Raw genomic sequence first — 57,671 nt, 5'->3', positions numbered from 1 at the left:
ACTATACAACGTTAACTAATCGTATTAGTGCTGGTGAAGACGTTTTAAAGGTACCTATTTTCCATTATCAAAACGATTTGGGATGGCGTTGGTCTGCCTTATATGATAAAGAGGTAGAGGATTATACAGTACATATAGAAATGCCACTATTTTCCTTTGTAGACATTTCTTTTGTGCGAGCCGATTTAGAGACTTTTTGGACCGGGCTACAAGAACGATGTGTAAAAGGGTTAACCAATATGTTAATAGAACCTGCTAATAATTTTACCTTTACTTATCGTCGCCGAGGGATTCCTGAATGGGACTTTTCACAAGCTATGTCTGAAGAGTTAGAAGGTTTTGTACGCGATATTGATCCAGCCCATGCGATTCGCATGATTAATGGGTCTTTTATCATCGGCGAATACCGCAAGATGGATGAGTGTACAGGCTTACTATTGTATTATAATGAATTGCGTGATGAATACTTTGCGGAACTTCGTTATAAAAGCTATCCAGAAATTGACCATCATTTAGATGCAAAAAATCTAGATGATTTAGCAGTGCTATTGCGTGAGCATTTAGGTGCGATACTAAAAGGCTTGAATGAGCGCGTTGATTAAAGTTTGGATAGATTTAACTATACTATGTTTTGTCATTTTTTGTTTTTATAGAATGACTTATGTGGGATTGGTTTCTTTAATACCCATTAGAAAGCGTAGAATTTGTATATACATAGTAAATGTGATATACTATATATGACTTTTATATAAATCTTTTAAAAGAGTGGGCTTATGTCCACTCTTTCATTTATGATTAGCTCAATTTTAGAGTATTTAGAATCAAGAGATATATACAAGATGTAGTAAGTAAGGAGGCGATGGCTATGAAAAGAGAAGCAGTGGAGGCGTTTGTATCCTCTGTAGTTGAAGGTATTATAGCCGGCACCAATATGGAACTCGTCGATGTAGACTATGTACGTGAACGGGATTGGTATTTACGTGTCTACCTTGATAAACCAGGTGGTGTAGATTTGGATGACTGTCAGTTGGTGAGCGAAAAATTAAGTGCTGTCCTCGACGAAAAGGATCCAATTACGGAAAACTATTTATTGGAGGTATCTTCTCCCGGTCTCGATCGAGTTCTTAAGAAAGACAAGGACTTAGTTCGCTATAATGGCCGTGATGTAGATATTCAGTTGTTTAAGGCTATTAATGGCAGTAAACAATTTACTGGTGCATTACAAGGTTTTACAGACTCAACTATCGACTTTACTATCAATGGTGAAAGCATGACATTTGAACGTTCTACCATTGCACAAATTCGATTACATCTTGATTTTTAATATATGGAGGCATACGAGTGAGTCAAGAATTAATTCAAGCGGTAATGGTGCTTACAAAGCAAAAAGGTTTTGCTCCTGAGGTTATTTTTGAATCCTTAGAGGCTGCATTGTTGCAAGCATATCGCAAAGAACCAACATCTAACCCAGATGCGTACGTTGTGATTGACCGCGAAACAGGTGTTTATAAAGTAATGGCTAAAAAACAAGTTGTGGAAACTGTTGAATTACCTGAAACAGAAATCAGCTTGTTGGACGCTCGCAAAAAAGATAAACGTTTTGAGATTGGTGATGTAGTAGAAGTAGATGTAACTCCTGCCAACTTTGGCCGTAGTGCTGCCCATACTGCTAAACAAATGCTCATTCAACGTTTAAAAGAGGCTGAGCGGAGTGTAGTATACGAAGAGTATTACAGCCGTGAAGGAGACATCATCACTGGTGTTATTACTCGCGTTGAAGGTAAAAATGTATTTATCAATCTTGGTAAAACGGAAGCGATTTTGCCTCCAACTGAGCAAATTGTTACAGAAACATACCGTGAAGGAGATCGTATTAAATGCTATATCGTAGAGGTTAAGAAAACTACGAAAGGCCCTCAAATTATGATTTCTCGCACACATCCAGGTTTATTGAAACGTCTATTTGAGCTAGAGGTTCCAGAAATCTTTGAAGGCGTAGTAGAGCTTAAGTCTGTAGCTCGTGAGCCGGGGATGCGTTCTAAAATCGCTGTATATAGTCGTGATGAAAATATTGATCCTGTAGGTGCTTGCGTAGGTCCTAAAGGGCAACGTGTACAACATATTGTTGATGAATTACACGATGAAAAAATAGACATTGTTAAATGGGATGAAGATCCAGCAATTTACATTGCTAACTCCTTAAGCCCTGCGAAGGTTGTATCGGTAGATGTAAGTGAAGAAGAAAAATCTTCATATGTAGTAGTACCTGATTACCAATTATCTTTAGCTATTGGTAAGGCTGGTCAAAATGCTCGTTTGGCGGCTAAGTTGACTAACTGGAAAATCGATATTAAAAGTGAAACTCAAGCTGCTGAAGAACCTTTTACAGGTTTCGGCAATGCTGAGGATGGTGAATAGTCATGAAACCAAAATCCCAACCTATGCGTACTTGCGTAGGATGTGGTGAATCTAAGGCAAAACGAGAATTGATTCGCTTAGCCTTGAGTCCTGACGGCAATATCACTATTGATCGCAGCGGTAAAGCACCAGGACGTGGAGCTTATTTATGTGAATCCATGTCATGTTTTGAGCAGGCCTATAAGGCAAAACGATTAGAACGGTCCTTAAAGCATAGCGTATCTAAAGAGATATATGAAGCGTTACAACGTGATTTACAAGAGAATGAGTAATCACTGATATACATGAATGAATATAAAATTTTAAATCTCTTAGGCTTAGCGCAACGAGCAGGAAAAGTTATTTCTGGTGATTTTATCGTAGAAAAAGCTATAAAGAGAAAGGAACCGAAATTGGTACTTCTCGCTGGTGATTGTGCAGCCAATAATGAAAAGAAATATACTCAATTAGCAGAAACCCATCACATTCCACTTCACAGTATTGCCGATAAAGAGGCTTTAGGAACGGCCATTGGTAAGGAAGTTCGGGTAGTAGTCGCCGTACTAGATGATGGATTTGCAAAGGCATTACTTAAAGAGATTGATCGATAATAAGGGGGTATGTAGATGTCCAAAAAACGCGTTCATGAAATCGCCAAAGAGTTCGGCGTTGAAAGTAAGCAGGTCATTTCTATCTTGCAACAACATAATATTAATGTTACTAAAGCAGTTAATTCTGTAGATGATTCAGGTTATGAAATTGTAAAAAAACAATTAGGTAAAAAATCTGAAGCTCCTAAAGTAGCACAAAAAAAAGAAAAAAAGGTAGAATCGAAATCTGCTCCAACTGCAGCTCATAAACAAGAAGCTGCATCACATAAACAACAGCATTCAAATCGTTCTAACGAACAGAAAAAAGATAAACACAAACAAGCTGGTCAAAAACAAGACGATCAATCTAAACAAAAGGACCATAAAAAAGGCAATGTCCGTCATGTACAAATCTCTGAGCCTACACGCAAATCCGATGGTAAGCAACATGGTGGAGACAGTGCTAACAATCGCCTTAATAATACCCGCAATAATGATAACCGTAATAACGGTCGTTCTAATGATGTGCGTAACAATGACAATCGAAACAACGATAACCGCAATTCTAATAATGATCGCCGTAACAAGAAAAATAAAAAAGGTGGTAATAACCGCCCCCAATCCTTGTTATCTACATCTATGCAAAAAAAGAAAAATCGTGTAAAACATCGTAACGAGCAGTACCTACAACAAAAAGCAGAAGCTGAACGTAAAGCTGAAGCAGCAATTGCTACAGAAATTGAATTGAGTGGGCCTCTAACTGTTAAAGACTTAGCTGAAAAAATGGGTCGCGAAGTATCTGAAATCATCAAAAAATTGATGCTTTTAGGTGTTATGGCCAGCATTAACCAAGAGGTTGATGTAGATACAGCTACTATCGTGGCCGAAGAGTTCGGTGTAACTGTAACTGAAGTAGAACCTGAAGAAGACCCTACAGATGTTATTGAAATTGAAGATGCACCAGAAACATTAAAACCACGACCTCCTGTAGTAACTATCATGGGTCACGTTGACCATGGTAAAACATCCTTGTTGGACGTAATTCGTCAAACTAATGTAACAGCTGGCGAAGCTGGTGGTATCACTCAACATATTGGTGCGTACCAAGTTCGCTACAAGGATAATAAAATCACATTCCTTGATACACCAGGTCATGAAGCATTTACTGCTATGCGTCTACGCGGTGCGAAATCCACGGATATTGCAGTTCTTGTAGTCGCTGCCGACGACGGTGTAATGCCGCAAACTATCGAGGCTATTAATCATGCGAAGTCTGCAGATGTACCTATTATTGTAGCCATCAACAAAATGGATAAACCAGGTGCTAACCCAGACCATGTTAAACAACAATTGTCTGAACATGGCCTTTTACCAGAAGAATGGGGCGGCGATGTAATCATGGTTCCAGTATCTGCTAAACAAAAACAAGGTATTGATGACTTACTTGAAAATATCTTGCTCATAGCAGAAGTTATGGAATTGAAAGCGAACCCTAACCGTAAGGCATATGGCGTAGTTATCGAGGCTCAACTTGATAAAGGTCGTGGTGCCGTATGTACTGTCTTGGTACAGAAAGGTTCTCTTCGTGTAGGTGATACAGTACTTGCGGGTACTGCATACGGTAAAGTACGTGCTATGACAAATGAACGCGGTGAAAAAGTAAAAGTTGCTCGTCCGTCTATGCCGGTAGAAATTTTGGGCTTCTCCGAAGTTCCACAAGCTGGTGAAATTATAAATGGTATGGATGATAACGAAGCACGTGCAATTGCTGAAAAACGTATTGCTAAACAACGGGTTCAAGAATTACAAGCTACACATAAAGTTACATTAGATGATATTTTTAATCAAATTCAACAAGGCGAGTTGAAGGATCTTAATATCATTATCAAAGCCGATGTTCAAGGTTCTGTAGAAGCATTGCGTCAATCTTTAGAAGGCATCAAAAACCCTGAGGTACGTATTGTTATCGTTCATGCTGCTGTAGGTGCTATTAATGAATCGGATATCATGTTGGCATCCGCATCTAATGCGATTGTAATGGGCTTTAATGTACGCCCTGATGCTAATGTTCGACGTGCAGCGGAACAAGAAAAGGTTGATTTGCGTACATATCGTGTAATTTATGATGCTATCAATGATGTTGAATCTGCTATGCGCGGTATGTTGGCACCTCAATTTAAAGAGGTTGTCGTAGGTCGTGCAGAAGTGCGTCAAGTTATTTCTACCCCAAAGGCTATTGTAGCTGGCTCTTATGTAACGGAAGGTCGTATTACTAACGATTCTGAAGTTCGTTTAATTCGTGACGGCATCGTTGTATTTGAAGGTAAGGTTGATTCTTTACGTCGATTCAAAGATGAAGTTAAGGAAGTTAAAACATCCTTTGAATGTGGTATCTCCTTAGAAGGATATCGCGACATCAAGGAAGGCGACGTTATTGAAGCATACTTGATGGAAGAAATTGTACCTCAATTATAGGAGGTTTATATGAGTGATGTTCGTGTCAGAAAATTACAAGAATTTATCAAACAAGAGGTAAGTCAAATGTTGATGCGTGGATTGAAAGATCCTCGCATCGGTTTTACCACAATTACTGATGTTCATATAACAGGTGATTTGCGTGAAGCTACGATTTATGTTTCCTTGTTTGGTTCCGATAAGGAAAAACAAGATACCCTTATCGCATTAAAGCATGCGGCTGGACATATTCGTACCGAGCTTGGAAAGGTACTTCAATTGCGACATACTCCTTCCATCACTTTTGATAAGGATACGTCCTTGGACTATAGCATGCATATTGAATCCCTTTTGAACGAAATTAAAAAGGATGAAGAAACAAATTAACAAAAAGGATACAGAACATGAGTAAGATTACTATTAATCAATTACATATGGCTCTGTGTGAAGCTAATTCTATTATGCTAACCGTCCATATTAGACCTGATGGGGATGCTATTGGGTCCATGGTAGCCTTTTATGAAGCCCTTGTAGGACAAGGTAAAACTGTATATATGGTAGTGGATGATGTAGTTCCTGAGAAGTACACATTCTTACGGTATACGGACCACATCCATGATGTAGCGTATTTTGAAAATAATCCAGTTGATGTTGATATGCTTATGGTTTTGGATGCTAGCACGTATGAGCGAATTGGCAAAGTAGGTGCACTCTGGAGTGCACCTATTTTTAATATAGACCACCATATTTCTAATACGGAATTTGCGGATTATCTATATTTAAAGCCTGACTTTGCTGCTACTGGTGAAATTGTTACCGACTTATGTACAAAATGGAATTGGCCTATCACTGAATCTATGGGTATCGCGTTATATATGGCGATAGCTACGGACTGCGGTTTCTTTAAGTTTAGTAATACTACGGCGAATACCCTTGAGATGGCTGCTAAATGTGTAGCTGCAGGGGCTAGACCAAATGTTATTTCTGAAACCATTGAAGCCGTATCTGCTAGTCGCTTAGAATTAACAAAACAAGTTATGCAAACTATCGAGTTTCATAAAAATAATACAGTGGCCACTATCGAGTTGAATTGTGATGCCATGAATATTCTTGGCGATGATACAGATGGTTTTGTAGACATTATTAGAAATGTTGATACTGTAGATGTGGCAATTTTATTAAAAGCAGAAGCTGATAATAGAACACGTGTAAGTTTACGTTCTAAAGGTATTGATGTGAACGCTGTAGCAAGCCATTTTGGTGGAGGTGGTCACATTCGTGCTGCTGGGTGTACTATTAATTTGCCGTTACAAGAAGCAAAACAGGCTCTCATTGAGGTGATTTAATAATGGATGGGATATTACCGTTTTTAAAACCTCCTGGTATTACGAGTCATGATGCCGTTGCTATTTGTCGTCGTATTTTAAAAGAAAAGCGCATTGGTCATAGCGGTACATTAGACCCTATGGCTTATGGTGTATTGCCTGTATTTCTTGGCAAGGCTACTCGCCTTATAGAATACACCGAGGATTTTGATAAAACTTATGTAGCAGAATGTAAATTGGGTACTTTTACAGATACTGAAGATAGCTCAGGACAAACTGTATTGCCAGATACTAATATGGTATTGCGTGATGGCGTTGTATTGAATCAAGCTATTCAATCTACAGAGATCTCAGCAACTATGGTTAAACCAAGCTTTGAAGAACTGGTTAGTATCTTGAAAAAATTTGCAGGTATTCAGGACCAAAGACCGTCTAAGTATTCAGCTATTAAAGTAAACGGCATTCGAGCTTATGAATATGCTCGTAAAGGTATTCCTGTAGAGCTACCATTACGTCAAATTGATATTAAAAATATTGAGCTCATTGCTTATGGATTTCCCTTTTTTACGATTCGCGTGACTTGCTCAGGCGGGACTTATATTCGCTCATTATTACGCGATATTTGTACTGCTTTAGGTATACCTGGCACGATGACTTCTTTGGCACGTACTCAAGTAGGGCCTTTTGACATCGGTTCCGCTAAGATGGCTGAAGAGATAATGCTACATGGTGAAAGCCTTTTGTTACCAACGGATGCGGCGGTTTCTCATCTTTCAAAAGTGACTGTAAATAGTGTACAATTAAGGATGATGGTGCAAGGGAAGGAATTACCTATTGAAAGGGAATTTTCTTTTACCGAACCAGATAATTTTTATAGAGCCTATGGACCTCTTGGTTTCATAGGTATTATGAAACGAACAAACCACTCATTAAAGGTGGAAAAAAATATTTTTATTGAAGGATAAGTATGAAGCAAATACATTCGTTTGATGAACTACGTCAAATCAAAGATACAAAAGTATATGCCCTTGGTACCTTTGATGGCATTCATCGAGGTCATCAACGAGTTATACGTAAGGCTGTTGAAGAGGCTACATCAGTCAATGGCGTAAGTATCATCATTACCTTTGAACATCATCCGTTGACTATATTACATCCAGAACGAGTACCTAAACGGGTGATTCAAGAAGAGATTATGGATACTGTGTTAGAAGAGCTCAAAGTTGACTATATTTTACGGTTACCTATGACTGAAGCATTATTAAAAATGACTGCAGATGAATTCTTACATGATCTCTGCAATGATATGAATGTGGAAGCTATTGTAATTGGTGAAAACTTTACATTTGGTGCAAAGGGGCTTGGCAATCCAGAATATATGAAAAAAGTGGTAGCGGATAAGAATATACGAGTTCTTGTACAGCCTTTATTGCCATGTGATGGTCGTAGTACACCTATTTCTAGTACAGAAATTAGAAAGGCTATTCATGAAGGACGTTTGGAGGATGCAAATCATTGGCTAGGTAGGCCATTCCAGTTTAAAGGAACTGTGATTAAAGGTGATCAACGTGGACGCACATTAGGATTTCCAACATTAAATCTATTACTTCCTAATGAAATGGCTACACCTCCAGATGGAGTCTATGCTAATCGTGTATGTATTGGTGGTATTTGGTATGATGGGGTAGGCAATATTGGAGATAATCCAACCTTTAGAAATCAGTACCATAGATGTGAAGTACACGTTTTTAACTTTGACCAGGATATATATGGAAAAGAAGTGATTGTACAGTTCATTTCTTATATTAGAGGAGAAGTTAAATTTAATAACTTACAAGACCTTATCGATCAAATGAAGGTAGATGAAGAACAGGCTCTAGCTATTTTAGCTAATGCATAAAAAGGGGGTTCTCATGGATATTAAAGAAGCTCGAAAACAGATAGATAGTATTGATTCTGTATTAGTTACGGAGTTTGAAAAGCGACTCACATTGATTAAAGAAATTGGTAAATATAAGGATGAACATCATTTACCACTTATTGATGAAGAACGGGACGAAAGTATTATTGCTTTACATACTCAAAATTGTAAAGAAAAAGTTTTAGCACCTTATGTTGAAAATTATATAAAAACTGTTGTTTCTATGAGTAATGAGTTCTTAAAAGAGCATATGCATAAGCATATTTTTCTCATTGGTATGCCAGGTGCAGGCAAGACTACTGTTGGTAAGGTTCTAGCAAAAGAGTTAGGTCGAGATTTTTTCGATTTAGATCAAACAATTCAAGATAAGGTAGGTAAATCTGTTCAAAATATCTATATCTACGATGGTAAAGATGCTTTTAGTGAATATGAATATACTACAATTAAAGAATTAATTCATAACAAACCATCTGTTATTGCTACCGGTGGCGGTACTGTTACCTATGATAAAACTGTAAAATTGATGAGAAATAATGGTCTTGTTGTATTTGTTAATCGCGATGTGAATCATATTTTAGATGATTTGGATTTGGAGATTCGCCCACTTGTAAAAGAAAGTATCGAATATATCTTTAATGTATATGAAGAACGATATCCTTTATATGAAGAAGTAGCACATATTAAGATTGGTAACGAAGGTAGTATTACCGATGCAGTGCAAGAAATTATTGAAGCCTTGCCGAATACGGAGAAATAATGGACGCCATACGAGGATTTGTATACCGAACTATATATGAGAATACACAACGTACATATTGCGTGTTTGTCCTGAAAGATTATAATGAGGAATACATTACTTGTACTGGCAAATTTGAGTCTCCTAAAGAAGGGGAAGACATTGAAGTACGGGGCCGTTATGTAGAACATGAAAAGTACGGTCGCCAATTTGATGTGAGCAGTGTCGAAAAGTTAAAACCTGATAATATGGGTGCTGCCAAGAACTATTTGTTAAATTTAGGCATAAAAGGTTTTGGTGAAAAATCCGTAGAGAAGGTACTAGAGTATTTTGGTATTCGTATCTTAGAAATTTTACGGGAAGAACGTCCAGAAGAGATTAAAGATGTTCCAGGTCTCCGAAAGAGTGTTAAGGATGAATTATTTAATACCTTACTTGGTGAAGGAATTTTATCCGATTTAAATCATTTTTTTGAAAGTCATCACATTTCATCGAAATGGAGTCGTATTGTATATACCTATTATGGTGTGCAGTCAGTTGCAGTTATAGAGGATAATCCTTATATCTTGTTACGTGTAGCTCCAGATATGCTCTTTGGTACGGCCGATACTTTGGCCGAACATTTAGGTGTCACTGGCAGTGATACACGCCGTTTAGAGGCTGGTTTAGAATGGATTTTACGCAGTTTAGATAATCAAGGTCATACATGCTTACCCGTAGATCAACTTATCGGTCGATTAGATGAGCTATTACAAACTGATGTAGATGATATTGCTAACTTTATTGAAAGCCTTCTAGAACAAGGTGCACTGTATAGTACCTATTATGAAGATATCTTATATATCTATCCGCCAGAGATGTATGTTTCTGAAGTGGAAGGTGTCCACTATACTCGGGAGTTTCTATTAGAAGCTGATCCAATAGCATTAGATATTCCTAGTTTTATTGAAAAGTTTGAACGAGACAACTACATTACTTTTGGTGATGCTCAAAAAGAAGCTATACAGCTCTCATTTTTTGAAAAGTTTTCTCTTATAACGGGTGGTCCTGGTACAGGTAAAACAACTATTATTAAGGCGCTAGTAAAAGGTTTCCAACTCGGTGGATTGGGGCGTATTATACTTTGTGCTCCTACGGGACGTGCTGCAAAACGTTTGACCGAGGCTACTGAGTTTGAAGCAACTACAATTCATCGTCTATTGGTACCTGTTCAAGGTAGTAACTCCTATGACTTTACAAAGAATGAAGATGATCCACTTGATATAGATGTTATTATCATCGATGAAGCGTCTATGCTTAATGTGCGTCTATTCTATTCTTTAATGGCGGCCATTCCTAAGGAAGCTCATGTCATTATTGTGGGTGACGTAGATCAATTACCACCTATAGGTGCTGGATTTGTATTAAAAGATTTATTAGATAGTGATTGTGTGCCCTATACACGACTTAACCAGATTTATCGTCAAAGCTCTGGCAATACTATCGTTGAAAGTGCTTACGCAATCAACCGTGGTGAAATGCCTAACCTAGAAGGTGTGAGCGAAGAGTTTTCTTTTATTCCTGTTAAATCTTATGACATGATGATGAAAGCTATCATTGATGTATATAAACGTGAACAAGAGACGATAGAGGATGAATTAGATATTCAAATTATTTCTCCTATGCGCCGTGGTGAAGCAGGTAGTACATTGATATCACAATATGTACAACAAGCCGTAAATCCTCCAGACAGCTATAAGGGAGAAGTTCATGTCAATGGCATTACGTATCGCGTTGGGGATAAGGTTATTCAAATTCTCAATGATTATGAGTTAGAAGTGTTTAATGGCGAAATTGGCGTTATCTATGCTATTACGCGGACCGATATTTGTATTCGATTTATCCATAAAGAGGTTCGTCTACCTATCGATGAAGCACATATGATTATGCCTGCTTATGCTATTACAGTTCATAAGAGTCAAGGTAGTGAGTATGGTGTAGTTATTATTCCATTTGTTCCACGTTATGGTGGCATGTTACAACGTAATTTGTTGTATACTGCTGTTACGCGGGCAAAACGAAAAGTAATTATTGTCGGCACTACGAGCGCAGTTGAACGTGCTGTGCGTACTGTTAATGCCGATGAACGTTACACATTGTTTAAAGAACGACTACAAGGGAGATGTGATTCGTAATGAGTCTTTGGGATTTCCTATTTCCACCTGTATGTCCTCACTGTGGTGCGCCTGTAGCAAAACAGGGGGAGTGGTGTGAAACTTGTTTTACCAATCTACTACATATTCGCCATGTACCATATAAGTTTTTACACTATGTAGATGATGTATGTGTGTTGGCCGAATATCGTGGTGGTCTAAAGTCTATGATTTACGATGTAAAATTTAATGAAAAAAAGGAGCAGTCCAAAGGGGCCGCTCCTTTTTTAGTATCGTACAACTTTTACATGAAATATAATGAGTCTAACATTGTGAACAGTAATTGTAAAATTATGTATGATTATATTGTTCCCGTACCTTCTAGTAAAAAGAAAAAAGCTAAGAGGGGATATAATCAAGTAGATTTATTTTTTCTTGAATGGGCTCATTCTCTATGGGAAATAAATAGAAAAAACTTTAAATGGTTAGATTGTATATACAAGTTTGATACTTCTCGAGATATGTGGAGATTAACAAATAAAGAAAGACATCATAATATTGATGATGCCTTTGTTATATGTGCTGATTACAAGGATATTGATTTGACAAATAAGAATATTTTAATCGTAGATGATATATATACTACAGGTGCTACAATTGAAGCCGTAGCAAAAGTCTTACAAAAGCATAACGCTTTACGCGTTGATGCCCTTACGCTAGCTAGTGGTAGTTTCTAATCTTTACTATTAAATGTAGGAATATAATATTTGATTTTATAGTAGCATTATAAAATGTATTCATATCAAATTATGGCGATAATGTTTCTAAAAGAAATAGTTAACTTAGTATATAAAAAAGCGTTCACCTGAGGGTGAACGCTTAATTAACATATTAGCCAAGTACATCAATAAATGCTTTAACAACATCTGGATCAAAGAGAGACCCAGACGCACTAAAAAGTTCTTCTTTTGCTTTAGCTTTTGTTTTAGCCCAAAATTCAGTAGAAGGATTAACTGTTGTATCATAGTAATCTGCTACAGCAATGATTCGAGCTCCCAATGGAATATTAGCACCACGTAGATGTTTAGGATAACCGGAGCCATCCCATTTTTCATGATGGTAACGAATATAAGGTAAAATTTGTTGGCAGCAAGGATAGTTTTCAATCATATTGGCTCCACTTGCAGCATGTTGTTTATACTTAGACATTTCTTGCTTATTAAGATATGGAGATTTTTGGATTAATGCATTAGGTACCATTAATAGACCTACGTCATGAAGTAGAGCTGCGTGACGAATCTGTTCGATTTCATTTAATGGTAAACCCATTTTAGCTGCGATGCTAACAGCATAGTTTGAAACCTGAATAGAATGTGTATAAAGATGATAGCTTTTCATTTGTATCATCTGCAAAAGTTGTGCGCTTATGGCTTCTAAACTATCTTTCTCCAGTTCATACAAACCTGATGGTTGCATCAATGATAACATAAACATAATAAACCCCTCTAACTAACAAATAGAACATATGGTACAACCCCTCGTACTTATGTTCATATCGTACAACTTTAGGCCGTTCTAATTTAACAGTATACAAATTATACACCATAAATAATTTTTTGTGTATGATACGTATGTTCTTACATATATGTTGTATTCATATTTGGCATACAAAAAATAATTGACATTTTAAGAACCCACTAGATATGGTACTTAAAAAAAGTGATTTTAGAAATATTAAAATAATATGAAGAATATTTTAGGTTTACTATTCCAATTTTCTATACATCAAAATTAAGGGTTGCAAAATTTATTCTCATTGGTCTAAGAATTTTTCGATCTTATGTTTGGTAAATATTTTTTAGAGATATTTAACTACATACATAAATTTTAATAGTATCATAGTAAAACTAGACATGAATTCTGTTATTCTTTATAATACGTCTATACGGGTCTGTGGTTGAAAGTCGAGGCCAGTCGCAGGCAAAACGATCCACATAAGCAGCCCAAAGGGTTGTGAGCATGGTGCGGCTTAGGTGTAAGTCCTGCCGGTATAACCGAGAGAGGTAGTAGTGGGGAGTCTCAGACTTATGAGCGAACCCTCCAGCAGGCGAGTGTGGGGGCAAAGACCAGGTCAGCCGTATAAGGGCACATGAGGATTTTCTCATGTGCTTTTTCTTTTTATACATTTGTATATTATAAAATCTATAAAAAACCACTAATAATGGGAAAGTTTTTATACATAGGAGTAATATTTATACATACTATGTATAAAATTAAAATATAAATATAGGAATTTTGCGATAATGTTAAAATTTATATACAAAATTATTGACATAATTATACTGAGTCTATATACTATTATAAAGTAGTAGTAAGTTAGAATAATGAGGTTGATAATATGTTAAATAGTAAAGTAAAAAAATTAATTGTTGGTGGTTGTATGTTAGTGATGGCGGCTTCTTTAGTTGGTGGTTGTGGTTCCTCTAATCAACCTACATCTAATAAACTTGTCGTTGGTACTAATGCTACATTTGTTCCATTTGAGTTTAAAGATGAAAAATCTCAAGATTATACAGGTTTTGATATTGAATTGATTCGTGCGATCGGTAAACGTATTAATAAAGATGTAGAGCTAAAAAATGTAGCTTTTGATGCTTTGATTCCAGCTTTGAACACACATGATATTGATGTTGCTGCATCTGGTATGACCATTACAAAAGCGAGAAGTGAAAAAGTATTATTTTCTTCTCCTTATTATGAAAATGCTTTAGCAGTAGTATATAGAGATGGAACGGCTGTGAACTCTCTTGATGATTTAAAAGGTAAAAAAATTGCAGCCCAATTAGGTACTACTGGTGCAGATTTAGCTCATAAAATTGAAGATACTACTGTAAAAGAATTTGACCATAGTAATGAAGCTTTGTTAGAATTACAAAATGGTGGAGTAGATGCAACTGTAATCGATTTACCTGTAGCTCAATATTACAGCACTAAGCATCCTGACCAACATATTAAATTTATGGCATATCCAAATACTAAAGAATATTTGGGCTTAGCAATTAATAAGGATAACAAAGCATTGCAAGAAGAAATCAATAAGGCAATTGCTGATATGAAGGCTGATGGTGAATTTAATACATTATATAAAAAATGGTTTAATGTAGATGCACCTGCTGATATGCCAGTAGTTTTAGAATTTAAATAATAGGAGAGATTATGAGTTTTAATTGGGGGTTAATTGCGGATAATTTACCGCTCTTACTACAAGGTGCTCTAGTGACTGTAGAAATTACAGCCATGTCTGTGGGTTGTGGCTTTTTTATCGGTCTTTTAGTATCTTTAGCAAATTTATCTAAATTTAGATTAGTTAGATTGCTTGCAAAATGTTATGTAGATATCATTCGTGGTACACCACTACTGGTACAAATTTTCCTAATCTATTTTGCCTTGCCTATGATTACAGGTCAACGGATTGATCCATATATTGCGGCTGTTACCGCGTGTAGTATTAACTCTGGTGCTTATGTATCTGAAATTTTCCGTGCTGGTATTCAATCTATTGATAAAGGTCAAATGGAGGCTGGTCGTTCTCTTGGGTTAACTTGGGGACAAACTATGCGTTACATCATTATGCCTCAAGCTTTTAAAGCAATTATTCCTCCGTTAGGGAATGAATTTATTGCCATGTTGAAAGATTCCTCTTTAGTTTCTGTTATCGGCTTCGAGGAGTTGACACGTCGTGGTCAATTAATCATTGCTAAAACCTATGCATCCTTTGAAATCTGGGGTACGGTTGCTGTGATTTACCTTATTATGACAGTGACTATCTCACAATTAGTTGGATATCTTGAAAGGAAATATAGCATTAAATGATTAAATTAGTAAATGTACATAAATCTTTTGGTAAAAATGAAGTACTAAAAGGTATTAATTTACATATTGAACAAGGTCAAGTTGTTGTAATCATCGGCCCTTCTGGTTCTGGTAAAAGTACGGTACTGCGCACTATGAACTACTTAGAAGAACCTACATCTGGTAAGGTTATCGTAGATGGTATGGATCTTTCTGATAAGAAAAAGTTAAATGATGTTCGTGCTGAAGTAGGAATGGTATTCCAAAATTTTAATCTATTCCCACATATGACGGTTATGGAAAATCTTACCTTAGCACAAACTAAGGTTCGTAAAACATCTATGGAAGAGGCTAAGAAGATAGGTCAAGCTTTACTTGATCGAGTAGGTTTGGCGGATAAAGCCAATGCATATCCTGATTCTTTGTCAGGTGGTCAAAAGCAGCGTGTTGCTATTGCTCGTGCTTTAGCTATGAGACCTAAAGTAATGCTTTTTGATGAACCTACTTCAGCTCTTGATCCTGAAATGGTTAGTGAAGTACTAGATGTAATGAAGTCTTTAGCTGAGGAAGGTATGACGATGGTCATCGTTACTCATGAAATGGGCTTTGCGAAAAAGGTAGCGGATAGAGTTTTATTTGTTGATGGTGGCTTGATTTTAGAAGATGATACACCTGAACGAGTATTCGATGCTCCTACAAATGAAAGAACAAAATCATTTTTAGACAAAATTTTAATAGATTAATTAATGATATTATAGGAAGCAAATTCTAGAATTAGAAATTGCTTCCTGTTTTTTTACATTAAATTTAACCTATTTATTTATATTAATTTTTATTATATATGTATAGCTTAATATCTATTAATAAATTTGATAACCTTTAGGCTATATTTATTAATTATAAAGAGTTTGTATAAAGATTTAAAGTGTAGATTAATCTAAAAAACACGATTATGCTATAAATATTTGTGATATAACAATAATTTATACAGTCATTTTTTAAAATAATAATTTTTAATTCATATATTTTTATGATTATAAAAGTATACAATTAATTTATAGGGCGCATATAATTATTTATAGCATGTATAGATATAGGGATTGTTGAGGTTTACATTAAATAATATTCTTGTTTTCGGTGTTTGTATATTCATTAAAAATGTAAATATTGTTGTTTGATATTTTATACATGCTGTGTTATGATACAAATATAGAGCAAGACAGTAAGACAATATATATATTTTTAGGAGGATGTTACCATGTTAGGTAAAGTAAAATGGTTCAGCGCAGAAAAAGGTTATGGATTTATTGAACGTGAAGACGGTAGCGATGTATTTGTACACTATTCTGCAATCCAAGACGAAGGCTTCAAATCTTTGACTGAAGGTCAAAATGTAGAATTTGAGATTGTTGATGGAAACCGTGGACCTCAAGCCGCTAACGTTGTTAAAGCGTAATTACATACCAAAAAAATTATAAAAACAACATATAATTGAACCCCGATAGTATATAATATCGGGGTTTTTTGATTTTCTATATAAATTTAATTCATAATTCTACAAAAAATATAAAATTTTTACATAAAAAAGAAGGAGTTTTATAGTTGGATGTAGAAATACTAAATATAACACGAGGGATAAGGTTATATAATACCACACACTCGCATCTCGTGGATGATTTTTAGAAAGGGTGTTGACTTATGAAAGTAGCAATTAGAGGAAAAAACATTGAAGTGACAGATGCCTTAAGAGCATATATCGAAAAAAGATTGAGTAAATTGACTCGTTACTTCGATGATGAGTTAAATGCACAAGCGGTTTTATCCGTTGTAAAAGATAAATCTACAATTGAACTTACATGTTTTGTTGATAAAATCGTTCTTCGTGGTGTGGAAACTAACGATGATATGTACGCAGCTATTGATTTAGTAGTAGATAAAATTGTTCGTCAAATCCATAAATATAAAACTCGTTTAGCTAAACGTTTCAAAAAACAAGAAGCTTTCCATCCTGAAGCTTTGGCAGCTCCTGTGGAAGAAGAAACTATTGAAGTTGTAAAACGCAAACACTTTGTTGTGCGCCCTATGGATGTTGAGGAAGCGATTTTACAAATGAATCTTATTGGTCACGATTTCTTTATGTTCTTTAATGCTGAAACTGAAGCGATGAACGTTGTTTATCGTAGACATGATGGTTTCTATGGTTTGATTGAGCCAGAACTTCAATAATATATAATGTCGGCTGAACTTAATCCTAACTCCTTTCTACTTTAAATCAGCCGATTATTATATTAAGGTGGATGACTTAAAATAGTCATCCACCTTTTTTGCAAAAATAATACTATAAATAATCTTGAAATGCCTTGAATTCTTTGACTATTCAAGGCTTTTTCGTTATAATAAGTTAGATAAAATAATGTAAGATGTCCCGTAGAGGAGTGATTTGTTTGTTAAGCTTTTTACAAAGGCTATTAGGCAATAATAACGCAAAAGAAATTAAAAAAATGCGTGCTATTGCAGATCATATTAATGAAATTGAACCTAATTATATTAAATTAAGTGATGCTAACTTAGTGGCAAAAACTGATGAGTTTAAACGTCGTTTGCAAAAAGGGGAAACGTTAGACGACTTATTACCAGAAGCATTTGCTGTAGTTCGTGAAGCATCTAAACGTGTTTTAGGTATGCGTCATTTCGATGTACAGTTAATGGGGGGCATTTGCCTACATAATGGTAATATCGCTGAGATGCGTACTGGTGAAGGTAAAACATTAGTAGCTACATTGCCTGTATATTTGAATGCATTGACCGGTAAGGGTGTACACGTTGTAACAGTAAATGATTATTTGGCTACTCGTGATAGCGAGCAAATGGGACGTTTATATAATTTCTTAGGTCTTTCCACGGGCCTTATTGTGGCTAATCTTGACTTTAATCAACGTAAAGAAGCCTATGCGTGTGATATTACATATGGTACAAATAATGAGTTTGGTTTTGACTATTTACGCGATAACATGGTAACCGATGTTGTTCAAATGGTACAACGACCATTGAATTATGCCATTGTGGATGAAGTAGATTCCATTCTTATTGATGAAGCAAGAACACCACTAATTATCTCAGGTCCTGGTCAACGTTCCACCGATAATTATTATAAATTGGCTAAAATTGTTCCTCACCTTGTAAAAGATGAAGACTATGTTATTGATGAAAAACAAAAAACTATTGCCCCTACAGATTCTGGCATCGCAAAGGTTGAAAAAATGCTTGGCGTTGAAAACCTATATGATGCAGAAAATATCGAGTTGAATCATTTGCTTGGTGCTTCTTTACGAGCTTATGCTATGATGCATCGTGATACTGACTATGTGGTTAAAGATGGTGAAGTTGTTATCGTCGATGAGTTTACGGGCCGTTTGATGTTTGGACGCCGTTATTCTGATGGTTTGCATCAGGCTATTGAGGCTAAAGAAGGTTTGAAAGTTGAACGGGAAAGCCAAACTTTAGCATCTGTCACATTCCAGAACTATTTCCGTATGTATGATAAATTAGCAGGTATGACAGGTACTGCCAAAACAGAAGAAAAAGAATTTATCGATATTTATGGATTAGAGGTTATACCAATTCCACCGAATAAGCCTTTAATCCGGATGGATTTGTCAGATCAGATTTTTAAAACTAAAGCTGCTAAATATCGTGCCGTAGTACGTAATGCAGTAGAACGACATAAAATAGGGCAACCTATTTTGATTGGTACTACATCTATTACACAGTCTGAAGAACTTTCAGACATGTTGTTGCGTGCAGGTGTACCTCATAAAGTATTGAATGCTAAACATCATGAACAAGAAGCAGAAATCGTTGCGGCTGCTGGCCAAATGGGAATGGTAACAATCGCTACTAATATGGCTGGTCGTGGTACTGATATTACTCTTGGAGAAGGTGTGCCAGAACTAGGTGGGTTAGCAATTTTGGGGACAGAACGCCATGAAAGCCGACGTATTGATAATCAATTACGCGGACGTGCTGGTCGTCAAGGGGATCCTGGCTCTTCTCAATTCTTCTTATCATTAGAAGATGACTTAATGCGTATCTTTGGTGCTGACAATATTACAGGTATCATGGATAAACTTGGTATGGAAGAGGATGAACCTATCGAGCATTCTTTGATTACTAAATCTATTGAACGTGCTCAAAAGAAAGTAGAGGATCATAACTACAATATTCGTAAATATGTACTTGAGTATGATGATGTTATGAATCAACAACGTGAAGTATTATACGAACAACGACGCCGTATTTTACGTAACGAATCCTTGCGTGAAACAATTAACGAAATGATTGACAAGCTTGTTACCGAATCTGTAGATGCTTATGCTGATGAAAAGCTCTATCCAGAAGAATGGGATTATGAAGGTCTCTATAAACATTTAAGTCAATATTTCTTAACAGAAGAGATTATGTCTTCTCAAGATATGGAAGAATATAGTCGTCAAGACTTATTAGAACGCTTATTAGAAATTGCTCATGAAGAGTATCAAGATCGCGTTGATATGCTTGGAGAGGCTATGTTTAGCCAACTTGAAAAGGCGATTATGTTGCGCATTGTTGATAATAAATGGATGGAACATTTGGATAATATGGATATGTTACGAGAAGGTATTGGCCTTCGTGCATATGGTCAAAAGAATCCGTTGGTAGAATATAAGTTTGAAGCTTTTGATATGTTCCAAAACATGATTGCAGCTATTCAAGATGAGACAATCATGGCATTATACAAGATTCGTGCACAATTGATTCAAGAAATCGAAGAACCAGTTGATCACTTAGAAGGTGCACAATCCCATCATGAAGATGTGTTGGAGCCACAAAACATAGATTAAGATTTGTGAATGGCACGTTGCTCAAAGGGATTTCCACTGGGCAACGGCCATTTTTCTATTTTGTTAAGGTGATAGTTTATTGATGTAATAGACTAATTAACTAAAGGTGGTGAACATAAATTGTTAGAAGATCTAAAACCGATTATTTCTAATTTAGAAGAACGTATTTATGGGATGAGGGATTCACTTTAACATCGCTCAAAAGGAAGACAGAATATTTACACTTGATGTACAGATGAGTGATCCTACATTTTGGGATAATCCAGATAAAGCTCGTGAGATTTCTCAAGAGGCCACACAATTAAAAAATGCTGTAGAAAGCTATAAGCAACTTGTTAGTGATATTGAAGATGCTAATATGATGCTTGAAATGGCTATAGATGAAGATGATCTCTCCATGGAGAGTGAAATCAAGGAATATGTTAAGCAAATAGAAGAAACCTTGGAAAAGCAAGAAGTACTTTTATTGTTAAGTGGTGAATATGATGCAAATAATGCTATTTTAACATTTCATGCTGGTGCTGGTGGGACTGAGGCACAAGATTGGTGTTCTATGTTAATTCGCATGTACTTGCGCTGGGCTGAAAAATCTGGCTTTTCTATCGAGTTAATGGATGAACAACCTGGTGATGAAGCAGGAATAAAATCTTCTACATTCCTTGTTAAAGGTGAAAATGCCTTTGGTTACTTGAAGTCTGAGAAAGGTGTACATCGTCTCGTTCGTATTTCACCATTTGATGCTGCGGCTCGACGTCACACATCATTTGCTGCTGTCGATGTAATGCCTGAAATCGATGATACTGTGGAAATTAATATCGATATGAAAGATGTTCAAGTTGATACGTATCGTGCTAGCGGCGCTGGTGGTCAGCATATTAATAAAACCGATTCTGCTGTTCGCATGACACATAAGCCGACAGGTATTGTAGTACAATGCCAAACACAACGTTCTCAAATGCAGAATAGAGAACAAGCTTTACGTTTGTTACGGGCGAAACTATTTGAGTTAGAGCTCGAAAAGCAAGCTGAACTTAAAGAACAGATTGGTGGTACCTACCAAGCAATTGAGTGGGGTAGTCAAATTCGTTCCTATGTATTCCATCCATATAATCTTGTTAAGGATCATCGTACTAGTGTAGAAACTGGTAATGTTCAAGCTGTTATGGATGGCAACTTAGACCCATTTATCGAAGGTTTCTTAAAAAAAGAGGCTAACTTAACAATTTAGGAGATACTATGAAAAAGCTTTTACTATTCCTATTAGTGCTAATTATTGCTCTTGTAGTGGCATCCCAATTTTTATTGCCATCTTTTATTGGCTCTCGTATTGATAGTCAATTAAATGAAACATTGAAACCAACGGCTCAAACAGTAAATGTTGAGGCTCAACCTGCTTTCAAAATTTTATATGGTGAGGTAGATCGTGTTTATGGCACTTTGGAGAATATTAAACTGGGTAAATTGAATTTTGCTAGTTTTCGATATGATGCTAAACAAATCTTTGTCAATCCAATTTCTTTATTAGCTAGTCAACAAATTGATATCGTTAGTGTCGGGAATGCTAGTATTGATGGGACTATTAATAAAGCTGACTTAGCGACTTTCTTAAGTAATGAAGCAGGTAGTGATATTCAAGACGTACAAGTTGACATTAGTAAAGATAATATCAGCCTAACCGGCAAAATGAATGTAGGCATGGTGTTTAAAGGGGATGTTAAATTAGATGGGAATTTAGAGTTAAAGGGCAATACATTATTGTTTTCACCTAAAAAGTTCACCATAAATGGTGCTACAATTCCTGGAATGACATCTAATGTGTTAGAAAGTACTCAAATTTATGACTTCAACAATTTTCCAATTCCTGTAAAAGCGGAAAGTTTAACTGTTGATAATGGTGAAATTCTCATTAAAGTAAAACCTGTACTCAACTAGAAAGGATTTGTCGTGAATCATCGGAACACACAAAAAAGTAAGTACTCATGGATTCTTATACTTTGTATTATTATAGGTCTTTTATCTTCCTTATATTTAGTATTTGAACGCCATCAGATTGAGAAATCTCAAAATCATATTGAAAATATCGTAGATTATGATGCAGTTTTACGAGCCAGTGCCTTTGAAAAGCGCAGTCAACAAGAAGCTTTTAATGCGTTACGTAATGCTGGTGTGACTGCTTTTGCTATTTATGATCGCACGTTAGAAAAAGCAAAAGATGCGGGCCAGGTTAAAGTATTAAGCTCTGAAGAGATGGACTCTGTTCGTGTTAATGGCGCTGCGATTAAACCTGGGGCGACTTATGTAGCATTAATTTCAGGTAAAGAAGGCTATTATAAAGAAATTCGAGAGGATTTATACCACCGTATTGGCAAGGACAAGGTGAAAGAGCTTAATACAAGTATTGGTCCTGTTCTTGAATTGTATGGTGCAACAGCAGATAGCTATGCAAAGATGAATCTTGGTATTTCAAAATTGCAAGCACAAGAGGTTGCAGATCGAGGTTTCAATGTTATCGTTCGTCCAACAAACTATAGAAACGTAACATCTGAAGATATTCAATATCTATTTAAACGACTTGAAGGCATTCCTCATGTAACAGGGATGATTTTTGCTGGTAAAGAAGCTCTTGGTGCACCTAATTTAACGGATGAAACATTAGCCTTATTAAATAAAAACCATATTCCACTAGTTGGTATCGAAGCTGTAAATCAGTTGCAGTATGAGCCACAACAAGGTTTCTTGGAAATGGCAGCCAAAAATAATTATAGTGTAGGTCGTGTGTATACTATCGCTAAAGAGGAGTTAAAGAAAATTACCCCTGAAGAAGCGGCACAACGTTTTTACATTAGTGACATAGAGCGAAATATTCGTTTTAACTTGTTCCCGATGTATGAAACAGGTATAAATAATGAAACTGTATTACAAACTACAATCAATTATATTAATATAGCTACAGAGAAATTGGCTGTAAAAGGTTATGAATTCGGTCCAGCAGATATTTATCCTGCCTATACACCAAATCCATTATTAGTAGTTATTACAATGATTGGGGCTATCGCACTTTTTGTATATGTTTTACAAATGATGTTACCAATGTCTAAGCACACGCAACTTGTAGCATTTTTTGGCATTTCTTTGGCATCCATTGTTGTATTTATTCTTACAAGTGGTACCTTCATTACTCAAATATGGGCTCTAACTAGTGCTATTATGGCTCCTGTAGGTGCTATGATACGCTTGATGGAAGAGTGGCGTCATTATGATGGTGCACGTCCATTAGGGGCCATTAAGTCTACTGTTCTTGCATTATTATACCTTGTAATTGCTGCATTATTTGCTGCTATTGGTGGTATGTATATCGCATCTTTATTGGGCAATACGAAATTCTTTATGGAGTTTGCTATCTTTAGAGGTGTTAAATTGACCTTTGTTCTACCAATTATTTTAATTATTATTGCGTACCTTCAACGATTCCCATTGTGGAAAGGCCGCATGATTAACTCCAAAGAAGAAGCGAAAACATTTGTAGTAGAATTCTTAACTATGGATGTAAAATTATATGTATTCTTTATAATAGCAGCACTTGGTGGTGCAGTATGGGTATTTGTTGGCCGTAGTGGACACACTGCAGGTGTTCCTGTACCAGGCTTTGAACTTATGTTACGTCGTTTTTTAGAAAATACAATGTATGCGAGACCGCGTGAAAAAGAGTTCATTATTGGTCATCCTGCTTTAATGCTAGCTACCTTTGCGTTTATGCGTAAGTGGCCTACAGTAATGCATTTCTTATTAACTCTAGCTGGTGTTATTGGTATTGCTTCAATGGTTGAAACCTTCTGTCATCTTAGAACACCAGTGTTCATGTCCGTTATGCGTGGTTATGATGGTTTGTTAATTGGTGCCCTTTTTGGAGTGCTTCTTATCATCGCAGTACGGTTTATGATGTACGTAACACAATGGTTCCAAGCTAGGGAGGTTGACCATGAGTAATATTGTTATCTCTGGTTATTATGGCTTTGGTAATGCTGGTGATGAGGCCATGCTTTGTGCTATTATCGATGCTATTCGTAAAGAAGAGACTGATGCGCATATTACTGTAATTTCTGGTAATCCTAAAGAGACGAGTAAAAAGCATAATATTAATGCTGTAGGGACATTCTCTGCATTGGGGATTTTAAAAGCAATTGCTCATTCGGATCTTGTTATTAGTGGTGGTGGTAGTTTATTACAAGATGCTACTAGTATTCGCAATACTTACTATTACTTAAGTATTATGGCACTAGCAAAGTTGCTTGGGAAAAAAGTAATGCTATATTCCCAAGGTATTGGTCCTTTAAATCGTTCATCTACACGTCGTGCCGTTGGATTTGTATTACGTTTTGTAGATACTATTACAGTTAGAGATTCTATTTCAAAGGATGAACTAGTTTCTTTGGGAATTGAAGATGTAGAAGTTACTGCAGATGCGGTATTGGCCATGCAACCAGCAGATCTTTCAATTGGCGCTCATATTCTGAAAGGATATATATCTAAAATATCTGAAGAAGATGAACAACGTAAACGAATTGGTGTGGCGGTTCGTAGTTGGAAAGAGGATACAGAATATAGAGAATCCTTAGCTAATGTATTGAGCAGATTACAAGAACAGGATAATGTGGAAATTATCTTTATTCCTATGTCACATCCTGAGGATACAAAAGAGGCTAAGATCATTGCTAGCTATATGCCGAATGGCGCTATTGTGTTAGAAGGTCCGTTCTCTACAGAGCAACAAGTGTCGTTATCTGGAAATGTGGACCTCATGATTGGTATACGTCTTCACGCTTTAGTTTTTAGTTCTTTAATGGAAAAACCAGTTATTGGTATTTCCTATGATCCTAAAATTACAAGCTTTTTACATATGATTGGCCAAGAGCCTATTGGCACAATGACTCATTTGCGTGAAGAAGCCTTATATCAATGGTGTCATAAATTATTGAATTTTCGTGAGGCGTATCAAGCATCTTATGACCGCATTGAAGCATTGCGTGTAGATTCCCAACGCAATGCAGAAATTGCTATTTCATTACTTAAAGAGTATTAATATATTGGATTTTATCCAGAAAGTGAGGTCTCTATGGCTACATTAACACAAGATGTTAAACAATTAGTTCAAGAGAAGGCAAAAGCTATTCGCGTTGGTATTGTACAGTCTGTAACGGCAGCGAAATCCGGTCACCCAGGTGGTTCATTATCCATCGCCGATGTGATGGCCTTGTTGTACTATGTTGAGATGAATGTAGATCCAGCAAATCCAAAAGCTCCTAATAGAGATCGTTTTGTCCTTTCTAAAGGTCATGCAGCGCCTGCACTATATGCTACATTGGCAGAAAAGGGTTATTTTCCTAAAGAAGAACTCTTGAACTTACGTAAAATTAATCATATGTTACAAGGTCATCCTGATATGAAACACACACCAGGTGTAGATATGTCTACAGGCTCTTTAGGACAAGGCATCTCTGCGGCTTGTGGTATGGCATTGGCAGGGAAAATTGATAATGCAGATTACCATGTATACTCTATTCTTGGTGATGGTGAGCTTGAAGAAGGTCAAGTGTGGGAAGCTGCAATGTTTGCTGGCTTTTATAAACTGAATAATTTGACAGCTTTTGTCGATTTTAATGGTCTTCAAATTGATGGTGATATTACTAAAGTTCTTTCTCCATTGCCAATTCCAGAAAAGTTCAAAGCTTTCAATTGGAATGTTATTGAAGTTAATGGTCATGACCTTGATGAGCTTCATAATGCTATTGAAACTGCGAAAGCTTTCACAGACGCCCCAACATGTATTATTATGCATACTGTAAAGGGTAAAGGCGTTGAAGAGATGGAAGGTCAAGCGGGCTGGCATGGTAAAGCACCAAGTGAAGAGCAAGGTGTAGCCTTTGTTAATGAAATTATGGGGGTGCAATAATGGGTAAAGCAACACGTGAAGCATATGGTAATGCGCTAGCTCGCATTGGTAAAGAGAATACTAATATTATCGTACTAGATGCGGATTTATCCAAATCTACTAAAACAGATACATTTAAAGCTGTGTGCCCAGAACGTTTCTTTAATGTAGGTATTGCAGAGCAAAACTTGATCTCTGTTGGTGCTGGACTTGCAGCGGCAGGTAAGATTCCATTTGTATCTTCTTTCTCCATGTTCGCAACAGGTCGTGCGTTTGAACAAATTCGTAATGCTGTATGCTATCCAAAATTAAACGTAAAAGTTTGTGCCACACATGCGGGTATTACTGTTGGTGAGGATGGTGCAACGCATCAAAGTTTAGAGGATATTTCCTGCATGCGTACATTGCCAAATATGACCGTAGTGGTACCTGCTGATGAGCACGAAACAGAAGCTGTTATCGAATGGGCTGCATCTTATAACGGCCCAGTATACGTTCGTTTGGGTCGTGCTGGTGTAGATGATGTAACTAAAGAAGGCTATTCTTTTGTGCCAGGTAAATCTACTACCTTGGTAGATGGTTCTGATGTTACAATTATCGCCTGTGGCGCATTGGTTGGCCCTGCAGTAGAGGCGTCTAAAATTTTATCTGAAGCTAATGTATCTGCTCGCGTTATTAATATGGCATCTATTAAACCTATTGATGCTGAAGCAATTGTAAAAGCGGCTACTGAAACTGGTGCTATTGTTACAGCCGAAGAACATAATATCATTGGCGGTCTTGGTTCTGCAGTATCCGAAGTAGTAGTAGTTAATAAGCCTGTACCTATGGAATTTGTTGGTGTTCAAGATACATTTGGGGAGAGTGGAACACCAAAAGAATTGATGAAAAAATATGGCTTAACTGCAAATGACATTGTAGAAGCAGTAAAACGTGTAATCGCTCGTAAATAATCAAAGGGGATCCCATGATTGAATTTAAGAATGTTAGTAAAGTCTATGATAATGGTTCTGTTGCATTAGACGATGTGTGTTTAACTATTAACGATGGTGAATTTGTTCTCGTTTGTGGTCACAGTGGTGCAGGGAAATCAACTTTATTTAAGTTATTAACGCATGAAGTAGTGCCAGATGCTGGTACTGTCATTGTTGATGACTTTGATGTTACGCGTATGAAGCGCAGTAAAATTCCTAAATTGCGGAGAAAGCTTGGCGTTGTATTCCAAGACTTCCGTTTATTGCCTAATAAAACGGTAGCAGAGAATATTGCTTTTGCTCTTGAAGTTATTGAAGAAAAACCAAAAATCATTAAAGAAAAGGTGAGTCATGTATTAGACCTAGTTGGTTTATCTGATAAGGCTAATGACTTACCAGAGGATCTTTCTGGTGGGGAACAACAACGTGTTGCGATTGCTCGTGCTATTGTTAATCGCCCAACAGTTTTAATTGCTGATGAGCCTACTGGTAACCTCGATCCAGATACTAGTAAGGATATTGTAGAGTTATTCAAACATATCAATAATTTTGGCACTACCGTTATTATGGTTACTCATAATATGGATCTTGTTTCGTACTTGAATAAACGCGTTATTCGTCTAAAAGATGGCCGTGTTCAAAGTGATAATATGAGAGGTGCAGAAATTAATGAAGCTTAGAACGATAAAATACTATTTTAAAGAAGCACTGAAGTCTATGAAACGTAATGGACTTATGACATTAGCGTCCATTTCTACAGTGGCTTTATCCTTATTTATGCTCGGCGTATTCCTTTGTGGTGTCATTAATTTGAATAACATGGCATCCAGTCTAGAAAATCAAGTACAGTTAAGTATTTACTTAAAGGATGGTTTAACAACTGATCAAATTATGGCAGTAGGAAAGCAAATTAAGGCTATACCTAACTTAAAGCATTTAGAATTTGTTAATAAAGAGCAAGCTATGAAGGAGTTCAAAGAACGCCTTGGTGATCAACAACAATTGGTAAATGCTTTAGGTGATGTTAATCCGTTGCCTAACTCGTATGTGTTGACCTTTGATAATCCTAGTGATGTAAAAGCGACTGCAAAATTAGCTACTACATTCCAAGGTGTAGAAAGTACACATTATGGTCAAGATATTGTAGAAGAGCTTTTCCGCATTACGCAAGTAATTCGCATTGGTGGCATTGTATTGATTGCTTTCTTAGCAGCTGCAACATTATTCATCATTTCAAATACAATTCGGTTGACTGTATTCGCACGTCGTAAAGAAATTGCAATCATGAAATATGTAGGTGCTACTAATGGATTTATTCGTTGGCCATTTCTGATTGAAGGCATGTTGTTAGGCTTAATTGGTGCTATCATTGCCGTTCTTTGCGTTGGTGAATTTTATCACTTCATCACAATGGAAGTTTCTGAATCATTAGCATTCTTCCCTTTAGTACCAATGTTCCCATTCTTCTATGATGTAGCCCTTTATATCTTAGGTGGCGGCATAGTAGTAGGTGCTATTGGTAGTACTATTTCTTTGAAACAATACATGAAGGTGTAATGTTTATGAATAATAGTATATTTAAATCTCGTTTCGTAGCGGCAATTTTGACTGGTATAGTGGTATTGGGAACACCATTATATATCGTTGCAGAGGACGAAGATTTAACAAATCAACTCGATTCAATACAACAACAAGTTAATCAACAAAATGCTATAAAGTCAGATGCTGAAACTGTAATAGTCAGTGTATCCGAACAGTTACGTCAAATCGAAGAACAATTACGTCAGGCTCAGCAACAATTGGATTCTATTCAACAACAACGTATAGCTGTTGAGAATGATATTACGGTGAACGAAAAATTACTTGCTGAAGCACAAAAGCGCTTAGAAGGGCGAGAAGCCGTATTTTATAAGCGTGTACGTGATATTTATATTAACGGTCGTTTAAGTTACTTAGATGTAGTTATTGGATCTAAAGATTTTACAGACTTTGCTAATCGTTTAGAAATTTTAAAACGAATTATTGATTCCGATATTAAATTAATTGAGGAAATCAAAAAAGAGCGTGCTGAAATAGCGGCTCGAAAGCAAGCACTAGAACAGTCTCGGGCAAAACTAGTTGAGCTTGAAAAAGCAGCTGCGGCAAAACGAGCTGAAATAGAGCAAAAGAAGAAAGAACGTGAGGTAGTTCTTCAAAAGGCGCAAAATGATCGTGCTACAGCAATGCAAGCAGTAGAAGAACTAAATGCATCTTCTGCACAGATTACAGCGTTATTGAAAGCGCGTCAAGCAGAGCGTGCCGCTGCACGTGCTGCTGCAGCGGCTCAACAATCTTCACAAACTTACTCTTGGGTACAAGGGTCTGGTCAACTTGGGTGGCCTGTAAGTGGTGAAATTACTTCTCCATATGGCTATCGTACACATCCGATTTGGGGCACTACAATTTATCATTCTGGCATTGATATTGGTGTTGATGAAGGTATACCTGTTCATGCTGCAGATGGTGGTACTGTTGCTTGGTCGGGTTGGATGGGTGGCTATGGTTATGCCGTAGTTATCGATCATGGTAATGGCATGTCTACTCTTTATGGACATAATTCTGAACTTGCTGTCTCTGAAGGGCAAGATGTAGGTAAGGGTCAAGTTATTGCCTATGCTGGTAGCACAGGCAATAGTACAGGGCCACATGTACATTTTGAAGTTCGTATAAGTGGGGATCCTGTGGATCCTATGGGATATTTATAATATGAAATTTGATACACGTACGGTGTTATGGAGTCTAATGAAATATATAGGCGCTGGCATCGTTATTATGTGGCTTACATTTTGGTACCTTTCCGGTTCATTCTGGGGTCTGCCAAGATTATTTATAGCCTATTATACTGCGAGTCAAGTTTTTATGACACCTATGGCTAAAACTACCCTTTATGATGGTATGCTAAAGGGGTTAATTGACTCTTTGGGAGAACCGCATAGTGTTTATTTAAATGCAGAAGAATATAAGTCCATGAAAATGCAAACATCTGCAACATATGCTGGTGTCGGTATGGTCCTTGGTACTGATGATAAAGGTCTATATGCTGTTAGTGTTATGGAAGAGCAACCAGCTTTCAAAGCTGGAATTAAACCTGGAGACCACATTATTGCTATCGATGGACAAGCCACTACTGAAATTCCGGTAGAGGAAGCATCTTCTCGTATTCGTGGCGAAGCAGGTACTACTGTAGCTCTTGATATTGAGCGTAATGGTGAAAAGTTGCATTTTGATATCACTCGTGAATCCATTGTTTTGCCTACTGTTAAAAGTAAAATGCTAATTAGCACAGTTGGGTATATTCGTATTAGTCAGTTTGCAGAGAATACCGCAGAAGATTTTGCCACTCAATATAAAGAGCTTCAATCTCAAGGTATGAAGGCCCTTGTCTTGGACTTACGAGATAATCCAGGCGGCTTATTATCTACTACTGAAAAGATATCTAACTATATTATGCCTCCAGGTACACTCGTAACGGTACAAAATCGATCAGGTAAAAAGGACACTTATAAGTCAGATGGACCTGATGTAGCTATGCCGTTGGTTGTTTTAGTTAATAAGGGCTCTGCTAGTGCATCAGAAATCATAGCAGGCGCTGTTCAAGAACGTAAATTAGGCACTATCGTAGGTACTAATACATATGGTAAAGGTACCGTTCAAACTATTTTCCCTAGTTTAGATGATGAAGGAATTAAAGTAACTATTGCTAAGTACCACACACCAAGTGATCGTGTTATTGATGGAACAGGTATTAAACCTGATGTAGAAATCGATTTACCAAAAGGTGTACATCCATCTAGTACATTAGATGATATTCAAATTAAAAAGGCATTAGAGCTATTACAGCAATAATGCATAGGAGTTAAATTATGTTTATAGATAGAGCGCGCGTCTTTGTTAAAGCTGGTGACGGTGGGGATGGTATGTCCAGCTTCCGTCGAGAGAAATACGTGCCAAATGGCGGCCCTAGTGGTGGTGATGGTGGTAAAGGAGCGGATGTTGTTTTTAAAGCTGACAAGAATATTAATACGCTTGTAGACTTTAGATATAAACGTCAGTTTAAGGCACCGGCTGGCGGTAATGGTGAAAGCTCTAATAAGCACGGTCGAGGTTCCGATCCTCTTATCATTCCAGTTCCATTGGGAACTGTAATTAAAGATGAGGAAACAGGAAAAATCTTTTGCGACCTTGTCAACGATGGCGATACCTTTGTTATTGCCAAAGGTGGTCGTGGCGGCCGTGGCAATGCTCGCTTCCAAACGAGTGCTAACCGTGCACCAACCTTTGCAGAAAAGGGTGAACCTGGTGAAGAATTCTGGTTACAATTAGAGCTTAAAGTATTAGCTGATGTAGGTTTATTAGGTTATCCATCTGTAGGTAAATCTAGTATTTTGCGAAAAGTATCTAAGGCTCAACCAGAGGTGGCTGCCTATCACTTTACTACACTAACACCAGTACTCGGGGTAGTTACAATTTCTGGTGATCGTAGCTTTGTTTTAGCCGATATTCCAGGCCTTATTGAAGGGGCTAGTGAAGGTGTGGGCTTAGGTCACAATTTCCTACGTCATGTTGAACGTACGAATATTTTAATTCATGTTCTAGATGTATCTGGTATGGAAGGTCGAGACCCTAAGGTCGACTTTGATGCGATTAATGAAGAGTTACGTAAATACTCTGAGAAATTGGCTAATAAGAAACAAATCGTAGCTCTCAATAAGATTGATATGGTCTTTGATGATACGACGATTCCAGAAACAAAAAAATATTTTGAAGATAAAGGCTATGAGGTATTTCTCATTAACGCCTTAAGTGGTGAAGGTTTGCCAGAGCTTATGGAACGAGCTTACTACTATGTAGAAAACTACGAGCCAGAGCCTGAAGCAACTGATGATACAGTTGTATACGAAGCAAAACAAGATGTAGAGTTTCTAATTACTCGCGGTGATGATGCTGCTTTCTACATTACAGGCAAACGTATTGAACGATTAGTAGCTATGACAAATCTTGATGATGATCAATCTCTTCGTAGATTCCAACGTATTTGGCGCTTTATGGAGATGGATGCAAAATTGAAGGAAAAAGGCTGTAAAGACGGTGATGAAGTTGTAATCGGCGATCAACGCTTTACTTTCCAAGAGTAGGAGTAATAATGACAGGAAAACAAAAACGGTATTTACGTTCATTGGCGGCTACAATACCACCAGTTGTCCAAATTGGTAAAAATGGTTTAGAGGATAGCGTTATTGATAGTGTTCGTGCAGCGATTACAGCACGCGAACTTATTAAGGTTAAATTACATAATAATAGTCCTGAAGATAAGACAATTTTTCAAGACTTAGCAGATATGCTTGGCGCTGAATTAGTTCAAGTGATTGGCTTTAATGGTGTTTTATATAAAGCTAAAAAAGAACCTAAAATCATTTTGCCAAAATAATTTTATAATTTAGTAGATCATATAAATTTGTATACATCGTAGTTGAGAATTTCAACCTTAGGAGGTGAGTCTATGCGCAGCGCCATCGTTAATGCAAAACGAATTGTAGTCAAAGTTGGTAGCAGTACGCTTTGTTACACTAACGGACATTTAAATTTGGAGCGTATTGAAAGATTAGTGCGCCAATTATCAGATTTGGCTAACCAAGGTAAAGAAATTATTCTTGTTTCCTCTGGTGCTACTGGTGCGGGTCTTGCCCCCTTAGGCTTTAAGGAAAAACCTAGAGATCTCGTATTAAAGCAAGCAGCTGCTGCAGTAGGTCAAGGTATTCTCATTCATATGTACGAGCGCATGTTTCGAGAATATGGTCGCACCGTAGGGCAAATTCTTTTAACGAAAGAGGATAGTACTGGACGCCATAGTTATCTTAACTTGCGAAATACATTACATACTTTATTGCAACTTAACGTTATTCCTATTATTAATGAAAATGACGTGGTTGCTATCGAAGAATTTAAAATCGGTGATAACGATACATTATCTGCCACTGTTGCAGGTATTGTAGATGCAGATTTACTTATCATTTTGTCAGATATTGAAGGTTTATATACGGCTAACCCAGCCACTAATCCAGATGCTACTTTGATAGAAACTGTTTCTGAAATCACCGATGAAACTTATGCTATTGCCGGTGGTGCTGGTTCTAATATGGGAACGGGTGGTATGTATACAAAAATTAAAGCTGCTCATATGGCAACAAATTCTGGTGTACCAATGGTTATAACCTCAGGTGAAGTAGAGGATTCTGTTCGGCTTGTATGTAAGGGGGAACAAATTGGGACACTTTTTGAAGCCCGTGATGCAAATTTATCTGGTAAACATCATTGGTTGGCTTTTGGTAAACGATTAAAAGGCTCGATTACGATTGATGACGGTTGCGCTCGGGCTGTTTTAGATAAGGGGGCTAGTATTTTGCCAGCTGGTATTATTGAAGTAGAGGGGACTTTTGAACCTGGTGATACAATTTCCATTTATTATAATCATAAAGAAATTGGTCGCGGGCTTATCAATTATAGTATTGATGATATGAAGGCGATTAAAGGTCACAATACAAATGATATAGCCGAAATTCTAGGTATTAATACGACTTATGATGAAGTTGTACATCGTAATAATTTAGTTTTATTACACTGAGGAAATCCTATGAACCAGTATGAAGAAATCTGTAAAGATATGGGCCAGAGAGCTAAAACGGCATCTTTTGAATTAGCCCAACTTGATCAAGAAACTTTAGACTCTGCATTATTAGCAATTGCTGATGCTGTAGAAGCACACACAGATGAAATTATGGCAGCTAATGAGTTAGACCTAGAAAAGTCTGTTGATTATAATATACCTAAAACTATGATAGATCGATTAACCTTGACACCTAGTCGTATTGCTCAAATGGCAGATGGGGTACGTCAAGTGGCTGCTCTTGAAAGTCCTGTAGGTTCCATTATAGAAACGTTTACTCGCCCTAATGGTTTGATTATTGAAAAGCGATCCGTACCTTTTGGTGTAATTGGTATCATCTTTGAAGCCCGTCCTAATGTAACCATAGATGCAGGTGTTCTTTGCTTAAAGACTGCAAATGTTACAATTTTACGCGGTGGCAAAGAGGCATTCCACACGAACCAAATCATCGTGTCTATCATGCGGAATACCTTAGAGTCCCTAGGTATTAATGGTGACTCTATTCAACTTGTTGAGGTGCTTGATCGAGATATGGTTGGTGTACTTTTACAACAACGGGAATATATTGATGTAATTATTCCACGTGGTGGCGCTGGACTTATTCGTCGTGTTGTAGAAGATAGTAGCATTCCTGTTATTGAAACTGGTAGCGGTGTATGTCATACTTTTGTTGATGAATATGCTGATTTAGAGATGGCTTTAGAAATTGCAGTCAATGCTAAAGTTCAACGTCCATCTGTGTGTAACTCTATGGAAACACTGTTAGTTCATCATGCTGTGGCTTCTGATTTTTTACCACGTCTTGATACAGCACTACAAGAATACGGTGTTCGCATTCACGGAGATGAAGCTGTAGCTCAATATATGGAAAACACAATTCCTCTAGAAGAGGATTCTTTCAACACAGAATACAATGATATGGACTTAAATGTGCGTATCGTTGAAAATCTTGAAGAAGCTATTGAACATGTGAATCGGTATACTACTCATCACTCTGAGGCTATTATTACAGATGAACCTATGCGAGCTAATGTGTTTATGAATTTAGTAGATTGTTCTACTGTATACCATAATGCATCTACACGTTTTACAGATGGCTTTGAGTTCGGCTTTGGAGCAGAAATCGGTATTAGTACACAAAAGCTTCATGCTCGAGGTCCTATGGGTTTACAAGCTCTAACATCTTATAAATACTTTGTATTTGGAGAAGGTCAAGTACGGACGTGAAGAGACTATATTATTTTGTAAGAGCATACTATAGATACATTCAAACACCAAAGGGACGATATGAATGGATTTCCTATATAAAAGCATTGCTCATATTCATCATTATTTGTGTCATTGTCATTAAGGGAGTGACCGCATTATGGTAGATAAACGTCGCATAGGTATAATTGGTGGAACATTTAATCCCATTCATTTAGGTCATCTAATGATTGCAGAAGTGGCTTGTGAGAGCTTTAATTTAGAAAAGGTTATCTTTGTACCTGCTCGTATTCCACCACATAAGCAACATGATGTGATTGATAGTCATCATCGCTATGCTATGACGGCGGCCGCAGTTTTGGATAATCCCAATTTTGAAATTTCTGATGTAGAGATACGCCGAGAGGGCCCTTCGTATACCGTTGATACGATTCAATATTTTAAAAAACTATATGGTCCTACTGTTGAATTTTACTTCATTGCAGGGACTGATACTATTCGTGCATTACCGACTTGGAAATTTATAGATGAACTGATAGACGAGGTTCATTTTATTGGAGCTACTAGACCAGATGGATCGAGTGCTATTGATTCTACTTTGGATGAATTAGGAGCTAAAGCACGGGAAAAAATACATGTTATGGAAGTGCCTGAAATGAAATTGTCTGCTACGTATTTACGAGAGCGCTTACGGTCTGGAAAGACAGTTCGTTATATGTTGCCTAAATGTGTAGTGGATTATATAGAAGAAAACCATATATATGGGAAGGAATAAATGATGTTATCGTTTGATGAAATACAACATAGGGTAAGTCAATGGATGGGGAAAAAACGTTTTAAGCATACCCTGGGTGTTGTTGAATCCGCAACTCAGTTGGCTAAACTTTATAATGTTGATGTAGAAAAAGCACGATTAGCGGCATTACTACATGATTGTGCTAAAGAAATGCCTTTGAAAGAGATGCAAGATTTGGTGAAGGAGAATAATTACAAAGCTGATGAAGAATTATTAGCCAATGGTAATCTTTTACATGGATTAGCAGGTATGATTCGAGCTAAACTTGAGTTTTCTATAACCGATTCAGAAATTTTAGAAGCTATTCGCGTTCATACAACTGGTAAGGTAGGGATGTCCACATTAGATAAAGTTATATTCTTAGCAGATTATATTGAACCCAATCGTCATTTCCCAGGTGTTGATGAACTTCGAAAGGTAGCTAAAGAAAATCTCGATAGAGCTGTATTGCTTGGTTTTGACAATACTATTAATCACCTTATTGAGCAACATCTTTCTATTTATCCTTTGACCATTCTTGGTCGTAATGATGTATTAAAATCTTGTAAATAATGGAGTTTTTATATGGACGAGCGTGAACGAGCAAGAGCTCGCCGACGTAGAAAAAGACGTCAACAAAAGTCATCTGTAAAGTGGCCTAGAGTCATTTTGGCTATTGTTGTAGTTTTGGCTCTGGTCGGTGGGATAGGATATGGCATATATAGTGGCGTATCATATGCATATAGAGCAATTGTAGGAACTACTGAAGTTACTGAAGCTGTGACAGATAGTGGAAATAAACAGGACGCAAATACTGTATCAGTAGAGCAAAAAGGTTTAGATAAACCTCTATATATTTTGGTTATTGGCACTGATGACAATAATCCTAGCCAAGGTGATAGCTTATTCCTATTATCTGTAAATCTTGATCAAAAAACTTTGGATGTTATTGGCATTCCAAGTAATAGTAAAATTGATAATCGTGACCAAACAGATGCGACCATGTTAAATGGTATTTACGAAAAAGGTGGTATTGAGCTTACTAAAGCTGTTATTGAGGATATGTTCCATATTTCAATACCATACTACGTGGTAGTTAATCAAGATGCTTTCAAGAAAACTAATGATGTGTTAGGAAATCAACAAATTTATGTAGAGCAACCGATGGAACATGTTGATGCAGAAGGCAATAAGGATATTGATTTACGACGTGGTTATCAAACATTAGATAGTAATAATGCCTTAGCATATTTACGATATTCTGATCCTAAACACGATACCTTTACTCGTGTGCAACGACAAGAGCGATTTTTAAAGTTGTGGGTGGAACAAGAGCATAATGCATTTTTTATAACAAATGCATGGCATATTTGGCGTATTTGGGAGCATTTTGATAGTAATATCTCCACTTTAGATGCTATTAAACTGGTATATAATGCGAGCAAAATTAATAAGGAAGAGATCCACTTCTATATTCTTCCTGGTGAAAAAGAGCTTATAGGTGAAACGACTTATTGGAAGGTAAATCCTACGGAAGCCCAACGTTTAGTGGGTATTACAATGGGTAATTTACCAGCTAATGAAATGACGCAATTTATATCTGCACCAACAAATAGTATGTCGAAAGTTGCACCTGAATCGGAACATAATGGTGGCACTATTACAAAGCCCACAGAACCAGGTGAGGAGAGCGGTAGTAAGCGATAAGATAAGAGGCAAAATAATGAAAAAGAAAGAAGATATTAAACAAATTGTATTAGAACTTGCACAAGCTGCATTTGATAAAAAGGGCAGAGATATTGAGATTCTTGATTTAGATGGAATTTCAATGTTAGGTGACTATTTCTTAATTGTTAGTGCAAATAATAGTAAGCAATCTCAAAGTATTGCTGATGAAATGGAAGATAAAGCAGCCGAATTAGGTATAACAGTACAGCATAGAGAAGGTTATCGTGAAGGTGAATGGATCTTATTGGATTTTGGCGATATAATTTGTCATGTCTTTGGTGGTGATGAATTGCGTGAATTCTACGGTTTAGAAGAATTGTGGAATGACGCTGGTCGAGTTCCATTTGAAGGAGTATAATATGGCTACAGAATTGTTGGAAAATACAATTGCCACATTGAAAGTATTGCGTACTAGTGACCAAGGTGCTTTTCTAGATGGTCAAACAGGCAATACAAATGATGATATTTTGCTTCATAAAGATCAACAAACTTCACCAGTTACTATAGGAGATGAGGTAGAAGTATTTTTATATCGCGATCCAAAGGGGCGTTTAACTGCTTCTATGCGTTTACCAGCTATGAAGGTTGGCCAAATTGGTTATGTTGAGGTCATCAATACGACAAATTTTGGTTGCTTCGTTGAGGTTGGCACAGAACGTGGTATCTTTATGCCTCATGCGGAGATGCGTGGTCGCCCTCAGGTAGGGGAAAAGGTATGGGTTCGTCTTTATACAGATAAATCTGGCCGTTTTGCGGTCTCCATGGATGTAGATGATGAAATGCGTCGTGCCTCTAAAGCTGCTACTGAAGCTACGGTTGGTCAACTTGTAAAAGGTGCTATCTATAATTTAACGAGTGATGGGGCATTTTTTATCACTCCTGAGCGTTGGATTGCCTTTTTACATCGTTCTGAAATGACGAGAAAGTTAAAAGTAGGGGAAATGATTGAAGGTCGTATTACTTTCAAACGCGATGATGGTCGTGTCAATGTATCTATGCGCCCTACAAAGGAAAAAGCTCTTGTTTCAGACGGTGATATTATTATGGAATATCTTTTAAATCGCGGTGGAAAGATGCCATATAGTGATGAGTCTTCAGCGATGTTGATTAAAGATAAGTTCAATATTAGTAAGGCTGCGTTCAAACGTGCCTTAGGGCATTTAATGAAAGAGAAAAAAATTGTTCAGGAGGATGGTTGGACATTGCTTACCGACATAGGTCGCCAATGGACACCTCTTGTTAGTGATGAGTCCCAAGATGAGGAATAAAGACGATGAAAATTGTCATTGTAGGCGCTGGTAAGGTTGGTTATTCATTAGCACAACGTCTTATTCAAGACGATCATGATGTATATGTTATCGATCGCTCACCAGAACGCATTCATAATCTTGAAAATACATTAGATGTTAGCCTAGTTTTAGGGAATGGCAGTGATGTTCAATTATTGAATGAAATCGATATGTCTGATGTTGGTATGTTTATTGCTGTTACTGATTCAGATGAGGTTAATATGCTATCCTGTTCGGTAGCTAAAATAAAAGGTGTGCCTACGACTATTGCACGCGTTCGTGATAATAGTGTGGCGGAACATATGGATGAGGAGATACGAGCTCAATTAGGTGTTGATCTTTTCATCAATCCTGAAATGGTTACAGCTCAAGAGTTACTACAAATTTTAGAAACACCATCAGCTATAGATGTTGAGGAGTTCGGTCAGGGTGCTGTGCGCCTTATGGAATTCAAATTGAATAATGAATTTCCTCTATTAGAACAGCCACTAAAAGAAATTCGCTTTCCTGAAGGTGTTCTATTAGTTGGTATTTTACGCTATGGTGAAATGATTATTCCGCATGGTGAAAGTCGCTTACAGGCTGATGATAGTGTATTTTTCCTAGGTTTGAAAGAGTCCGTTTCTGAAGTGGAGAAACTTTGGTTCCATAATTATAATACATTCTATAAACGGGCTGTAATCATTGGGGCAGGTCTCTTAGGTCGTAACTTAACTGTATTACTAGAAAAAGCTGGTTTTTCTGTGAAGGTTATTGAAAAAGACTTTGACCGTTGTGAGAAACTGGCAAATCAAGTGGATAAAGCCATGGTTATCAATGGGGATGGTACTGATTTTGATTTGCTCGAAGCTGAGGAAATTGCTGATAGCGATGTAATTATTGCTCTAACAGATGATGATAAACTTAACTTACTTGTAGCACTTGTAGGGAAGCATATGGGTATCCAAAAGACCGTTGTTCGTGTGGGTCGGCCGGAATATATTATGCTGATGGAGCAAGTAGGTATTGATGTTGTATTTTCTCCACGTTTATTAACAGCAAGTCAAATTTTGCGCTTTGTACGAAGTGGAGAAGGGGTTGTATCTATTTCCACCTTTGAAGGTGGTAAAGCCGAATCTATTGAGATTGAAATTACCAATGAATCACCTGTGGCAGGTAAACAATTAAAAGATATTCGTTTACCTGGGAAGGCCTTAGTAGGTGTAATTTTACGGGAAAATGAAGCTATCGTACCTCGTGGTAATACTCAAATTTTAGATGGTGATCATATCGTTCTCTTTACATTACCTGAATCGGTAAGCAAATTGCTTAAATATCTTACTTAGTAAGGAGGGGCTATGCGAATTCAAATCGTTATGTCCTTAGTGGGTCGACTACTCTATATATTTGGGGCTTTTACTTTAATCCCTTTTATATATAGTGTCGTATTTGAAACTGCATATTGGTCATTCCTTATAACTACAAGCCTTTCTTTAGTTTTGGGGACATTTTTGTCTTATTACGGTTGTGAAAGTCAAAGCTTTAGTATTCGTGACGGGTTCTTAGTTGTATCCGCTACTTGGATATTTACGGTTATTTTGGGGGCTTTGCCTTTTTTGGGGAGTGGCATATTGACGAATGTTTTTGATGCTCTATTTGAAGCCACTTCGGGTATTACTGCAACTGGTGCCACTATTATTTATAGTGTTGATGAGTTACCAAATACATTTGTATTATGGCGTGGTCTTATGCACTGGGTTGGAGGGATGGGGATCATCGTCCTTATCTTATCATTTTTAAAGAATTTAGGAGCAGATGCAGCACATTTCTTTAATGCAGAGGCATCTGTACCAAAGCCTAGTGTTGTAATGCCGCGTATTCAATCAATGGCCACCAAGCTTTGGCAGTTGTATATTGCTTTTACTGCTCTTTGCTTTCTTATGCTGTGGGCTGGAGGCATTGAACCTTTTGATGCGTTAAACTATGCCTTTTCTATTATTGCTACGGGAGGATTTGCACCTACATCAGCAGGGGCTTTTATTTATGAACAAAGTAATTATATTTGTTTCGTATTTATATTCTTTATGTTCCTTGCTGGTGGCAATTTCTCTGTGTATTACAATGCACTTCAAAAAGGAATTCGCGTTTTAATTAATGATTTTGAAACACGTATGTACTGGCTTGTAGTGTTTATTGGTATTGCCATTGTATCAATATCTTTAGCATTACAATCTAGCTATTCTAGTCCTTTAGAAATTGTTAGAAATGCTGCCTTTAATTTAGTTTCTCTTCAAACTGGTAGTGGTTTTGCTATTAGTGATTATGATTTGTGGCCTGCTGCAGCACAGATGATGCTATTTATTTGTACATTTTTTGGTGGTTGTAGTGGTTCTACAACGGGTGGTGTAAAAATTATACGACTTATTATTTTGATTAAGAGTTCTATAATTTATTTGCGAAAATCAATTCATCCTGATATGGTTCAAGTAGTACGTATTAATGGAAAACCGATGCCTACTAAATGGATTCAGATGACACAGCAATTTTTATTTTTATATTTAATGATTTATGTGGTATCTGTTTTTCTAATGACTTGCACGGGACTCAATACATATGATTCTATGCAAGTGGTTACGGCTTTTCTTAGCAATGTAGGACTAGGGTTTGGTGGTTTTGGTCCTACTGATTCCTTTAGTGTTATGCCGGATACTGCTAAATGTATTGCTATTGTAGACATGTTATTAGGCCGTTTGGAGTTATTTACGATTTTAGTTATGCTTCACCCTCAGTTTTGGGAAGGGTATTTTATAAAAAAAGAGGTTCCCAAACGATATCGTATTCTATAGGAGGGCGGGAACTATATGGAAGTTATAAAACGTCCTCTAGGGCTTTATAAAGCAAATTGTTATGTGCTTATCAAAGAGGGAAAATCTATAATCATTGATCCGGGTTTTCATTGTAACCACATTATTGATATGGTTGCAGATTCTGAACCCATAGCAGTTTTATTGACACATGGTCATTGTGATCATGTGTCAGCCTTGGATGAAGTATGTACACATTATAATATTCCCGCTTATTTACATCCTTTAGATCAAGAATTGTTACAGTTAATTCGACGGAGACCAAGTGTATATAAGAAAAAAATGTATACACATTGTAATGATTTAGTAGAGGGGCAATTAAATTTAGATCCTTTTAATATATTAGTTCATCATACACCTGGGCATAGTGCGGGATCGATTTGTTTAGAAATTGAAGGGCATCTATTTACTGGTGATACCTTATTTAAGCAAAATGTGGGAAATACAGATAATTATAAAAGTGATCCAGCTGATTTGTTTAAGAGTTTGAAATATCTTTTAACCTTATCCAAGGATTTGATTGTTGAGCCAGGACATAGGGAATCTACCATATTAAAAAATGAGGAAGAATTTATTAAAAATATTGTAGTATAGTGTTGACAAAAGTCCTGATAACCGATATACTAAGCAAGTACTTTGGTTACGGCCCCGTGGTGTAGCGGTTAACATGTCGCCCTGTCACGGCGAAGATCGTCAGTTCAAATCTGATCGGGGTCGCCATTTATGCCTCGGTAGCTCAGTTGGTAGAGCAACGGACTGAAAATCCGTGTGTCGACAGTTCGATTCTGTCCTGAGGCACCATTTACATGCGGGAATAGCTCAGCGGTAGAGCACCGCCTTGCCAAGGCGGGGGTCGCGAGTTCGAATCTCGTTTCCCGCTCCAATTTTATATGGCGGCATAGCCAAGCGGTAAGGCAGAGGTCTGCAAAACCTTTATTCCCCAGTTCGATTCTGGGTGCCGCCTCCACAATCGTTACCCATGCCGGGGTGGCGGAACAGGCAGACGCAACGGACTTAAAATCCGTCGGTTGGAAACAACCGTACCGGTTCGATTCCGGTCCTCGGCACCAATTAAGACTAACTTTAGGTTAGTCTTTTTTCTTATATACAATTAAAACGATTTGTGAAAATTATTACTATAAGTTACGCATAAATATATAAGAGATAGATAAAGCTATGAATAAGAAATCTAAGTTATTAATTAGTGAATGCCTATTTGGTGTACCTTGTCGATATGATGGCAAAGATAATTATATAGAAACTATAGAGGCTCTAAAGGAATATTATGAATTAGTACCAGTATGTCCGGAAGTGTTAGGGGGACTTAGTACGCCTCGTGATCTTGCGGAACGGCAAGGTAAATGTATATGTACTGCTAATGGAGCTGATGTTACAGATGAGTTTGTAAGAGGTGCTCAATTAACAGTTGGTATTGCACTAAAATATGGTTGCAAGCAAGCTTTGATGAAGGCGAAAAGTCCTAGCTGTGGATATAAGCGCATTTATGATGGAACTTTTACTAGAACATTGAAAAATGGTCATGGATGTACTGTAGAGGCTCTACTAGAAAAGAATGTAAGAATTTATACGGAAAATGATATAGAGTTATTACTTGCAGAAAAAAAGAGATGAGTTAAACTCATCTCTTTTTGGTTATATTAAGTAGTTTTACTATTAAAATAACTTAATACAATAGAAAAATAATGACTACAATATTAATTAAAGACTACTTGCCTGCATTAACAGGATCATTTGCTAATGGCTGTTCACCAAGTAATGTAGTTAAGTTATGTAGATTAAATCGATATTGAGCATTACTAAAATCTCTTGTTGTATCATATCGTTGACTTGGAGCATGCATGAGACCTACTAATGTATCGTATAGCAAATCATTAGTAAAGAATTGATGCTCGTGTTTAGCAAGCACCTCAGCAGTTTGAGGATAAGTTGAGCGATATTGTGGAGATAGGTATACCCAGAATGGAATATGTGTCATAACAAAATCAAATGTATCAGGGTTATGGGATTTGTCTAAACTTTCACCGTGATCGGAGAAATACACCATAGCTTGTAAGTTTAATTTGTCTTTGCCATAATTGTAAATTTGTTGTAATAACCAGTCTGTGTATAATTGGCTGTTAGCATATGCTTCTTGACCATCAGGATACGGACCTTGTTTCCACTTGCTAAATTCATGCGGGTAACGATCATTGTAATAAATATGACTACCCATAATATGTATAACGATAAAGTTGTTCTTGGTAGGATCTACAGTTTCTAATAATGGCAATAGAGCTTCATCATATCGATCTGAGAATGCATAAGATTCATGGGCCCATTTTGTTGTGTCTGCAGTTTTAGCCATTAATGAAATAGCTGTATCATATTCACCGAATACACCTTGATTGCTAAACCAAGAAGTCGTGTATCCCGCTTTTTTAGCAATATCTAAGATATTGGCTGAATCAAGAAATGGTTTATCATCGTATTGGTTTCGTTCAGATAGTGCACGCTCCAAGGTTGGTATTGTTTGTACGTAGGATGAATAGGCATTATCAAAGAAGATAAAGTCTTTATTGTCCGAACGCATATTGCCTTGCCATGGAGTGTCGTCATATGGGAAGTTTGGATTATATACTTTCATATAATCTCGAGAACTAGATTCGCCAATGACTAGAATAATAGTACCAGGTGTTTTGTTCACCGCCGTTTCCTTTGTGTCTAAATTAAAGGAATCAAATACTAAGTGGTGATTATCATTATATTGTTGCATTTGTTTTACATAATCGCCTGTAGCAATCCAGTTCGCTACAATACAGGTTTGAGGGAACAAGAAGAATGGTACATATACTAAAAAAGCTACAAGGGATGCGATGAGCATAGCTGACCGCATAGGACGTGTAGTATTTAAGTTTACTACTGCTTTCATTCCTAAGTTAGACCAGTACAATAAATAAGTCCATAAGATAAGACCAATACTCACTGCTATAAGACCAGGTATACCAGCTGCATTCTTTAAAAAACCAAATGCTTCTTCTGGATTGGTCATATATACGGCGAGCAGACTGGCTGGCGTTAAGCAATGCCAGGTAGTCATGTAATAGCTGATTTGTAAGAATGGTATTAAGCTTAAAATCATGGAAATAATAGCCATGATCAAGGACGTTGTCTTATGGAAACAGTTTGTTTGGTTCAGTAAAAACTGAATGCCTGATAATCCCATGAAGATCAATAAGCCAAATAAAAAATCATTAGCAAATTCATAGAAATATAGCGGCTTTACATAAGACCAGTGGAATAAAAGCGGAAAGGTAAGTGCCCATAAGATTCCAACTAGGCCATACCCTAAAAAAGGCCTGTGGAAAACGGTACACCCCATAAAATATTGAAATAAAAAGGTACCTACAATTGTTGGTACTGCTAAAATCGTAATATCTTCTACATCAAGTCCTAAGGTTATGGGCTCATAAATCAAAAATAAAACGATATATAAAACAATACCTATAATACCAAAGCGAAAAATGGGATTTTGCCCAATTTGCTTCACACTCGATGACATAATAAATCCTCTCTAAAAGGAATACACAATAACATATCTTTTATAATATATAATAATTACAATAATAAAGATAGCAGATGAGTATAAAAAAAACAATTATTTGAAAGTACTACTATATATGCTTTATAATTATATAGTTAAAGTACATTTTTTCTGAGGATTGGGGTTTATGGGAGATTATAATTACAAGTTGGACGTTTTTGAAGGTCCCCTTGATTTGCTCTTGCATCTCATTGAAAAACATAAAATAGAAATCACCGATATTCCTATCGTTGAAATAACAAGTCAATACTTGGAATATCTAGACAATTGGAACCATTTTGATATTCATTATAGTAGTGAGTTTCTTGTTATGGCATCTACCTTATTACAGATTAAATCACGCATGCTGTTACCTAAGGCTGAACCTGAGCCTGATGAAGCAGAGGATCCACGTGATGAGTTGGTAGCAAAATTAGTAGAATTTAAGAAAATTAAGGATATTACATCTCTATTAATGGAGCGTACCGCTGTATCTGCAAACATATTTAGTCGTCCTGAAGAAACGAGTGTACTTGGATTAGATAGTGTATATAATTTGGAACTTTCACAGTTATATCAAATCTTTTATCAAACTATAAAACGAGCTAAAGAGGTACCAGAAGAAGAGATGATTCGTGAGGTAAAGGTTGAAAAGGATACGTATAGTTTAGAGGACATGATTATATCCTTGTCTAGTCGTATACATCGTGGCGAATGTCTATATTTTAGGGAGTTATTAGTAGCAATTGAAACGAAAAGTGGTATGGTAACCATCTTTATGGCTGTTCTAGAATTATTAAAACAACAAGTTATGGAAATGCGTTATGAAGATGATGACATTATATTCACTGCTACCTAGGAGAGAGCTGTGTAGAAAGGGGGCTATATGAGCTTACCAACGATGCATTTAGAAGCCGTTTTGTTTTCAGCGGCAAAGCCTATATCGATAGATATGTTATCAGAAGTGTTTGGGCTTTCCATAGAGGAAATACAAAAATATATAGAAGAATTACAACGAGAACTAGAAGAACAGAATCGAGGTATTCGAATACGTATATCTGGAGCCGGTATTGAATTAGTAAGCGCTGTTGAATGTGCTGATTATGTTGGTCATATTCGGAAGAGAGAAGATAAATTATCTAATGCAGCAATGGAAACATTAGCTGTTATCGCCTATAAGCAGCCTATTACAAAGGCTGAAATCGAAGAGGTTCGCGGTGTAAATAGCGATAAAATTATAAAACAATTATTGTCTAGATCTCTTATAGCTGAATTAGGTCATAAGGATACTGTAGGTAGACCGATTCTATATGGCACGACTGATGAATTTTTGAGAAGTGCTGGTGTAGAATCGATAGAAGCCTTACATCAAGAAGTTTCGGAAACAGAAGGATAACATGGAACGATTACAAAAATATATTGCCAGTTGTGGTATTGCATCACGGCGTAAGGCAGAAGAACTAATTACAGAAGGTAAAGTACAGGTCAATGGTAGCAAGGTAACCGAATTAGGGGTCAAAATTAATCCACAAAAAGATAACGTTAAGGTTAATGGGCAATTATTGACTCAAGAGAAGCCAGTATATTATTTGTTAAATAAGCCAAAGGGTGTCATTACATCTGTGTCTGACCCTCAAGGTCGAGAAACGGTTTTAGATTATATAAAAAATGAAACAAAACGAATTTATCCTATTGGTCGTCTCGATTTATATACAGAAGGTTTATTACTGCTTACGAATGATGGAGAGTTGGCACAAAATCTAACGCACCCATCTAAAGGCGTGGAAAAGACTTATGAAGTTCGTATCAAAGGACGTGTTCGCGATGAAGATTTACAAATTATTGCAAATGGTGTAGAGCTCGAAGATGGTATGACTGCGCCTGCAACAATTGTAGATTTAGGCTTTGATGATCATAATGGTGTGCACGAAGTGGAGATTACAATCCATGAAGGTCGCAATCGTCAAGTTCGCCGTATGTTTGAACACTTTGGCTACCGTATTCATAATTTAAAACGCATTGCTTATGCTGGTCTTACTTTAGGTGGTGTAAAACGTGGTGCTTCTCGTCAACTAACAATTCGTGAAGTAAAAGCGCTAAAAGCATTGGGGACAGATAAGGTATGAAACAAATCATAGTCATTGGCGGTGGCGCGGCAGGTCTAATGGCAGCTGTTATAGCAGGCCGTGAAGAAGCACGAGTCATCTTATTAGAAAAAATGAATATGGTTGGTAAGAAAATGGGCATTACCGGTAAAGGTCGATGTAATATTACGAATAGTGCAGATATGGCCGAATTTATAAAAAATACTCATGGTAATGGTAAGTTCTTGTACGGTGCCTATGAACGCTTTAGTAATGAAGATCTTCTGGACTTATTGCATAGTTGGGGGTTAAAAACTAAAGTAGAACGTGGGGGACGAGTATTTCCTGAATCCGATTCTGCATTAGAAGTACGCAATATCTTTATGAAAATCCTTAAAAAGTATAATATCCAAGTTAATTTAAATGAACCTGTTACATCGATTACGGTACAGGATAATCGTGTAGTTGGTGTTACAACGGATAAGGAACAATATGCCTGTGATGCTGCTATTATTTGTACTGGTGGTGCATCTTACCCATTGACAGGTTCTACTGGTGATGGTTACGTTTTAGCCGAAAAAGTGGGACATACTATTACTGATATTCGTCCATCCTTGATACCTATTGTTACAAACGAAACGTGGGTAAAGGAAGTTATGGGGCTTAGTCTTCGTAATGTTGAGGTATCGGTTGTTTCTAAAAATAAGGTACAAGCTAAACAATTTGGGGAAATGATGTTTACTCATTTTGGTCTTACGGGCCCTACAATCTTATCGTTAAGTCACACGATAGGTAAGTTGCTTCGTAAGAAAAATCCTCAAATTGCTATTGAAATTAATCTTAAGCCTGCTTTAACTGCAGAAGTACTGGATAAGCGCTTGCAAAAAGATTTTGATTTATATTCTAAAAAACAATTGGCTAATGGGATGAAGGATTTACTACCTGTAAATCTTATTCCAATTGTTATAAAGCTTGCTGAGTTAAATCCGACTAAACCGATTAATCAAATTACAAAGGAGGAGCGTTTGCGCTTATGTCATGTGTTGCAACATATGACATTAACTGTTAAGGAATTACGACCTGTAGCGGAAGCTATTGTTACAGCCGGTGGTATTTCCTTAAAAGAATTTAATCCTAAAACTATGGAGTCTAAATTGATTGGTGGTTTATATGGTGCGGGCGAAGTACTAGACATTGATGCTTTTACAGGAGGCTATAATTTACAAGCTGCCTTTTCCACAGGCTATGTGGCGGCCATGCATGCCGTACACGGTGATGAAGAATAGAGGTTATTATGAGCACTAAAAAAATTGCCATTGCTATTGATGGTCCTGCAGGGGCTGGTAAAAGTAGTATTTCTAAAGTAGTGGCCAATGAATTAGGGTATTTATATATTGATACAGGTGCCATGTATCGCGGTGTTACATGGGCAGTTCTTAATAGTCAAATCGATGTTAAAGATCAAGCTGCTATAGAAGCTTTATTACCATCTTTAAATTTGACCTTAGAGCCCACTGCAACAGCATGTAAAATCTATGTTAAAGATAAAGATGTAACATCATTAATTCGCCAACAACAAATTAATGATAATGTATCGACTATAGCGTCATATAAAGGGGTTCGACAATATTTGGTAGAACGTCAACAGGCGATGGCTGCTGTTGGGGGCGTTATATTAGATGGTCGAGACATAGGCTCCGTTGTATTACCAGATGCAGAGTTAAAAATCTATTTAACTGCTTCTGTTGATGCGCGAGCAAAACGTAGATGGCTTGAAGTACAAGGTACACCAAACGAGCAAACATTAGAAGAAATTAAAAAGAACGTAGAAAGTCGTGATGAAATGGATAAAAATCGTGAAGAATCTCCACTTGTATGCGTTGAAGATGCAGTCGTTGTAGACTCTAGTAATATGAATTTCGATGAAACTGTGGCATATATATTGAATTTAGTGCAGGAGACAATCAATCATGAATAAATTTTCAACCTGGTTATGGCGTACCGCTTTTTGGCTTCGCTATAAGGTAGGGTATGGGCTGAAAGTATATGGTCGTGATAATTTTCCAATGGAAGGACCTGTTATCGTGGTGCCTAATCATTTAAGTAATAATGATCCCCCTATCTGTGGCTATGCTTTGCCTAGACATGTACACTTTATGGCTAAACAAGAATTATTTGTGAATCCTATTTCGCGTTTTTTTTGTACATGGCTTGGTGCATTTCCGTTAAATCGTGGTGCTATTGATAAAGTTGCTATTCGTCATGCCATGGGACTACTTAAAGATAATAAGGTTTTAGGCATATTTGCAGAAGGTAACCGTCAAAAAAGTGGTAAGCTTGGTAAATTTCATGATGGTGCAGCATCAATTGCTCTTAGAACAGAGGTTAGCATAGTGCCTGTTGCTATCATTGGCTCTCACAATATGGAACGTAATAAAGTAGCTTGTATTATTGGTAAACCAATTCCAGTTGAAAAAGCTAAAGCGACTCCAGAAGCAATTCAAAAAGTAAATGATAGTGTTAAAAGTGAAATCCAACGAATGATAGATTCTTATCATAACAATTGTATAGAGGAGATTTTATGGAAATAATTTTGGCTGAAAACCATGGTTTTTGCTATGGTGTAAAACGGGCTGTTGAAATGGCAAATGAAGCTGCAAATAACGATGGTAAAAGCTATACATTAGGGCCGATTATTCATAATCCTCAAGTTGTAGGTCGTCTTGAAGACAAAGGAGTAAGTCCAGTTCAAGAAGTGTCTGATATCGCTGAAGGTACAATGATTATTCGCTCTCATGGTGTAGGCCCTGCTATTTATCAAGAGGCAGAAGAAAAGGGATTACATATTGTGGATGCTACATGTCCACATGTAAAAAAGGCACAGCAAGATGCAAAGTCTGTTATAGATGAAGGTATGACTTTAGTGATTTTAGGAGAAAAAAACCATCCTGAGGTAAAAAGCATTAATTTATGGGCAAATAACGAAGGAATAATCATCGAAGATGAAGATTCCGCCCAAAAACTACAAGTTGTGGAAAAAATGGGCGTTGTTGTACAAACAACCTTTTCACAATTCAAATTTAACAGTATAATAGACATATTAGAGAAAAAATCTAAGAATCTTAAGGTTTTCAAAACGATATGCAATGCAACGCAAGAACGACAGAATTCTGCCGTTGATTTAGCACGTAATGTAGATCTTATGATAGTGATAGGTGGTAAGAACAGCGGCAATACGAACCGATTGGCAGAGGTTTGTCGTGACGTTGGATGTACAACGTATCACATTGAAACTTCTACTGAATTACAACTGGAATGGTTTAACCGAGTACAGACGGTAGGAGTAACAGCAGGAGCATCGACTCCCGACTGGATTATTAAGGAGGTCATTGAGACAATGAAAGATTTTGCAGAATTATTAGCAGCCGAAGGTCAAGAAGAATTTAAGAAAGGGAATGTTGTAGAAGGTACAGTAGTTCAAGTCGAAGATGAACGAGCTTACGTATCTTTTGGCTACAAAACTGAAGCCATTTTGAACAGAACTGAAATTTCTTATCCAGCACCAGAATCTGCCAAAGATGTGTTAAAAAATGGTGATGAAATTAAAGCAGTTATCATGAATCACATCAAAGAAGATAATCCTATTTATCTTTCCATGACTCGCTTGGCTAAAGATGAAGATTGGCAATATGTTATCGAAGCACAAGAAAAAGATGAAGCTATCGTATGTAAAGGTATTGATGCTATTCCAGCAGGTTTAGTAGTAACAGTTAAATCCCTTCGTGGTTTCATTCCATTGTCCCAAGGTGATGTTCATTTCGTGAAATCCTTGGACAACTTGGTTGGTACAGAATTTGAAGCTAAAGTACTTGAAATTGATGAAAAGAAAAACCGTTTGGTTCTTTCCCGTCGTGCAGTATTGGAAGTGGAACGTCAAGCTAAATTAGCTGAAGCATTGAAAAACATTAACGTTGGCGAGAACTATAAAGGTATTGTTCGTAAAATCATGCCTTATGGTGCATTCGTAGATATCGGCGGTATTGAAGGTTTACTTCACATTTCCGATATTTCTTGGCAAAAAATTAAAAAAGTGGAAGATGTTCTTTCCGTTGGTCAAGAAATCGAAGTTAAATTACAATCCTTCGACGCTGAAAGCAATAAATTATCCTTGTCCTTAAAAGCTTTATCTAAGAGCCCATGGGACGTTGCTGAAGAAACATTGCATGTTGGCGATGTTATTAATGGCAAAGTTGTTCGTTTAGTAGCTTACGGTGCATTCGTAGCTGTTAATGACGACATCCAAGGTTTACTTCACATTTCCCAAATTACAAAACAACGTAATGCGAAAGTTGAAGATTACTTGAACCGTGGTCAAGAAGTTGAAGTCAAAATCATTTCTCTTAACAAAGATGAAAAGAAATTGGGTTTGGCTTTGACTGAGTTGATGGAATCAAAAGAAACTGCAGAAGACGCTGAATAATTCATTGTCTAATAAAAGGCTAGCCAAGGTTTCCTTGGTTAGCCTTTTTGCGTACTTTACTTAGAATATGATAAAATATAGTAATGTATTAGATTAGATAATGAGGTGAAACTATGGCAAAACCATTAGTGGCTGTTGTAGGCCGTCCAAATGTAGGTAAATCTACACTTTTTAATGCCATTGTTAATAAACGTATCTCTATCGTTGAAGATATTCCGGGGGTAACAAGGGACCGTATTTACTTCGATGCAGAGTGGTTAAATCGTGAGTTTACAATGATCGATACAGGTGGTATCGAGTTCATTACTGAAAATAGTCATGTTATTCCTAAGATGATGCGATTACAAGCTGAATTAGCTATTGAAGAAGCGGATGTAATTTTATTTGTCGTCGATGGTAAACAAGGTATTGTACCTGCTGATGAAGAAGTTGCAAATATTCTTAGAGCTAGTGGAAAACCTGTTGTACTCGTAGTTAATAAGATTGATAGTGTAAATCAAGAGCCGAATATTTATGAATTCTACAATCTTGGTTTGGGGGACCCCATTGGCATTTCCGCTAAAAATCTTATGAATTTAGGTGATTTGCTGGATGATACTGTTAAACATTTTCCACCAGTTGGCACTAATGTAGATGATGAAGATACTATTCATGTTGCCGTTATTGGTCGTCCAAATGTAGGTAAATCTTCTTTGACTAATGCATTATTAGGACAAGATCGTGTAATAGTATCTGATGTAGCAGGTACTACTCGAGACTCCATTGATACGTATTGGACTCATGAGGGCCAAAAATTTGTACTTATTGATACGGCGGGAATGCGTCGTAAGTCTAAAATCGAAGAAGCCGTTGAACGATATAGCATTGTTCGTTCTTTGCGCTCCGTAGACCGTTCTGATATTGTAGTTCTTGTACTAGATGCTCAAGATGGAGTTACAGAACAAGATAAAAAAATTGCAGGTTATGCTTACGAAGCTGGTAAAGGCGTAGTCATTGTTGTTAATAAATGGGATCTTGTTGAAAAAGATGACAAAACAACATTGCGATTTACTGAAGATATTTATGATGAATTAGGTTTCTTACAGTTTGCACCAATCTTATTTGCTTCAGCTTTAACTAAGCAACGTATTCATCGTTTAGCTGATATGTTGAAGTTTGTATCTGAACAACAATACCGCCGTGTATCTACGGGGACATTAAACCAATTATTACAAGATGCACAAACTGTAAATCCCGTGCCATCTCGCAATGGTAGAATTCCAAAAATCTATTATATGACGCAGGCTAGTGTTAAGCCGCCTACATTCATTTTATTTGTAAATGAACCAAAGCTAATTCACTTCTCTTATATGCGTTTCTTAGAGAATCGATTGCGTGAGTCCTTTGGTTTTGAAGGAACTCCGATTCGTTTAGTATTACGTGGCAAGAAACGGGATGATGAAGACTAATGGATATTATGATTATTGTATATGCTGTATTATCATATCTTATCGGATCAATTCCTAGTGGATTAATTATAGGTAAGCTTTTCTTTAATACAGACGTGCGACAATATGGCTCTAAAAATATTGGCGCTACTAATACATATCGAGTTATCGGACTTAAAGCAGCCTTACCTGTATTTTTATGTGATGCTTTAAAAGGGGCAGCAGGAGTAGTGCTACTCTCACCTTATGGGCCTATGTTTATGATCTTAGGTGGTATTCTTGGGATGATGGGACATAACTGGTCTGTTTTCCTGGGGTTTAAGGGTGGTCGTGGTGTTGCCACGGGGTTAGGTGTTCTTGTTGCACTTTCTCCAATAGTAGCATTGATTTGCTTTTTGGTATGGGGTGTTATCGTATACTTTACTAAACTTGTATCTTTAGGCTCTATCATTGCCGCTGCATTAGTACCATTACTGATGTATTTCACTGGAGAATCCTTCTGGTTTGTTGGCTTTGGCGGGTTAGCAGCTTTGTTTGTCATTGTACGTCACTGGGATAATATTAAGCGTCTACTTGCTGGAAACGAGTTAAAAGTAGAGCGTATTAAAAAGGATTAAAGAATGAATGTTGTTGTTATCGGCTCTGGTAGTTGGGGGACGGCCCTTGCTATTAAATCCGTTTTAGCTGGAAATACTACAACTATATATTGTCGTCGCCCAGAATTTGCGGATAAACTTGCAAAAGACTTAGAGAATAAAGACTATTTACCAGGTGTAAAACTTCCAGAAGAATTACAATATAGTTCTGATTTAGAGGCTTGTATTAGTAATGCTGAAGTGGTATTAATGGTTACACCTTCTGTACATGTACGTACCAGTTTAGAGGCTATTAAACCGTATGCTCATAAAAATCAAGCCTATATTCTATGTTCAAAAGGTGTAGAACGAAGCAGTGGGAAACTTTTGACGACTGTGATGAAAGAGGTTTTTGCTACCATAGGGTGTAATTTAGCGGTTTTGTCTGGACCTAATCATGCAGAAGAGATTGGGCGTAATTTGCCTGCTGCCTCTGTGTTGAGTACAGAGAATCTAGAAGTGGCTACAACATTGCAAAAGGCATTATGTAGTCAAAATTTTAGAATTTATGCAAATACTGATATGATTGGTGTTGAACTAGCAGGAGCTACGAAAAACATTATTGCCCTTGCGGCTGGTATTGCAGATGGTTTAGCTTTAGGTGATAATTGTAAAGCTTTACTATTAACACGTGGTCTTCACGAGATGACTCGTTTTGGCGTAGCCTTAGGCGCTCAAAAAGAAACCTATGCTGGTCTTGCCGGTATGGGAGATTTGATTGCTACCTGTATGAGTCCTCATGGTCGTAACCGTGCGGCTGGGCAAAAACTAGCAGCCGGTAAGACGATGGATTATATCATTAATCATACGAATATGGTGGTAGAAGGATTTTTTGCCACAGATATTATTTATAAAATGGCTTGTAAACATCAAATTGAAATGCCTATAACGAAGGCTTTATACGAGGTTTTATACGAAAAAAAATCTCCATCCATAGCATTAGGCGAGTTGATGGGACGTGATATTAAAATTGAAGTATCATAGATAAAAGATACTTTTAATTTGGTTATTTATATACTATAATTAATGAGTATAATCTTGTGAGGGTTGTATGCGAATTATTGGCGGAACTGCTAAGGGACATGTTATAAAAGCACCTAAAGGATTAGATACTAGACCTACACTTGATCGTGTTCGTGAAAGTGTATTTAATGTATTAGCAAATAAAGGTATATTTGGTTCTGATGTACTAGATATATTTTCTGGCACTGGTGCAGTAGCAATTGAAGCCTTAAGTCGTGGTGCAGCACATGCAGTAGCAGTGGACTTTAAAACAGGCAAACTAATTTTAGAGAATGCTAAACATTGTCGTGTGGATGATCGGTTAGAAATCATTCCGAGGAAACTTTCACAATTAAAAAATTATATAGTGGGGCGGCAGTTCGATTATATATTTTCTGATCCGCCATATGAAAACGGATTTATACAAGATACCATAGATTTGGTTGTAAACCATGATTTGTTAAAACCTGAAGGTGTTTTATTATTAGAACATCATAAGGATGAGGTTTTTACCTTACCAGAATCATGGGAGTGTATAAAAAAACAGAAATTTGGTTATACGATGGTTTCCTATTTTGTAAAGATAGCCGAAAGGAGCTAAACCTGTGCGTATAGGTGTATGTCCGGGTAGTTTTGACCCAGTTACAAATGGACATGTTGATATTTTTGAACGGGGCAGTCGATTGGTTGATAAATTAATTATTGCTGTCAGCTCAAATCCGAATAAAAATTCCTTATTTACTATGGAAGAACGGGTTGAGATGATTCGAAATTCTGTCAAACATATTCCTAATGTTGAAATTGATTGTACAGGTGGCTTGCTCAACGAGTACGTTAAATCCAAGAATGCTACTATTATTATTCGAGGGTTACGTGCATTGAGTGACTTTGAATATGAATTTCAGCGCGCATTATTTGCAAAATATTTGGATGATGACATTGAAACAGTATTTATTATGACAAATAACAAATATTCTTTTGTCAGCTCCACAGGCATTCGTGAACTAGCTAAATTTGGTGGTAAGCTAGATGGTCTTGTTCCGGATGATGTTAAGGAAAAACTTGAAGAACGCTTTAATACGGTCCATAATAAATAGGGGTGAATTGTATGAAAACAGAAAAATTATTAGAAGATTTAGAGGTTCTTATTGAATCCAGCAGCCGTATTCCTATGACTACAAAACGTATGGTTGAGGAAGACGAAATTATGCGTATTATAGATTCTATTCAGGAATCCTTACCTTTGGAACTTGAAGAATCTCGTCGTATTGTAGCAGATAAAGATAAAGTGTTAGCTGATGCTCAACGTCAGGCTGAAACTTTGATCGATCAAGCTAAAGACTACATTGCTAAATTAACAGCTGAAAGTGAACTTGTAAAACAAGCTCAAGAACAAGCCAATCAAATTATTAATGCAGCAAACCAATCCTCTGATGAATTGAAGGCTAGCTCTATTCAATATGCTGGTGATGTTCTTAAATACGTTGAAAATAACTTAGAGAAAACATTGGAAAGCTTGCGTCAAAACCGTGAAAGTTTAAAACAAACTGAACAACGTACGGAAGAAAACCAATAATTTAAGTACAGGCTAGATATCATATTATATCTGGCCTTTTTTATATTTTAATTCCATAGAAAATTTAAGATAAGTAATATCAAATTTCAGATCAATATGTAAAAATAATGTGAACAAAATAATAAGCCAAAAATAAAAGCGAAGGGATACCTTCGCTTTTATTTTTCTCTATAGTTTTCTGGTTTTTTAGGCTCAACAATCATAGTTTGATGGGTATTGAAAATAACAAATCCTAAAGGAGATCCGGGTGGCTTTTTGATATTTTTAATGTATGTATAATCTACAGGAACCTTACTAGTATCACGAGCTTTACTAAAGTAGGCTGCATATTGTGCTACTTTAGATAAAATCATATCGTCTGGCTCAACATTGAGCCGTAAAATAAGGTGCGACCCTTGGATATCCTGTGTATGGAACCAAATGTCAGTTGGTTTTGCAAATCGGTGTGTCAAATATTCATTTTGCTGATTATTACGGCCAATAAACATTTCACCTTCGTCAATTGTTAAGTGAATGTAGTTAGATTTACCAAGCTTGTAAGATAATGGTTTTTTTGATTTTTTTATGATACCTGCATCCATGCATTCTTTGCGTATTTCTTCTAAGCTTTCACGAGTAGTGGCTAAGGAGATACTGTATAGAATAGATTGTAAGTATGCTAGTTTTGTGGTACTTGCATTGAGTTGGTACTCGCCGCTAACCATACGATTTTTTAGTTTTGTATAAAGCTTATAGTACCATTGTGCATTTTCCACAATCGTTAAGTTTGGCTTTAAAGGAATAGTTAAGATTTCATTTTCTTCGGAAAGAAGATTTTGCAATTCAATAGACGGTTCGTATTGCACTTGAAGGTGTGCATTTATCATTAGAAGATCACCATATAATTTATAGGTTTCCATTTTCTTAGTATCTTCTAATTCATCTTTAATCTTTTGATGGCGACCTTCTTCCTTTTTGATGGCTGCTGCTAAGATTTTTTCTAACTCTTTATCAGCTGTATGAATTGCTTTTGTATTATGAATGGATTCCTCTAAAGCTTCAGAAATAGTGTTGTATTCTTTTAATACCTTATAGTTGTGTAATAAAATGCTTGCGTGAGCCTTTTTATTGTTATTGCTGACTAAAGTAAACAAACCATTGCTGTTTTCTAGTT

At 36.8% G+C, this 57,671-nt stretch carries 58 protein-coding genes and 5 tRNA genes (2 of these 63 cut by a window edge); 60 read left to right on the top strand and 3 right to left on the bottom strand.

Annotated features, from left to right (window positions below):
- From Q7O55_RS00590 to Q7O55_RS00530, 13 genes are all read left to right on the top strand, one after another.
- A protein-coding gene (locus Q7O55_RS00590) for a hypothetical protein (RefSeq protein ID WP_303927628.1) crosses the window boundary here: on the top strand, positions 1–602 show its 3' portion. Its footprint begins 94 nt before the window's first position; only the last 602 of its 696 coding nucleotides appear in the window; its start codon lies off the left edge, out of view; the stop codon is at positions 600–602.
- A 263-nt stretch (positions 603–865) separates the two neighbouring features.
- Positions 866–1,324: a ribosome maturation factor RimP gene (gene rimP / locus Q7O55_RS00585; protein WP_303927627.1), complete on the top strand. Its 459-nt coding sequence runs from the start codon at positions 866–868 to the stop codon at positions 1,322–1,324.
- Between the two features lie 17 nt (positions 1,325–1,341).
- Positions 1,342–2,418 carry a transcription termination factor NusA gene (gene nusA, locus Q7O55_RS00580; protein WP_012864256.1) on the top strand — a complete coding sequence of 359 codons (1,077 nt, stop codon included), beginning with the start codon at positions 1,342–1,344 and terminating at the stop codon, positions 2,416–2,418.
- Positions 2,419–2,420: 2 nt separating this feature from the next.
- Entirely contained in the window at positions 2,421–2,690 is a 270-nt protein-coding gene (gene rnpM, locus Q7O55_RS00575; RefSeq protein ID WP_303927624.1) for an RNase P modulator RnpM, read from the top strand.
- 12 nt (positions 2,691–2,702) lie between these two features.
- Positions 2,703–3,008, top strand: a complete 306-nt coding sequence (locus tag Q7O55_RS00570) for a ribosomal L7Ae/L30e/S12e/Gadd45 family protein (protein ID WP_303927621.1) — start codon at positions 2,703–2,705, stop codon at positions 3,006–3,008.
- A 15-nt stretch (positions 3,009–3,023) separates the two neighbouring features.
- Entirely contained in the window at positions 3,024–5,462 is a 2,439-nt protein-coding gene (infB, locus tag Q7O55_RS00565; protein ID WP_303927619.1) for a translation initiation factor IF-2, read from the top strand.
- Between the two features lie 9 nt (positions 5,463–5,471).
- Positions 5,472–5,828, top strand: a complete 357-nt coding sequence (gene rbfA, locus Q7O55_RS00560) for a 30S ribosome-binding factor RbfA (protein WP_303927618.1) — start codon at positions 5,472–5,474, stop codon at positions 5,826–5,828.
- Positions 5,829–5,845: 17 nt separating this feature from the next.
- Positions 5,846–6,787, top strand: coding sequence for a bifunctional oligoribonuclease/PAP phosphatase NrnA (locus Q7O55_RS00555; protein ID WP_303927615.1), 942 nt, complete (start codon positions 5,846–5,848; stop codon positions 6,785–6,787).
- A 2-nt stretch (positions 6,788–6,789) separates the two neighbouring features.
- Positions 6,790–7,731, top strand: a complete 942-nt coding sequence (locus Q7O55_RS00550) for a tRNA pseudouridine(55) synthase TruB (protein ID WP_303927613.1) — start codon at positions 6,790–6,792, stop codon at positions 7,729–7,731.
- A gap of 2 nt (positions 7,732–7,733) precedes the next feature.
- Positions 7,734–8,666, top strand: a complete 933-nt coding sequence (locus Q7O55_RS00545; protein WP_021148068.1) for a bifunctional riboflavin kinase/FAD synthetase — start codon at positions 7,734–7,736, stop codon at positions 8,664–8,666.
- Positions 8,667–8,679: 13 nt separating this feature from the next.
- Complete coding sequence (locus Q7O55_RS00540; protein WP_303927610.1) at positions 8,680–9,444, top strand: shikimate kinase; 765 nt, start codon at positions 8,680–8,682, stop codon at positions 9,442–9,444.
- Positions 9,444–11,597 carry an ATP-dependent RecD-like DNA helicase gene (locus Q7O55_RS00535; RefSeq protein WP_303927608.1) on the top strand — a complete coding sequence of 718 codons (2,154 nt, stop codon included), beginning with the start codon at positions 9,444–9,446 and terminating at the stop codon, positions 11,595–11,597. The genes Q7O55_RS00540 and Q7O55_RS00535 overlap by 1 nt, the downstream gene beginning before the upstream one ends.
- Positions 11,597–12,292 (top strand): ComF family protein, encoded by a 696-nt coding sequence (locus Q7O55_RS00530; protein ID WP_303927607.1) that lies wholly within the window; start codon positions 11,597–11,599, stop codon positions 12,290–12,292. Before Q7O55_RS00535 ends, Q7O55_RS00530 begins: the two co-directional genes overlap by 1 nt.
- A 154-nt stretch (positions 12,293–12,446) precedes the next feature.
- Here the strand turns inward: Q7O55_RS00530 and Q7O55_RS00525 are convergent, their stop codons facing one another.
- Positions 12,447–13,049, bottom strand: coding sequence for an HD-GYP domain-containing protein (locus tag Q7O55_RS00525; protein WP_004693025.1), 603 nt, complete (start codon positions 13,047–13,049; stop codon positions 12,447–12,449).
- Between the two features lie 904 nt (positions 13,050–13,953).
- Between Q7O55_RS00525 and Q7O55_RS00520 the strand changes: the two genes are divergently transcribed.
- The 34 genes from Q7O55_RS00520 to Q7O55_RS00355 all read left to right on the top strand — a co-directional run bounded on the left by Q7O55_RS00520 (position 13,954) and on the right by Q7O55_RS00355 (position 43,366).
- Positions 13,954–14,760: a basic amino acid ABC transporter substrate-binding protein gene (locus Q7O55_RS00520; RefSeq protein ID WP_303927606.1), complete on the top strand. Its 807-nt coding sequence runs from the start codon at positions 13,954–13,956 to the stop codon at positions 14,758–14,760.
- 11 nt (positions 14,761–14,771) lie between these two features.
- The gene (locus Q7O55_RS00515) at positions 14,772–15,428 is read left to right on the top strand and encodes an amino acid ABC transporter permease (protein ID WP_004693053.1); all 657 of its coding nucleotides are present in this window, start codon (positions 14,772–14,774) and stop codon (positions 15,426–15,428) included.
- Positions 15,425–16,150, top strand: coding sequence for an amino acid ABC transporter ATP-binding protein (locus tag Q7O55_RS00510; RefSeq protein ID WP_303927604.1), 726 nt, complete (start codon positions 15,425–15,427; stop codon positions 16,148–16,150). The genes Q7O55_RS00515 and Q7O55_RS00510 overlap by 4 nt, the downstream gene beginning before the upstream one ends.
- Positions 16,151–16,665: 515 nt before the next feature.
- Positions 16,666–16,863, top strand: coding sequence for a cold shock domain-containing protein (locus Q7O55_RS00505; protein WP_004693056.1), 198 nt, complete (start codon positions 16,666–16,668; stop codon positions 16,861–16,863).
- Between the two features lie 242 nt (positions 16,864–17,105).
- On the top strand, positions 17,106–17,633 hold the full coding sequence (gene raiA, locus Q7O55_RS00500; protein ID WP_101928219.1) for a ribosome hibernation-promoting factor, HPF/YfiA family: 528 nt from the start codon (positions 17,106–17,108) through the stop codon (positions 17,631–17,633).
- 218 nt (positions 17,634–17,851) lie between these two features.
- On the top strand, positions 17,852–20,287 hold the full coding sequence (gene secA, locus Q7O55_RS00495; protein ID WP_303927600.1) for a preprotein translocase subunit SecA: 2,436 nt from the start codon (positions 17,852–17,854) through the stop codon (positions 20,285–20,287).
- 120 nt (positions 20,288–20,407) lie between these two features.
- A protein-coding gene (gene prfB, locus Q7O55_RS00490; protein WP_303927598.1) for a peptide chain release factor 2 occupies positions 20,408–21,515 on the top strand; the annotation gives its coding sequence in 2 pieces (ribosomal slippage) (positions 20,408–20,464 and positions 20,466–21,515; 1,107 coding nt in all).
- 8 nt (positions 21,516–21,523) lie between these two features.
- Complete coding sequence (locus tag Q7O55_RS00485) at positions 21,524–22,219, top strand: LmeA family phospholipid-binding protein (RefSeq protein ID WP_303927596.1); 696 nt, start codon at positions 21,524–21,526, stop codon at positions 22,217–22,219.
- Positions 22,220–22,231: 12 nt separating this feature from the next.
- The gene (locus Q7O55_RS00480; protein ID WP_303927595.1) at positions 22,232–24,274 is read left to right on the top strand and encodes a DUF5693 family protein; all 2,043 of its coding nucleotides are present in this window, start codon (positions 22,232–22,234) and stop codon (positions 24,272–24,274) included.
- Entirely contained in the window at positions 24,267–25,367 is a 1,101-nt protein-coding gene (gene csaB, locus Q7O55_RS00475; protein ID WP_303927593.1) for a polysaccharide pyruvyl transferase CsaB, read from the top strand. The genes Q7O55_RS00480 and csaB overlap by 8 nt, the downstream gene beginning before the upstream one ends.
- A 33-nt stretch (positions 25,368–25,400) precedes the next feature.
- Positions 25,401–26,237: a transketolase gene (locus Q7O55_RS00470; RefSeq protein ID WP_303927591.1), complete on the top strand. Its 837-nt coding sequence runs from the start codon at positions 25,401–25,403 to the stop codon at positions 26,235–26,237.
- On the top strand, positions 26,237–27,169 hold the full coding sequence (locus Q7O55_RS00465; protein WP_303927589.1) for a transketolase family protein: 933 nt from the start codon (positions 26,237–26,239) through the stop codon (positions 27,167–27,169). Before Q7O55_RS00470 ends, Q7O55_RS00465 begins: the two co-directional genes overlap by 1 nt.
- A gap of 14 nt (positions 27,170–27,183) precedes the next feature.
- The gene (gene ftsE, locus Q7O55_RS00460; RefSeq protein ID WP_303927587.1) at positions 27,184–27,870 is read left to right on the top strand and encodes a cell division ATP-binding protein FtsE; all 687 of its coding nucleotides are present in this window, start codon (positions 27,184–27,186) and stop codon (positions 27,868–27,870) included.
- Entirely contained in the window at positions 27,860–28,747 is an 888-nt protein-coding gene (gene ftsX, locus Q7O55_RS00455; RefSeq protein WP_118091466.1) for a permease-like cell division protein FtsX, read from the top strand. The genes ftsE and ftsX overlap by 11 nt, the downstream gene beginning before the upstream one ends.
- Entirely contained in the window at positions 28,747–29,934 is a 1,188-nt protein-coding gene (locus Q7O55_RS00450; RefSeq protein ID WP_303927585.1) for a murein hydrolase activator EnvC, read from the top strand. Before ftsX ends, Q7O55_RS00450 begins: the two co-directional genes overlap by 1 nt.
- A 1-nt stretch (position 29,935) precedes the next feature.
- Complete coding sequence (locus Q7O55_RS00445; RefSeq protein WP_303927583.1) at positions 29,936–31,075, top strand: S41 family peptidase; 1,140 nt, start codon at positions 29,936–29,938, stop codon at positions 31,073–31,075.
- Between the two features lie 17 nt (positions 31,076–31,092).
- Positions 31,093–32,364, top strand: coding sequence for a GTPase ObgE (gene obgE / locus Q7O55_RS00440; RefSeq protein ID WP_303927581.1), 1,272 nt, complete (start codon positions 31,093–31,095; stop codon positions 32,362–32,364).
- An 8-nt stretch (positions 32,365–32,372) separates the two neighbouring features.
- Entirely contained in the window at positions 32,373–32,657 is a 285-nt protein-coding gene (yhbY, locus tag Q7O55_RS00435; protein ID WP_303927580.1) for a ribosome assembly RNA-binding protein YhbY, read from the top strand.
- Positions 32,658–32,729: 72 nt separating this feature from the next.
- The gene (gene proB, locus Q7O55_RS00430; protein ID WP_303927579.1) at positions 32,730–33,851 is read left to right on the top strand and encodes a glutamate 5-kinase; all 1,122 of its coding nucleotides are present in this window, start codon (positions 32,730–32,732) and stop codon (positions 33,849–33,851) included.
- 9 nt (positions 33,852–33,860) lie between these two features.
- On the top strand, positions 33,861–35,120 hold the full coding sequence (locus Q7O55_RS00425) for a glutamate-5-semialdehyde dehydrogenase (protein WP_303927577.1): 1,260 nt from the start codon (positions 33,861–33,863) through the stop codon (positions 35,118–35,120).
- Between the two features lie 139 nt (positions 35,121–35,259).
- Entirely contained in the window at positions 35,260–35,874 is a 615-nt protein-coding gene (nadD, locus tag Q7O55_RS00420; protein ID WP_303927575.1) for a nicotinate-nucleotide adenylyltransferase, read from the top strand.
- Between the two features lie 3 nt (positions 35,875–35,877).
- The gene (gene yqeK / locus Q7O55_RS00415) at positions 35,878–36,447 is read left to right on the top strand and encodes a bis(5'-nucleosyl)-tetraphosphatase (symmetrical) YqeK (RefSeq protein WP_118091476.1); all 570 of its coding nucleotides are present in this window, start codon (positions 35,878–35,880) and stop codon (positions 36,445–36,447) included.
- A 12-nt stretch (positions 36,448–36,459) separates the two neighbouring features.
- Positions 36,460–37,581, top strand: coding sequence for an LCP family protein (locus tag Q7O55_RS00410; RefSeq protein WP_295815001.1), 1,122 nt, complete (start codon positions 36,460–36,462; stop codon positions 37,579–37,581).
- A 16-nt stretch (positions 37,582–37,597) separates the two neighbouring features.
- Positions 37,598–37,960 carry a ribosome silencing factor gene (gene rsfS / locus Q7O55_RS00405; protein ID WP_303927572.1) on the top strand — a complete coding sequence of 121 codons (363 nt, stop codon included), beginning with the start codon at positions 37,598–37,600 and terminating at the stop codon, positions 37,958–37,960.
- A gap of 1 nt (position 37,961) precedes the next feature.
- Complete coding sequence (locus Q7O55_RS00400) at positions 37,962–38,870, top strand: S1 RNA-binding domain-containing protein (protein ID WP_004697457.1); 909 nt, start codon at positions 37,962–37,964, stop codon at positions 38,868–38,870.
- Between the two features lie 5 nt (positions 38,871–38,875).
- Positions 38,876–40,216: a Trk system potassium transporter TrkA gene (trkA, locus tag Q7O55_RS00395; protein ID WP_118091457.1), complete on the top strand. Its 1,341-nt coding sequence runs from the start codon at positions 38,876–38,878 to the stop codon at positions 40,214–40,216.
- Between the two features lie 12 nt (positions 40,217–40,228).
- Complete coding sequence (locus Q7O55_RS00390) at positions 40,229–41,716, top strand: TrkH family potassium uptake protein (RefSeq protein WP_303927568.1); 1,488 nt, start codon at positions 40,229–40,231, stop codon at positions 41,714–41,716.
- Between the two features lie 15 nt (positions 41,717–41,731).
- Positions 41,732–42,328, top strand: a complete 597-nt coding sequence (locus Q7O55_RS00385; protein WP_303927566.1) for an MBL fold metallo-hydrolase — start codon at positions 41,732–41,734, stop codon at positions 42,326–42,328.
- Between the two features lie 50 nt (positions 42,329–42,378).
- Positions 42,379–42,454, top strand: a tRNA-Asp gene (locus Q7O55_RS00380).
- A 5-nt stretch (positions 42,455–42,459) separates the two neighbouring features.
- Positions 42,460–42,535, top strand: a tRNA-Phe gene (locus tag Q7O55_RS00375).
- A gap of 7 nt (positions 42,536–42,542) precedes the next feature.
- A tRNA-Gly gene (locus Q7O55_RS00370) sits at positions 42,543–42,617 on the top strand.
- 9 nt (positions 42,618–42,626) lie between these two features.
- Positions 42,627–42,701 (top strand) — tRNA-Cys (locus tag Q7O55_RS00365).
- 14 nt (positions 42,702–42,715) lie between these two features.
- Positions 42,716–42,804 (top strand) — tRNA-Leu (locus Q7O55_RS00360).
- Positions 42,805–42,910: 106 nt separating this feature from the next.
- Positions 42,911–43,366 (top strand): DUF523 domain-containing protein, encoded by a 456-nt coding sequence (locus tag Q7O55_RS00355; RefSeq protein WP_303927565.1) that lies wholly within the window; start codon positions 42,911–42,913, stop codon positions 43,364–43,366.
- 94 nt (positions 43,367–43,460) lie between these two features.
- Here Q7O55_RS00355 and Q7O55_RS00350 read toward each other — a convergent pair whose 3' ends face one another.
- Positions 43,461–45,293, bottom strand: a complete 1,833-nt coding sequence (locus Q7O55_RS00350) for a phosphoethanolamine transferase (protein ID WP_303927564.1) — start codon at positions 45,291–45,293, stop codon at positions 43,461–43,463.
- Between the two features lie 169 nt (positions 45,294–45,462).
- Between Q7O55_RS00350 and Q7O55_RS00345 the strand changes: the two genes are divergently transcribed.
- The 13 genes from Q7O55_RS00345 to Q7O55_RS00285 all read left to right on the top strand — a co-directional run bounded on the left by Q7O55_RS00345 (position 45,463) and on the right by Q7O55_RS00285 (position 56,518).
- Complete coding sequence (locus Q7O55_RS00345; RefSeq protein ID WP_118091452.1) at positions 45,463–46,173, top strand: ScpA family protein; 711 nt, start codon at positions 45,463–45,465, stop codon at positions 46,171–46,173.
- A 27-nt stretch (positions 46,174–46,200) separates the two neighbouring features.
- A complete protein-coding gene (scpB, locus tag Q7O55_RS00340; protein WP_118091451.1) occupies positions 46,201–46,710 on the top strand; it encodes an SMC-Scp complex subunit ScpB in 510 nt (169 codons plus the stop codon).
- Position 46,711: 1 nt separating this feature from the next.
- Positions 46,712–47,440: a pseudouridine synthase gene (locus tag Q7O55_RS00335; protein WP_303927561.1), complete on the top strand. Its 729-nt coding sequence runs from the start codon at positions 46,712–46,714 to the stop codon at positions 47,438–47,440.
- The gene (locus Q7O55_RS00330) at positions 47,437–48,684 is read left to right on the top strand and encodes an NAD(P)/FAD-dependent oxidoreductase (protein WP_303927560.1); all 1,248 of its coding nucleotides are present in this window, start codon (positions 47,437–47,439) and stop codon (positions 48,682–48,684) included. The genes Q7O55_RS00335 and Q7O55_RS00330 overlap by 4 nt, the downstream gene beginning before the upstream one ends.
- 8 nt (positions 48,685–48,692) lie before the next feature.
- Positions 48,693–49,376, top strand: coding sequence for a (d)CMP kinase (gene cmk / locus Q7O55_RS00325; RefSeq protein ID WP_295814062.1), 684 nt, complete (start codon positions 48,693–48,695; stop codon positions 49,374–49,376).
- Positions 49,369–49,989: a 1-acyl-sn-glycerol-3-phosphate acyltransferase gene (locus Q7O55_RS00320; protein ID WP_303927556.1), complete on the top strand. Its 621-nt coding sequence runs from the start codon at positions 49,369–49,371 to the stop codon at positions 49,987–49,989. The genes cmk and Q7O55_RS00320 overlap by 8 nt, the downstream gene beginning before the upstream one ends.
- Positions 49,980–51,878, top strand: coding sequence for a bifunctional 4-hydroxy-3-methylbut-2-enyl diphosphate reductase/30S ribosomal protein S1 (locus Q7O55_RS00315; RefSeq protein ID WP_303927554.1), 1,899 nt, complete (start codon positions 49,980–49,982; stop codon positions 51,876–51,878). Before Q7O55_RS00320 ends, Q7O55_RS00315 begins: the two co-directional genes overlap by 10 nt.
- A gap of 113 nt (positions 51,879–51,991) precedes the next feature.
- Positions 51,992–53,326, top strand: a complete 1,335-nt coding sequence (gene der, locus Q7O55_RS00310) for a ribosome biogenesis GTPase Der (protein ID WP_303927553.1) — start codon at positions 51,992–51,994, stop codon at positions 53,324–53,326.
- Positions 53,326–53,922, top strand: a complete 597-nt coding sequence (gene plsY / locus Q7O55_RS00305) for a glycerol-3-phosphate 1-O-acyltransferase PlsY (RefSeq protein ID WP_118091445.1) — start codon at positions 53,326–53,328, stop codon at positions 53,920–53,922. Before der ends, plsY begins: the two co-directional genes overlap by 1 nt.
- Positions 53,923–53,925: 3 nt before the next feature.
- On the top strand, positions 53,926–54,924 hold the full coding sequence (locus tag Q7O55_RS00300) for an NAD(P)H-dependent glycerol-3-phosphate dehydrogenase (protein WP_303927551.1): 999 nt from the start codon (positions 53,926–53,928) through the stop codon (positions 54,922–54,924).
- A 67-nt stretch (positions 54,925–54,991) separates the two neighbouring features.
- Positions 54,992–55,543 (top strand): 16S rRNA (guanine(966)-N(2))-methyltransferase RsmD, encoded by a 552-nt coding sequence (gene rsmD / locus Q7O55_RS00295; protein WP_303927550.1) that lies wholly within the window; start codon positions 54,992–54,994, stop codon positions 55,541–55,543.
- Positions 55,544–55,547: 4 nt separating this feature from the next.
- Positions 55,548–56,039, top strand: a complete 492-nt coding sequence (gene coaD / locus Q7O55_RS00290; protein ID WP_005386757.1) for a pantetheine-phosphate adenylyltransferase — start codon at positions 55,548–55,550, stop codon at positions 56,037–56,039.
- Between the two features lie 11 nt (positions 56,040–56,050).
- On the top strand, positions 56,051–56,518 hold the full coding sequence (locus Q7O55_RS00285; RefSeq protein WP_004693228.1) for a hypothetical protein: 468 nt from the start codon (positions 56,051–56,053) through the stop codon (positions 56,516–56,518).
- Between the two features lie 158 nt (positions 56,519–56,676).
- Here the strand turns inward: Q7O55_RS00285 and Q7O55_RS00280 are convergent, their stop codons facing one another.
- Positions 56,677–57,671 carry the 3' portion of an NFACT family protein gene (locus tag Q7O55_RS00280; protein WP_303927549.1) on the bottom strand. It continues 724 nt past the right edge of the window, so 995 of the gene's 1,719 nt are visible here — the last part of the coding sequence; its start codon lies beyond the right edge, outside the window; the stop codon is at positions 56,677–56,679.

The organism is Veillonella parvula (assembly GCF_945949885.1).
GTDB lineage: Bacteria > Bacillota > Negativicutes > Veillonellales > Veillonellaceae > Veillonella > Veillonella parvula_B.
This window is presented reverse-complemented; position numbering and strand designations above follow the sequence as displayed.

Excerpts from the sequence above, each read along its gene's own strand:
- rimP (WP_303927627.1), top strand. The coding sequence starts at position 866 with ATGAAAAGAGAAGCAGTGGAGGCGTTTGTATCCTCTGTAGTTGAAGGT.
- rnpM (WP_303927624.1), top strand. The coding sequence starts at position 2,421 with ATGAAACCAAAATCCCAACCTATGCGTACTTGCGTAGGATGTGGTGAA.
- Q7O55_RS00570 (WP_303927621.1), top strand. The coding sequence starts at position 2,703 with ATGAATGAATATAAAATTTTAAATCTCTTAGGCTTAGCGCAACGAGCA.
- infB (WP_303927619.1), top strand. The coding sequence starts at position 3,024 with ATGTCCAAAAAACGCGTTCATGAAATCGCCAAAGAGTTCGGCGTTGAA.
- rbfA (WP_303927618.1), top strand. The coding sequence starts at position 5,472 with ATGAGTGATGTTCGTGTCAGAAAATTACAAGAATTTATCAAACAAGAG.
- Q7O55_RS00555 (WP_303927615.1), top strand. The coding sequence starts at position 5,846 with ATGAGTAAGATTACTATTAATCAATTACATATGGCTCTGTGTGAAGCT.
- Q7O55_RS00550 (WP_303927613.1), top strand. The coding sequence starts at position 6,790 with ATGGATGGGATATTACCGTTTTTAAAACCTCCTGGTATTACGAGTCAT.
- Q7O55_RS00545 (WP_021148068.1), top strand. The coding sequence starts at position 7,734 with ATGAAGCAAATACATTCGTTTGATGAACTACGTCAAATCAAAGATACA.
- Q7O55_RS00540 (WP_303927610.1), top strand. The coding sequence starts at position 8,680 with ATGGATATTAAAGAAGCTCGAAAACAGATAGATAGTATTGATTCTGTA.
- Q7O55_RS00535 (WP_303927608.1), top strand. The coding sequence starts at position 9,444 with ATGGACGCCATACGAGGATTTGTATACCGAACTATATATGAGAATACA.
- Q7O55_RS00530 (WP_303927607.1), top strand. The coding sequence starts at position 11,597 with ATGAGTCTTTGGGATTTCCTATTTCCACCTGTATGTCCTCACTGTGGT.
- Q7O55_RS00525 (WP_004693025.1), bottom strand. The coding sequence starts at position 13,049 with ATGTTTATGTTATCATTGATGCAACCATCAGGTTTGTATGAACTGGAG.
- Q7O55_RS00520 (WP_303927606.1), top strand. The coding sequence starts at position 13,954 with ATGTTAAATAGTAAAGTAAAAAAATTAATTGTTGGTGGTTGTATGTTA.
- Q7O55_RS00515 (WP_004693053.1), top strand. The coding sequence starts at position 14,772 with ATGAGTTTTAATTGGGGGTTAATTGCGGATAATTTACCGCTCTTACTA.
- Q7O55_RS00510 (WP_303927604.1), top strand. The coding sequence starts at position 15,425 with ATGATTAAATTAGTAAATGTACATAAATCTTTTGGTAAAAATGAAGTA.
- Q7O55_RS00505 (WP_004693056.1), top strand. The coding sequence starts at position 16,666 with ATGTTAGGTAAAGTAAAATGGTTCAGCGCAGAAAAAGGTTATGGATTT.
- raiA (WP_101928219.1), top strand. The coding sequence starts at position 17,106 with ATGAAAGTAGCAATTAGAGGAAAAAACATTGAAGTGACAGATGCCTTA.
- Q7O55_RS00485 (WP_303927596.1), top strand. The coding sequence starts at position 21,524 with ATGAAAAAGCTTTTACTATTCCTATTAGTGCTAATTATTGCTCTTGTA.
- csaB (WP_303927593.1), top strand. The coding sequence starts at position 24,267 with ATGAGTAATATTGTTATCTCTGGTTATTATGGCTTTGGTAATGCTGGT.
- Q7O55_RS00470 (WP_303927591.1), top strand. The coding sequence starts at position 25,401 with ATGGCTACATTAACACAAGATGTTAAACAATTAGTTCAAGAGAAGGCA.
- Q7O55_RS00465 (WP_303927589.1), top strand. The coding sequence starts at position 26,237 with ATGGGTAAAGCAACACGTGAAGCATATGGTAATGCGCTAGCTCGCATT.
- ftsE (WP_303927587.1), top strand. The coding sequence starts at position 27,184 with ATGATTGAATTTAAGAATGTTAGTAAAGTCTATGATAATGGTTCTGTT.
- ftsX (WP_118091466.1), top strand. The coding sequence starts at position 27,860 with ATGAAGCTTAGAACGATAAAATACTATTTTAAAGAAGCACTGAAGTCT.
- Q7O55_RS00450 (WP_303927585.1), top strand. The coding sequence starts at position 28,747 with ATGTTTATGAATAATAGTATATTTAAATCTCGTTTCGTAGCGGCAATT.
- Q7O55_RS00445 (WP_303927583.1), top strand. The coding sequence starts at position 29,936 with ATGAAATTTGATACACGTACGGTGTTATGGAGTCTAATGAAATATATA.
- obgE (WP_303927581.1), top strand. The coding sequence starts at position 31,093 with ATGTTTATAGATAGAGCGCGCGTCTTTGTTAAAGCTGGTGACGGTGGG.
- yhbY (WP_303927580.1), top strand. The coding sequence starts at position 32,373 with ATGACAGGAAAACAAAAACGGTATTTACGTTCATTGGCGGCTACAATA.
- proB (WP_303927579.1), top strand. The coding sequence starts at position 32,730 with ATGCGCAGCGCCATCGTTAATGCAAAACGAATTGTAGTCAAAGTTGGT.
- Q7O55_RS00425 (WP_303927577.1), top strand. The coding sequence starts at position 33,861 with ATGAACCAGTATGAAGAAATCTGTAAAGATATGGGCCAGAGAGCTAAA.
- nadD (WP_303927575.1), top strand. The coding sequence starts at position 35,260 with ATGGTAGATAAACGTCGCATAGGTATAATTGGTGGAACATTTAATCCC.
- yqeK (WP_118091476.1), top strand. The coding sequence starts at position 35,878 with ATGTTATCGTTTGATGAAATACAACATAGGGTAAGTCAATGGATGGGG.
- Q7O55_RS00410 (WP_295815001.1), top strand. The coding sequence starts at position 36,460 with ATGGACGAGCGTGAACGAGCAAGAGCTCGCCGACGTAGAAAAAGACGT.
- rsfS (WP_303927572.1), top strand. The coding sequence starts at position 37,598 with ATGAAAAAGAAAGAAGATATTAAACAAATTGTATTAGAACTTGCACAA.
- Q7O55_RS00400 (WP_004697457.1), top strand. The coding sequence starts at position 37,962 with ATGGCTACAGAATTGTTGGAAAATACAATTGCCACATTGAAAGTATTG.
- trkA (WP_118091457.1), top strand. The coding sequence starts at position 38,876 with ATGAAAATTGTCATTGTAGGCGCTGGTAAGGTTGGTTATTCATTAGCA.
- Q7O55_RS00390 (WP_303927568.1), top strand. The coding sequence starts at position 40,229 with ATGCGAATTCAAATCGTTATGTCCTTAGTGGGTCGACTACTCTATATA.
- Q7O55_RS00385 (WP_303927566.1), top strand. The coding sequence starts at position 41,732 with ATGGAAGTTATAAAACGTCCTCTAGGGCTTTATAAAGCAAATTGTTAT.
- Q7O55_RS00355 (WP_303927565.1), top strand. The coding sequence starts at position 42,911 with ATGAATAAGAAATCTAAGTTATTAATTAGTGAATGCCTATTTGGTGTA.
- Q7O55_RS00350 (WP_303927564.1), bottom strand. The coding sequence starts at position 45,293 with ATGTCATCGAGTGTGAAGCAAATTGGGCAAAATCCCATTTTTCGCTTT.
- Q7O55_RS00345 (WP_118091452.1), top strand. The coding sequence starts at position 45,463 with ATGGGAGATTATAATTACAAGTTGGACGTTTTTGAAGGTCCCCTTGAT.
- scpB (WP_118091451.1), top strand. The coding sequence starts at position 46,201 with ATGAGCTTACCAACGATGCATTTAGAAGCCGTTTTGTTTTCAGCGGCA.
- Q7O55_RS00335 (WP_303927561.1), top strand. The coding sequence starts at position 46,712 with ATGGAACGATTACAAAAATATATTGCCAGTTGTGGTATTGCATCACGG.
- Q7O55_RS00330 (WP_303927560.1), top strand. The coding sequence starts at position 47,437 with ATGAAACAAATCATAGTCATTGGCGGTGGCGCGGCAGGTCTAATGGCA.
- cmk (WP_295814062.1), top strand. The coding sequence starts at position 48,693 with ATGAGCACTAAAAAAATTGCCATTGCTATTGATGGTCCTGCAGGGGCT.
- Q7O55_RS00320 (WP_303927556.1), top strand. The coding sequence starts at position 49,369 with ATGAATAAATTTTCAACCTGGTTATGGCGTACCGCTTTTTGGCTTCGC.
- Q7O55_RS00315 (WP_303927554.1), top strand. The coding sequence starts at position 49,980 with ATGGAAATAATTTTGGCTGAAAACCATGGTTTTTGCTATGGTGTAAAA.
- der (WP_303927553.1), top strand. The coding sequence starts at position 51,992 with ATGGCAAAACCATTAGTGGCTGTTGTAGGCCGTCCAAATGTAGGTAAA.
- plsY (WP_118091445.1), top strand. The coding sequence starts at position 53,326 with ATGGATATTATGATTATTGTATATGCTGTATTATCATATCTTATCGGA.
- Q7O55_RS00300 (WP_303927551.1), top strand. The coding sequence starts at position 53,926 with ATGAATGTTGTTGTTATCGGCTCTGGTAGTTGGGGGACGGCCCTTGCT.
- rsmD (WP_303927550.1), top strand. The coding sequence starts at position 54,992 with ATGCGAATTATTGGCGGAACTGCTAAGGGACATGTTATAAAAGCACCT.
- Q7O55_RS00285 (WP_004693228.1), top strand. The coding sequence starts at position 56,051 with ATGAAAACAGAAAAATTATTAGAAGATTTAGAGGTTCTTATTGAATCC.